At 62.5% G+C, this 55,501-nt stretch carries 52 protein-coding genes, 1 tRNA gene and 5 pseudogenes (2 of these 58 running past the window's edge); 33 read left to right on the top strand and 25 right to left on the bottom strand.

The features are described from left to right. Nucleotides 1-915: the 5' portion of a bifunctional tRNA (5-methylaminomethyl-2-thiouridine)(34)-methyltransferase MnmD/FAD-dependent 5-carboxymethylaminomethyl-2-thiouridine(34) oxidoreductase MnmC gene (gene mnmC, locus HS968_RS18290; RefSeq protein ID WP_182367945.1), read on the bottom strand. 1,047 nt of this gene lie to the left of the window's left edge; 915 of the gene's 1,962 nt are visible here — the first part of the coding sequence; its start codon is at nt 913-915; its stop codon lies beyond the left edge, outside the window. A 143-nt stretch (nt 916-1,058) separates the two neighbouring features. On the opposite strand from mnmC, the gene pap reads away from it, so the two are divergent. The 10 genes and pseudogenes from pap to HS968_RS18245 all read left to right on the top strand — a co-directional run bounded on the left by pap (nt 1,059) and on the right by HS968_RS18245 (nt 11,360). Beyond that, nucleotides 1,059-2,546: a polyphosphate:AMP phosphotransferase gene (gene pap, locus HS968_RS18285; RefSeq protein WP_182367942.1), complete on the top strand. Its 1,488-nt coding sequence runs from the start codon at nt 1,059-1,061 to the stop codon at nt 2,544-2,546. A 278-nt stretch (nt 2,547-2,824) separates the two neighbouring features. Then, on the top strand, nt 2,825-4,012 hold the full coding sequence (locus HS968_RS18280; RefSeq protein WP_182367939.1) for a thiolase family protein: 1,188 nt from the start codon (nt 2,825-2,827) through the stop codon (nt 4,010-4,012). Between the two features lie 299 nt (nt 4,013-4,311). Next, a complete protein-coding gene (locus tag HS968_RS26415) occupies nt 4,312-4,830 on the top strand; it encodes an IS110 family transposase (protein ID WP_238338858.1) in 519 nt (172 codons plus the stop codon). After that, complete coding sequence (locus HS968_RS26410) at nt 4,715-5,287, top strand: transposase (protein ID WP_238338857.1); 573 nt, start codon at nt 4,715-4,717, stop codon at nt 5,285-5,287. Before HS968_RS26415 ends, HS968_RS26410 begins: the two co-directional genes overlap by 116 nt. A 97-nt stretch (nt 5,288-5,384) precedes the next feature. Further along, nucleotides 5,385-6,004 (top strand): annotated as a pseudogene (locus HS968_RS18270) (LysE family translocator). Between the two features lie 235 nt (nt 6,005-6,239). Beyond that, a pseudogene (locus tag HS968_RS18265) lies at nt 6,240-7,174 on the top strand (LysR family transcriptional regulator). Then, nucleotides 7,171-8,071: pseudogene (locus HS968_RS18260) on the top strand (LysR family transcriptional regulator). Before HS968_RS18265 ends, HS968_RS18260 begins: the two co-directional pseudogenes overlap by 4 nt. A 143-nt stretch (nt 8,072-8,214) precedes the next feature. After that, nucleotides 8,215-8,842 (top strand): annotated as a pseudogene (locus tag HS968_RS18255) (glutathione S-transferase family protein). Between the two features lie 196 nt (nt 8,843-9,038). Further along, nucleotides 9,039-11,086: pseudogene (locus HS968_RS18250) on the top strand (pyridoxamine 5'-phosphate oxidase family protein). A 13-nt stretch (nt 11,087-11,099) separates the two neighbouring features. Beyond that, a complete protein-coding gene (locus tag HS968_RS18245; RefSeq protein ID WP_182367934.1) occupies nt 11,100-11,360 on the top strand; it encodes a hypothetical protein in 261 nt (86 codons plus the stop codon). Between the two features lie 51 nt (nt 11,361-11,411). Here HS968_RS18245 and HS968_RS18240 read toward each other — a convergent pair whose 3' ends face one another. Continuing rightward, nucleotides 11,412-11,585, bottom strand: coding sequence for a hypothetical protein (locus HS968_RS18240; RefSeq protein ID WP_170965182.1), 174 nt, complete (start codon nt 11,583-11,585; stop codon nt 11,412-11,414). A gap of 178 nt (nt 11,586-11,763) precedes the next feature. Next, nucleotides 11,764-12,720 carry a GlxA family transcriptional regulator gene (locus HS968_RS18235; protein WP_238338855.1) on the bottom strand — a complete coding sequence of 319 codons (957 nt, stop codon included), beginning with the start codon at nt 12,718-12,720 and terminating at the stop codon, nt 11,764-11,766. A 99-nt stretch (nt 12,721-12,819) separates the two neighbouring features. Between HS968_RS18235 and HS968_RS18230 the strand changes: the two genes are divergently transcribed. After that, nucleotides 12,820-13,587, top strand: coding sequence for an MBL fold metallo-hydrolase (locus HS968_RS18230; RefSeq protein WP_182367931.1), 768 nt, complete (start codon nt 12,820-12,822; stop codon nt 13,585-13,587). A 43-nt stretch (nt 13,588-13,630) separates the two neighbouring features. On the opposite strand, the gene HS968_RS18225 is transcribed toward HS968_RS18230, so the two are convergent. Further along, on the bottom strand, nt 13,631-14,518 hold the full coding sequence (locus HS968_RS18225) for an AraC family transcriptional regulator (protein WP_182367928.1): 888 nt from the start codon (nt 14,516-14,518) through the stop codon (nt 13,631-13,633). Nucleotides 14,519-14,652: 134 nt separating this feature from the next. Between HS968_RS18225 and HS968_RS18220 the strand changes: the two genes are divergently transcribed. The 3 genes from HS968_RS18220 to HS968_RS18210 all read left to right on the top strand — a co-directional run bounded on the left by HS968_RS18220 (nt 14,653) and on the right by HS968_RS18210 (nt 16,276). Then, nucleotides 14,653-15,396 carry an SDR family NAD(P)-dependent oxidoreductase gene (locus tag HS968_RS18220; RefSeq protein WP_182367925.1) on the top strand — a complete coding sequence of 248 codons (744 nt, stop codon included), beginning with the start codon at nt 14,653-14,655 and terminating at the stop codon, nt 15,394-15,396. 13 nt (nt 15,397-15,409) lie between these two features. Beyond that, a complete protein-coding gene (locus tag HS968_RS18215) occupies nt 15,410-15,811 on the top strand; it encodes a VOC family protein (RefSeq protein WP_182367923.1) in 402 nt (133 codons plus the stop codon). Nucleotides 15,812-15,880: 69 nt separating this feature from the next. Then, nucleotides 15,881-16,276: a VOC family protein gene (locus tag HS968_RS18210; protein WP_182367921.1), complete on the top strand. Its 396-nt coding sequence runs from the start codon at nt 15,881-15,883 to the stop codon at nt 16,274-16,276. Nucleotides 16,277-16,296: 20 nt separating this feature from the next. On the opposite strand, the gene HS968_RS18205 is transcribed toward HS968_RS18210, so the two are convergent. Together HS968_RS18205 and HS968_RS18200 are read right to left on the bottom strand one after the other, a co-directional pair. Continuing rightward, nucleotides 16,297-17,532, bottom strand: coding sequence for an NADH:flavin oxidoreductase/NADH oxidase family protein (locus tag HS968_RS18205; RefSeq protein ID WP_182367919.1), 1,236 nt, complete (start codon nt 17,530-17,532; stop codon nt 16,297-16,299). Nucleotides 17,533-17,611: 79 nt separating this feature from the next. After that, complete coding sequence (locus tag HS968_RS18200; RefSeq protein WP_179624374.1) at nt 17,612-18,562, bottom strand: GlxA family transcriptional regulator; 951 nt, start codon at nt 18,560-18,562, stop codon at nt 17,612-17,614. A gap of 109 nt (nt 18,563-18,671) precedes the next feature. On the opposite strand from HS968_RS18200, the gene HS968_RS18195 reads away from it, so the two are divergent. From HS968_RS18195 to HS968_RS18185, 3 genes are read left to right on the top strand one after another with little or no spacing between them, the layout of a single operon-like run. Beyond that, the gene (locus HS968_RS18195; RefSeq protein ID WP_182367917.1) at nt 18,672-19,472 is read left to right on the top strand and encodes an SDR family NAD(P)-dependent oxidoreductase; all 801 of its coding nucleotides are present in this window, start codon (nt 18,672-18,674) and stop codon (nt 19,470-19,472) included. Nucleotides 19,473-19,499: 27 nt separating this feature from the next. After that, on the top strand, nt 19,500-20,264 hold the full coding sequence (locus HS968_RS18190) for an SDR family oxidoreductase (RefSeq protein ID WP_182367914.1): 765 nt from the start codon (nt 19,500-19,502) through the stop codon (nt 20,262-20,264). 58 nt (nt 20,265-20,322) lie between these two features. Continuing rightward, entirely contained in the window at nt 20,323-21,513 is a 1,191-nt protein-coding gene (locus HS968_RS18185) for an MFS transporter (RefSeq protein ID WP_182367911.1), read from the top strand. Here HS968_RS18185 and HS968_RS18180 read toward each other — a convergent pair whose 3' ends face one another. Then, a complete protein-coding gene (locus HS968_RS18180; RefSeq protein WP_182367908.1) occupies nt 21,514-22,023 on the bottom strand; it encodes a winged helix-turn-helix transcriptional regulator in 510 nt (169 codons plus the stop codon). Between the two features lie 133 nt (nt 22,024-22,156). Here HS968_RS18180 and HS968_RS18175 point away from each other — a divergent pair, with 133 nt between their 5' ends. The 3 genes from HS968_RS18175 (at nt 22,157) to HS968_RS18165 (ending at nt 24,855) form a co-directional block, all read left to right on the top strand. Then, nucleotides 22,157-22,453, top strand: coding sequence for a hypothetical protein (locus HS968_RS18175; RefSeq protein WP_182367905.1), 297 nt, complete (start codon nt 22,157-22,159; stop codon nt 22,451-22,453). Beyond that, on the top strand, nt 22,446-23,777 hold the full coding sequence (locus HS968_RS18170) for a DUF1329 domain-containing protein (protein ID WP_238338854.1): 1,332 nt from the start codon (nt 22,446-22,448) through the stop codon (nt 23,775-23,777). The genes HS968_RS18175 and HS968_RS18170 overlap by 8 nt, the downstream gene beginning before the upstream one ends. Nucleotides 23,778-23,853: 76 nt before the next feature. After that, nucleotides 23,854-24,855: an NADP-dependent oxidoreductase gene (locus HS968_RS18165; protein WP_182367902.1), complete on the top strand. Its 1,002-nt coding sequence runs from the start codon at nt 23,854-23,856 to the stop codon at nt 24,853-24,855. Nucleotides 24,856-24,934: 79 nt separating this feature from the next. On the opposite strand, the gene HS968_RS18160 is transcribed toward HS968_RS18165, so the two are convergent. Further along, the gene (locus HS968_RS18160; RefSeq protein ID WP_182367900.1) at nt 24,935-25,387 is read right to left on the bottom strand and encodes a MerR family transcriptional regulator; all 453 of its coding nucleotides are present in this window, start codon (nt 25,385-25,387) and stop codon (nt 24,935-24,937) included. 163 nt (nt 25,388-25,550) lie between these two features. Between HS968_RS18160 and HS968_RS18155 the strand changes: the two genes are divergently transcribed. Beyond that, nucleotides 25,551-26,300 carry a substrate-binding periplasmic protein gene (locus HS968_RS18155; protein WP_182367897.1) on the top strand — a complete coding sequence of 250 codons (750 nt, stop codon included), beginning with the start codon at nt 25,551-25,553 and terminating at the stop codon, nt 26,298-26,300. Here HS968_RS18155 and HS968_RS18150 read toward each other — a convergent pair. Together HS968_RS18150 and HS968_RS18145 are read right to left on the bottom strand one after the other, a co-directional pair. Next, nucleotides 26,294-27,067 carry an SDR family NAD(P)-dependent oxidoreductase gene (locus HS968_RS18150; protein WP_182367894.1) on the bottom strand — a complete coding sequence of 258 codons (774 nt, stop codon included), beginning with the start codon at nt 27,065-27,067 and terminating at the stop codon, nt 26,294-26,296. The two genes, HS968_RS18155 and HS968_RS18150, sit on opposite strands and share 7 nt — an antisense overlap. After that, nucleotides 27,064-27,840 carry an SDR family NAD(P)-dependent oxidoreductase gene (locus HS968_RS18145; RefSeq protein WP_182367891.1) on the bottom strand — a complete coding sequence of 259 codons (777 nt, stop codon included), beginning with the start codon at nt 27,838-27,840 and terminating at the stop codon, nt 27,064-27,066. Before HS968_RS18145 ends, HS968_RS18150 begins: the two co-directional genes overlap by 4 nt. Before the next feature lie 94 nt (nt 27,841-27,934). Here HS968_RS18145 and HS968_RS18140 point away from each other — a divergent pair, with 94 nt between their 5' ends. Beyond that, nucleotides 27,935-28,822: a LysR family transcriptional regulator gene (locus tag HS968_RS18140; protein WP_182367888.1), complete on the top strand. Its 888-nt coding sequence runs from the start codon at nt 27,935-27,937 to the stop codon at nt 28,820-28,822. A 66-nt stretch (nt 28,823-28,888) separates the two neighbouring features. Here the strand turns inward: HS968_RS18140 and HS968_RS18135 are convergent, their stop codons facing one another. Then, nucleotides 28,889-29,644: an SDR family NAD(P)-dependent oxidoreductase gene (locus HS968_RS18135; RefSeq protein ID WP_182367885.1), complete on the bottom strand. Its 756-nt coding sequence runs from the start codon at nt 29,642-29,644 to the stop codon at nt 28,889-28,891. A gap of 138 nt (nt 29,645-29,782) precedes the next feature. Here HS968_RS18135 and HS968_RS18130 point away from each other — a divergent pair, with 138 nt between their 5' ends. Next, on the top strand, nt 29,783-30,655 hold the full coding sequence (locus HS968_RS18130) for an AraC family transcriptional regulator (RefSeq protein ID WP_182371647.1): 873 nt from the start codon (nt 29,783-29,785) through the stop codon (nt 30,653-30,655). Between the two features lie 118 nt (nt 30,656-30,773). Further along, on the top strand, nt 30,774-31,259 hold the full coding sequence (locus HS968_RS18125; protein WP_182367881.1) for a hypothetical protein: 486 nt from the start codon (nt 30,774-30,776) through the stop codon (nt 31,257-31,259). 7 nt (nt 31,260-31,266) lie between these two features. On the opposite strand, the gene HS968_RS18120 is transcribed toward HS968_RS18125, so the two are convergent. Further along, nucleotides 31,267-32,472 (bottom strand): YbfB/YjiJ family MFS transporter, encoded by a 1,206-nt coding sequence (locus HS968_RS18120; protein WP_182367878.1) that lies wholly within the window; start codon nt 32,470-32,472, stop codon nt 31,267-31,269. A gap of 127 nt (nt 32,473-32,599) precedes the next feature. Here HS968_RS18120 and HS968_RS18115 point away from each other — a divergent pair, with 127 nt between their 5' ends. Further along, nucleotides 32,600-33,466, top strand: a complete 867-nt coding sequence (locus HS968_RS18115; RefSeq protein ID WP_182367874.1) for a LysR family transcriptional regulator — start codon at nt 32,600-32,602, stop codon at nt 33,464-33,466. Nucleotides 33,467-33,488: 22 nt separating this feature from the next. On the opposite strand, the gene HS968_RS18110 is transcribed toward HS968_RS18115, so the two are convergent. The 6 genes from HS968_RS18110 to HS968_RS18085 all read right to left on the bottom strand — a co-directional run bounded on the left by HS968_RS18110 (nt 33,489) and on the right by HS968_RS18085 (nt 39,404). Next, on the bottom strand, nt 33,489-33,968 hold the full coding sequence (locus HS968_RS18110) for a VOC family protein (RefSeq protein ID WP_182367871.1): 480 nt from the start codon (nt 33,966-33,968) through the stop codon (nt 33,489-33,491). Between the two features lie 121 nt (nt 33,969-34,089). After that, complete coding sequence (locus HS968_RS18105; protein WP_182367869.1) at nt 34,090-36,261, bottom strand: TonB-dependent receptor plug domain-containing protein; 2,172 nt, start codon at nt 36,259-36,261, stop codon at nt 34,090-34,092. A 401-nt stretch (nt 36,262-36,662) separates the two neighbouring features. After that, nucleotides 36,663-37,004 carry an antibiotic biosynthesis monooxygenase family protein gene (locus tag HS968_RS18100; protein WP_182367866.1) on the bottom strand — a complete coding sequence of 114 codons (342 nt, stop codon included), beginning with the start codon at nt 37,002-37,004 and terminating at the stop codon, nt 36,663-36,665. A gap of 41 nt (nt 37,005-37,045) precedes the next feature. Continuing rightward, entirely contained in the window at nt 37,046-38,020 is a 975-nt protein-coding gene (locus tag HS968_RS18095; protein ID WP_179624393.1) for a zinc-dependent alcohol dehydrogenase family protein, read from the bottom strand. Between the two features lie 150 nt (nt 38,021-38,170). Beyond that, nucleotides 38,171-38,473, bottom strand: coding sequence for an ArsR/SmtB family transcription factor (locus HS968_RS18090; protein WP_106736545.1), 303 nt, complete (start codon nt 38,471-38,473; stop codon nt 38,171-38,173). A 229-nt stretch (nt 38,474-38,702) separates the two neighbouring features. Continuing rightward, complete coding sequence (locus HS968_RS18085; RefSeq protein WP_182367863.1) at nt 38,703-39,404, bottom strand: hypothetical protein; 702 nt, start codon at nt 39,402-39,404, stop codon at nt 38,703-38,705. 207 nt (nt 39,405-39,611) lie between these two features. On the opposite strand from HS968_RS18085, the gene HS968_RS18080 reads away from it, so the two are divergent. Both HS968_RS18080 and HS968_RS18075 read left to right on the top strand, forming a co-directional pair. Beyond that, the gene (locus HS968_RS18080) at nt 39,612-40,502 is read left to right on the top strand and encodes an NAD(P)-dependent oxidoreductase (protein WP_182367860.1); all 891 of its coding nucleotides are present in this window, start codon (nt 39,612-39,614) and stop codon (nt 40,500-40,502) included. Then, on the top strand, nt 40,499-41,284 hold the full coding sequence (locus tag HS968_RS18075) for a hydroxypyruvate isomerase family protein (protein ID WP_182367858.1): 786 nt from the start codon (nt 40,499-40,501) through the stop codon (nt 41,282-41,284). Before HS968_RS18080 ends, HS968_RS18075 begins: the two co-directional genes overlap by 4 nt. 101 nt (nt 41,285-41,385) lie before the next feature. Here the strand turns inward: HS968_RS18075 and HS968_RS18070 are convergent, their stop codons facing one another. Continuing rightward, complete coding sequence (locus tag HS968_RS18070; protein WP_182367855.1) at nt 41,386-43,566, bottom strand: putative bifunctional diguanylate cyclase/phosphodiesterase; 2,181 nt, start codon at nt 43,564-43,566, stop codon at nt 41,386-41,388. A 201-nt stretch (nt 43,567-43,767) separates the two neighbouring features. Beyond that, nucleotides 43,768-45,939, bottom strand: a complete 2,172-nt coding sequence (locus HS968_RS18065) for a hypothetical protein (protein WP_182367852.1) — start codon at nt 45,937-45,939, stop codon at nt 43,768-43,770. A gap of 274 nt (nt 45,940-46,213) precedes the next feature. On the opposite strand from HS968_RS18065, the gene HS968_RS18060 reads away from it, so the two are divergent. Beyond that, nucleotides 46,214-47,542, top strand: coding sequence for a spinster family MFS transporter (locus HS968_RS18060; RefSeq protein ID WP_182367849.1), 1,329 nt, complete (start codon nt 46,214-46,216; stop codon nt 47,540-47,542). A 128-nt stretch (nt 47,543-47,670) separates the two neighbouring features. Here HS968_RS18060 and HS968_RS18055 read toward each other — a convergent pair whose 3' ends face one another. Then, nucleotides 47,671-48,648, bottom strand: coding sequence for a zinc-dependent alcohol dehydrogenase family protein (locus HS968_RS18055; RefSeq protein ID WP_182367847.1), 978 nt, complete (start codon nt 48,646-48,648; stop codon nt 47,671-47,673). 147 nt (nt 48,649-48,795) lie between these two features. Here HS968_RS18055 and HS968_RS18050 point away from each other — a divergent pair, with 147 nt between their 5' ends. Continuing rightward, nucleotides 48,796-49,521 carry a substrate-binding periplasmic protein gene (locus HS968_RS18050; RefSeq protein ID WP_182367844.1) on the top strand — a complete coding sequence of 242 codons (726 nt, stop codon included), beginning with the start codon at nt 48,796-48,798 and terminating at the stop codon, nt 49,519-49,521. 83 nt (nt 49,522-49,604) lie between these two features. Next, on the top strand, nt 49,605-50,750 hold the full coding sequence (locus tag HS968_RS18045; protein ID WP_182367841.1) for a PQQ-dependent sugar dehydrogenase: 1,146 nt from the start codon (nt 49,605-49,607) through the stop codon (nt 50,748-50,750). Nucleotides 50,751-50,938: 188 nt separating this feature from the next. On the opposite strand, the gene HS968_RS18040 is transcribed toward HS968_RS18045, so the two are convergent. Next, nucleotides 50,939-51,130 (bottom strand): hypothetical protein, encoded by a 192-nt coding sequence (locus tag HS968_RS18040; RefSeq protein ID WP_003462311.1) that lies wholly within the window; start codon nt 51,128-51,130, stop codon nt 50,939-50,941. 240 nt (nt 51,131-51,370) lie between these two features. On the opposite strand from HS968_RS18040, the gene HS968_RS18035 reads away from it, so the two are divergent. From HS968_RS18035 to HS968_RS18025, 3 genes are all read left to right on the top strand, one after another. Beyond that, nucleotides 51,371-52,213 carry a CvfB family protein gene (locus HS968_RS18035; RefSeq protein ID WP_119693000.1) on the top strand — a complete coding sequence of 281 codons (843 nt, stop codon included), beginning with the start codon at nt 51,371-51,373 and terminating at the stop codon, nt 52,211-52,213. A 55-nt stretch (nt 52,214-52,268) separates the two neighbouring features. Further along, a tRNA-Thr gene (locus HS968_RS18030) sits at nt 52,269-52,344 on the top strand. Between the two features lie 142 nt (nt 52,345-52,486). Further along, nucleotides 52,487-52,813 (top strand): hypothetical protein, encoded by a 327-nt coding sequence (locus tag HS968_RS18025; RefSeq protein WP_119692999.1) that lies wholly within the window; start codon nt 52,487-52,489, stop codon nt 52,811-52,813. A 4-nt stretch (nt 52,814-52,817) separates the two neighbouring features. Here the strand turns inward: HS968_RS18025 and HS968_RS18020 are convergent, their stop codons facing one another. The 3 genes from HS968_RS18020 to HS968_RS18010 all read right to left on the bottom strand — a co-directional run. Then, nucleotides 52,818-53,864 carry a GGDEF domain-containing protein gene (locus HS968_RS18020; protein ID WP_182367838.1) on the bottom strand — a complete coding sequence of 349 codons (1,047 nt, stop codon included), beginning with the start codon at nt 53,862-53,864 and terminating at the stop codon, nt 52,818-52,820. 108 nt (nt 53,865-53,972) lie between these two features. Then, nucleotides 53,973-54,383, bottom strand: a complete 411-nt coding sequence (locus tag HS968_RS18015) for a GNAT family N-acetyltransferase (RefSeq protein WP_182367835.1) — start codon at nt 54,381-54,383, stop codon at nt 53,973-53,975. Between the two features lie 133 nt (nt 54,384-54,516). Further along, nucleotides 54,517-55,501 carry the end of a DEAD/DEAH box helicase gene (locus tag HS968_RS18010; RefSeq protein ID WP_182367832.1) on the bottom strand. It continues 1,646 nt past the right edge of the window, so the window shows 985 of its 2,631 coding nt (coding positions 1,647-2,631); its start codon lies beyond the right edge, outside the window; the stop codon is at nt 54,517-54,519.

Genomic DNA, 55,501 nt, shown 5'->3' with positions numbered 1-55,501 from the left:
TTTCAGATAGAGCACGCCCTGGGGGTTGCCCGATGCCTCGCGGGCGACATCGTCATGGCGTTCCAGCAGGGTCACGCGCCAGCCGCGTGCGGCGAGGCTGGCGGCGGTAGCGCAACCCGCCAGGCCGGCGCCGATCACCACGGCCTGGCGTTCGCCTGTCGGCAATACCGGGCGGGCGAACCAGGGGGCCGGGCGCTGCATCTGCTGCGCCTGGAACGGGCCGGCAAGCATCTCGCGTTTGTGGCCGAAGCCCTTGACCCGCACCACGGCGAAGCCCGCCGCGATCAGCCCGCGCCGGACGAAACCGGCACTGGTGAAGGTGGCCAGGGTGGCGCCGGGCGCCGACAGCCGCGCCAGTTCGGCGAACAGGGTGTCCGTCCACATCTCCGGGTTCTTCGACGGGGCGAAGCCATCGAGGAACCAGGCATCGACCTTGGCGTCCAGCTGCGGCAGGCACTCGAGCACATCACCGATCATCAGCGTCAGCACCACGCGTCCGCCGTCGAGCAGCAGACGCTGGAAACCGGGATGCATAGCGCGGTACTGCGCCAGCAGTTGCTCGGCGTAGGGCGTCAGCTCCGGCCACAGGGCCAGGGCGCGCTGCAAATCTGCTTGGGTCAGCGGGAATTTCTCCACGCTGACGAAATGCAGTCGCGCATTATGCGGGGCGTGCTCGGCGAAGGCCTGCCAGGCGCAGAGGAAGTTGAGCCCGGTGCCGAAGCCGGTTTCGCCGATCACCAGTCGTCCGCCTGCCGGCAGAGCCTGGCAGCGCTCGATGATGCGGTTGTGGGCGAGGAAGACGTGACGGGTTTCCTCCAGGCCGTTGGCGCGGGAGAAGTACACGTCGCCGTAGCTGCGCGACAGCGGCTGGCCGTGTTCATCCCAGTCGAGCTGGGCATTATGGACGTCGGACATGATGGCTCCCGATAAAACAGGCGGCGATTCTAACCGCTGCGCACGTGCTTTTCCCGGCGCAGGTCAATCCGTGTCGAGCCGCTGTCAGGCAAAGTCGCGTTCTATCCGTTAGGCTCTGATGATCATTCCAGGGAGGTCATTGCATGTTCGAATCCGCCGAAATCGGCCGCAGTATCGACAAGGCCACGTTCGAGGCCGAAGAGCCGGCGTTGCGCGAGGCGTTGCTGGAGGCGCAGTTCGAGCTCAAGCAGCAGGCGCGCTTCCCGGTGATCGTGCTGATCAACGGCGTCGAAGGCGCCGGCAAGGGCGAGACGGTGAAGCTGCTCAACGAGTGGATGGATCCGCGGCTGATCCAGGTCAGCACCTTCGACATCCAGACCGATGAAGAACTGGCGCGGCCACCGGCCTGGCGCTATTGGCGACAGTTGCCGCCGAAAGGGCGTATGGGCATCTTCTTCGGCAACTGGTACAGCCAGATGCTGCAGGGGCGTGTGCACGGACACTTCAAGGACGCGGTGCTCGACCAGGCCATCGACGGCGCCGAGCGCCTGGAGCGCATGCTCTGCGACGAGGGTGCGCTGATCTTCAAGTTCTGGTTCCACCTGTCCAAGAAGCAGATGAAGGCACGCCTCGAAGCGCTCAAGGACGACCCACTGCACAGCTGGCGCATCAGCCCGCTGGACTGGCAACAATCGAAGACCTACGACAAGTTCGTGCGCTACGGCGAGCGCGTGCTGCGCCGCACCAGCCGCGACTATGCGCCCTGGTACGTGGTCGAGGGCGTCGATCATTACTACCGCAGCCTCACCGTCGGGCGCATTTTGCTCGAAGGTCTGCAGGCTGCATTGGCCAACAAGGCCCGTGAAGCCCTGCGCCCGCATGCTGCGCCGTTGGTGTCGAGCCTGGATAATCGCGGCCTGTTGGCCAGCCTGGACATGACTCAGGCACTGGGCAAGGACGACTACAAGGAGCAACTGGCTACCGAGCAGGCGCGCCTGTCCGGCCTGATGCGTGACAAGCGCATGCGCAAGCACGCCCTGATCGCGGCGTTCGAAGGCAACGATGCTGCCGGTAAGGGCGGCGCGATCCGCCGCGTCACCGGAGCCCTCGATCCGCGCCAGTACCGCATCGTGCCGGTGGCTGCGCCGACCGAGGAAGAACGCGCCCAGCCCTATCTATGGCGCTTCTGGCGGCACATCCCGGCGCGCGGGCATTTCACCATCTTCGACCGCAGCTGGTATGGCCGTGTGCTGGTGGAGCGGGTCGAGGGCTTCTGCAGTCAGGCCGACTGGCTGCGTGCCTATGGCGAGATCAATGATTTCGAGGAGCAACTGACCAATGCCGGGGTGATCCTGGTGAAGTTCTGGCTGGCCATCGATCAGCAGACGCAGCTGGAGCGTTTCAAGGAGCGTGAGCAGATCCCGTTCAAGCGCTTCAAGATCACCGAGGAGGACTGGCGCAATCGCGACAAGTGGGACGACTACGCCGATGCGGTGGGGGACATGGTCGACCGCACCAGCACCGAGATCGCGCCCTGGACGCTGATCGAGGCCAATGACAAGCGCTTCGCCCGGGTCAAGGTGCTGCGCACCATCAACGAGGCCATCGAGGCGGCGTTCGCCAGGGATTGAAGCCTGTCGCGGCTAAAGCGGAATGCCGTTCAGCCGCTCTCACAGGTTACAACGGGTTCTGCTTTGATCGCGGCTGAAGCCGCTCCTACAGAAGATGTCCATCCGTCCGTAGGAGCGGCTTTAGCCGCGATGCTTTTGGGTCGATCCCAAAGCCCCGGATTGCATCCGGGCTACGCCCCGGCATCGTCCCGTATACGCCAGATCAATGATGGTCGCGCCCGGGGATCGGCTGGATTTATCTTCACGCCATTCGCCATCCAATAACAACGAGGTGCGTCATGCGTGAAGTGGTGATCGTCGATAGCGTCCGGACTGGCCTGGCCAAGTCTTTCCGCGGCAAGTTCAATATGACCCGGCCGGACGACATGGCCGCTCACTGCGTCGATGCGCTGCTGGTGCGCAACGGCATCGACCCGAAGCTGGTCGATGACTGCATCGTCGGCGCCGGCTCCAACGAGGGTGCGCAGGGCATGAACATCGGCCGCAACGTCGCGGTGCTCTCGCGCCTGGGCAACCCGGTGGCGGGCATGACCCTCAACCGCTTCTGCTCCTCGGGCCTGCAGGCCATCGCCATCGCCGCCAACCAGGTGGCGTCCGGTTGCAGCGACATCATCGTCGCCGGCGGCGTCGAGTCCATCACCATGACCCTGAAAAGCATGAACATGGACAACCTGTTCAACCCGCTGCTGCAAAAGGAAAACCCCGGCATCTACTACCCCATGGGCAAGACTGCCGAGATCGTCGCCAACCGCTACGGCATCACCCGCGAAGCCCAGGATGCCTATGCCCTGCAAAGCCAGCAGCGCACCGCGCGGGCCCAGGCCGAAGGCCTGTTCGCTGACGAAATCGTGCCGATGTCGGTGAAGTATCAGGTAGAAGACAAAGCGACCGGCGAGAAGAAGATCGTCGATGGCGTGGTCGAGGCGGATGATTGCAACCGCCCGGACACCACCCTGGAATCCCTGGCCAAGCTGCAACCGGCGTTCGACCCGGCTGGCAGCGTGACTGCCGGCAACGCTTCGCAACTGTCCGATGGCGCCTCCATGACCCTGGTGATGAGCCTGGAAAAAGCGCTGGAGCTGGGCCTGACGCCCAAGGCCTACTTCCGTGGCTTCACCGTGGCCGGTTGCGAGCCGGATGAAATGGGCATCGGCCCGGTGTTCTCGGTGCCCAAGCTGCTCAAGGCCAAGGGCCTGAGCGTGGCTGACATCGATCTTTGGGAGCTTAACGAGGCGTTTGCTTCGCAATGCCTGTACTGCCGCGACACGCTCGAAATCGACAATGAGAAATACAACGTCAACGGCGGCTCCATCTCCATCGGCCATCCCTTCGGCATGACCGGTTCGCGCCAGGTCGGCCATCTGGTGCGCGAGTTGCAGCGCCGCGAGCTGCGCTATGGCATCGTCACCATGTGCGTTGGCGGCGGCATGGGCGCTAGCGGGTTGTTCGAGGCGTATCGCGGCTAAACCTAGGGTGCGCCGCGCGCACCACCGGCAACACGCATCGCATGACCGAACCGCGGTGCGCGCGGCGCACCCTTGTATCTCGACCATAGCCTCCTGCGAGGTTATGGTTCCCGACTGATCATCGGGGGAGGAGCTGCAGGCCGTACCCACCCTTAAGCCTTGAGCTTGCCTCGTAGATTGCGCTGCGCTTCTCCGCACTCATCCGCCAAGTCCGAACGGTATCCAGAGCTTCGAGCTCGCATCAGCAAGGTTGGACAGGATGACGTGATGATCGGTGCAAATCTGTGGAGGAGGACATTATGGCAGCGGTAGTGGGCGTTGATATCGCCAAGCGCACCTTCGATCTGGCGATCTTGCAACCTAACGGCAAGCACCGAACCAAAAGCAAACTGAGCAACGACAAGGCAGGCTTTGCGGTCTTCGCCGACTGGCTGCAGCGACATGCCGAGCCTGGCGCATGGATCGTGATGGAGGCCACGGGCATCTATCACGAGGCGCTTGCTGAGCATTTCCATGAACTGGGTTATCGGATCGCGGTGCTCAACCCGTCGCAGATCGCCCGTTATGCCCAGAGCCAACTGCAACGCAGTAAAACGGACAAACTGGACGCCAAGCTGATCGCCACCTATGGCCAGCTACACGTCGAGCACTTGCGTGGCTGGTACCCGGAGCCGGTGTCCGTGCGTCAGTCAGCTGCGTGCCTTGACCCGGCGCCTGGAGGATCTGCAGTCGCTGCGGCAGATGGAGCTCAATCGACTCGACGTCAGCTCGAGCACTGTTCAAAGCTCGATTCAGGCGGTTCTGCAAAGGCTCGATGAACAGATCGCCTGGACGCTAGAACAGATCAAGCGACATATCGACGATGACCCGGATTTGCGTGGTAAACGCGACTTGCTCGTGAGCATCAATGGTATCGCCGAGAAGACCGCGGCTCTGATAATGGCTGAACTCGGTGATATCGAACGCTTTACCGATGCACGTGCCGTCACGGCATTTGCCGGTTTAGATCCACGGTTACAAGAGTCTGGTGTCGCCCGAGGCCATAGCGGCATCTCTCGCACGGGCTCGGCCAGACTACGGACTGCGTTGTACCTGCCTGCCGTGGTGGCGCTCACTTATAACCCAGCGATCAAAGCGCAGGCTGAGCGCCTGAGAGCCAGGGGCAAGAGGGGTAAACAAACCGTCTGCGCAGCGATGCGCAAGCTGCTGTGCATCGCTTATGGCGTACTGAAATCGCGCAAACCTTTCGATCTTGCTTTGGCAATTGCACGGTAAGGCGCAAGACGGTATCTACGGGATTGCAGGCCCCCACGACGGCCAAGCGATGCGCTGTTTATACTCGCGCTCTGCCCTGCGGACGGAGCGCCTGCCGATGCCCTTTGCCGAAAACCTGATCGCTTTCACTCTTGCCGCCACGCTGCTGACCCTGACGCCGGGGATCGACACTGCGCTGGTGTTGCGTACCGCTGCGGTCGAGGGCCGGCAGCAGGCGTTTCGCGCCGCGCTGGGCATCAATGCCGGCTGCCTGGGGGCGTGGCGGTGGTGGCCTTCGGCCTTGGCGCGCTGCTGGCGGTTTCCGAATTCGGCTACAACCTCCTCAAGTATTGCGGTGCGGCGTATCTGGCCTGGCTCGGGCTGAACATGCTGCTGCGCCCGCGTACCTCGCTGGCGCCTGCCCAGGCGAGTGATACCACTGGCGCCAACTGGTTCCTGCGTGGCCTGCTGGGCAATGTGCTCAACCCCAAGGTAGGGATTTTCTACGTGTCTTTTCTGCCGCAGTTCATCCCGCAGGGCCAGCCGCTGATTGTCTGGACGTTCGGCCTGGTGGGCATTCACGTGGCACTCAGCCTGGTCTGGGCGCTGTTGCTGATCGGCGCCACCCAGCCGCTCGGTCACTGGTTGCGGCGCGAGGTGGTGATCAAGTGGATGGATCGCAGCACCGGGCTGATCTTCGTCCTCTTCGCCGCGCGCCTGGCCTTGAGCCGGCGCTGAGTCCTGGCGCCGCTTGCTTGGGTTACTCTGTGTCGATGCAATAGAAAAGGCTATGTCTGCGTTAGCTGTTGCCAAGCGGTTCTAGGAAGGCTCTGAGCCTTGTAGGGTGGGCTTTAGCCCACGCTGACCGCAGTTGGTGGGCTGAAGCGGAGCGCCGCCCGGCCCACCCTACGGGCTTTTGTACCAACGCCAAACACTTAACGCAGACATAGCCATAGAAAACCAGGCGGTGACGATGGATCGGTTTCAGGAAATGAGGGTGTTGCTGGCGGTGACCGAGGCCGAGAGCTTCGCCGGGGGCGCCAAGCTGCTGGGCATTTCGCCGCCCAGCGTGACCCGCGCCGTCGCGGCGCTGGAGGCGCGCCTCGGCACGCTGTTGCTGGCCCGCAGCACGCGCAGCCTGCGCCTGACCGAGGCTGGCCAGCGTTACGTCGAGGACTGCCGGCGCATTCTGCTGGAGCTGGAGGAGGCCGAGGAACTGGCCGCCGGTGGCAGTGTGCGCCCGCGTGGGCGGCTGACCGTGACCGCGCCGGTGATGTTCGGCGAATTGTTCGGCGAATTGTTCCTGATCCCGCGCATCGCCCAGTATCTCGACACCCACCCGGACGTGGAGGTCAATGCGCTGCTGGTCGACCGGGTGGTGAACATGATGGAGGAGGGCATCGACGTTGCCGTGCGCATCGGCTCGCTGCCCGAGGGCGATCATCCGGCGTTGCAGGTCGGGCAGATCCGCCCGGTGGTGTGCGCCTCGCCCGCCTTTCTCGATCGGGTCGGTCGGCCGCGTCATCCGGATGAGCTGCGCGATGCGCCCATCGTCATGTCCAGTGCCAGCACCCTGCTGTCGAACTGGCAGTTCATCGGTGCGGACGGTCCGTTCGGCTTCATGCCCCAGCCTCGCTTTACCGTCAGTTCCAACCAGGCAGCGATCAGCGTGGCGCGCCTGGGCTGGGGTTATACCCGCGTGCTGTCCTATCAGGTGGCCGATGCAGTGGCGCGTGGCGAGATCGAACTGGTGCTCGAAGCGTTCGAACCCCCTGCCTTGCCGGTGCATATCATTCACCAAGGCGGTCGCCAGGTGTCGGCCAAGGTGCGTACCTTCGTCGACCACTGTGCTGCCAGTTTTCGTGCCGACCCGCCCTGCGCGCGGCCGGGGCTCCACCTGCCGCATGAGCCATCATCGTGAAATGCAGGTATTCCTCGCCGTGGCCCAGGCGGGCAGCCTGGCGGCCGCTGCCCGGCACGTGCAACTGTCGCAGGCGACGGTGATGCGTACCGTGGCAGCGCTGGAGAGCCGCCTGGACAGCACCTTGCTGCTGCGCGGGCCGCGTGGCGTCAGCCTGAGCCCGGCAGGTGCGGCGTTCGCCGAGAGCTGCCAGCGTATCCTGCAGCGGGTGGAGGAGGCCGAGCAGTCGGTGACGGGGCTGCACACCACTCCTGCCGGACAACTGACCCTGGCCCTGCCACTGTTGATGACCCATCAGGTACTGACCCCCATCGCTGTCGACTACCTGGCGGAATTTCCCGAGGTGAGCCTGGCTACCGTGGCGCGCGAAGAGCCACCCAGGTTGCTGGAGGAGGGCATCGACCTGGCCGTGGTGGTCGGTCATCTGCCCAGTTCGTCCGGTTTCGCCGTGCCGTTGGGATGGGCGCGGCCGCTGGTGTGTGCGGCGCCGGCCTATCTGGAGCGCTGGGGCTGGCCCGCCAACCCGCAGGCCCTGCAGGTGCATCGCACCATTGCCCGGTCTTCGACCGGTCATGTGGGGGAATGGCGTTTTGCGGACGGCGCGGTGAGGCTCGCGCCGCGACTGACCTGCAGCACGCCGCAGGCAGCGATCCGCGCGGCACTCGCCGGTTTTGGCCTGACCCGTTGCCTGAGCTACGAGGCCTATCAGGAGTTGCAGAGTGGGCAGTTGCAGGTGGTGCTGGAAAGCTTCGCCGCAGCGCCCGTGCCGGTACAACTGTATTACCGCGAAGGACGGCGGGCGGCGGGGCGGGCGGCGCAGCTTGCGCAGCTTCCTCGATTTTGCCGTGCCGCGCCTGCGTGCTCATCCAGCGTTTCAGGTGTGAGGGAAGTGAATTGCAGAAAGTGAAATAGTGGATTGTCCTGTGTGGTGATTCTTATCGAGATTGGATGGGGCGAATATGGCCCCATCGTCGCGAAGGCAAGCCGTCTCGCGGTGTCCTAAGCCAACCTCAAAGGAATCATCGCCATGTCCCGTACCGCCATCAAACTGTACAACTTCCCGCGCTCCGGCCACGCCCACCGCGCCGAGCTGATGCTGTCGCTGCTGCAATTGCCCACCGAGCTGATCTTCGTCGACCTGGCCAAGGGCGCGCACAAGACGCCGGAGTTCCTTGCCCTCAACCCCTTCGGCCAGGTGCCGGTGATCGATGACGGCGGCACCATCGTCAGCGACTCCAATGCCATCCTCGTCTACCTGGCCAAGCGCTACGGCAACGACGACTGGCTGCCGCAGGAGCCGGCGGCTGCCGCCCGCGTTCAGCGCTGGTTGTCCGTGGCCGCCGGGCTGGTGGCCTTCGGTCCTGCCGCTGCTCGTCTGGTGACCGTATTCGGCTACTCCTTCAACACCGAGGAAGTGATCAACCGCGCCCATGCGTTGTTCACCGTGATGGAAGGCGAGCTGGGGCGAAACCCCGTTCCTCACTGGCGACAAGCCGAGCATCGCCGACGTCGCCAACTACTCCTACATCGCCCATGCGCCGGAGGGCAACGTCTCGCTGGAGCCCTACCCGAACATTCGCGCCTGGTTGGCTCGTATCGAAGCGTTGCCGGGGTTCGTGCCTATGCCGCGTACAGCTGCCGGCCTGCAAGCCTGAGTCGCAGGGCGCCTCTAAAAACTACCTGCGTTGCCATCACTGCGTTAAAAACAAGCTCAAACTGCTCATTTACAGCACGTAAACTCCGCGTTTTCGCTTGTTTTTGCCTTGCGCTGGCTGCCTCGCCTACGTTTTTAGAAGCGCTCTACAGCCGCTGCCGGGATCACTCGGCAGCTTCTTGCGTGGAGGACAGAACATGCAACAGCTCCCCAGCCACCGGCAGTCGCCCTGGCACGCCGGTGAACGGCAACTGCAGGAAAAGGTCGGCGTTGGCGAACGTATGGAAGTGCTCGGGCAGAAGGTGATCCGCGACTACATGCCGGATCAGCATCGCGAGTTCTATCACCAGCTGCCGTTCATGATCGCAGGTGCTGTGGATGGCGTAGGCCAGCCCTGGGCCACCCTGATCGAGGGTGAGGAGGGTTTCGTCACCTCGCCCGATCCACGCCAGCTGTCGTTCGATCTCGCCGCCATGGCGCTCGACCCGCTCGATCCGGCTACATCCGGCCTGGGCAGCGGCGAGGCCATCGGCCTGCTCGGCATCGAGCTGCATACGCGGCGGCGCAATCGTCTCAATGGGCATATTCGCCAAGCCTCGGCGCAGCGCCTGGAGATCACCGTGGAGCATTCCTACGGCAATTGCCCGCAGTACATCCAACTGCGCCAGTACCGCCGCGCGCACGAACGGGGTATCGAGCGCATTGATGCGACCGAACTGGATGCGCGCAGCGTCGAGATGATCCGCAGCGCCGACACCTTCTTCGTCGCCAGTTACGTCGAGCACGACGATGGCCGCCGCTCGGTAGACGTTTCGCACCGTGGCGGGCGCGCCGGCTTCGTGCGGGTGGAAGGTAATCGGCTGACCATTCCCGACTACGCCGGCAATCTGTTCTTCAATACCCTGGGCAACCTCAGCGTCAATCCGCGCGCGCCGGTCTGCTGTTCGTCGATTTCACCAGCGGCGACGTGCTGCAACTGGCTGGTCGCGCCGAGATCATCCTCGACAGCCCGCTGATCAACGCCTTCGAAGGCGCCGAGCGGCTGTGGACGCTCGACGTCGAACAGGCGGTGCTGCGCCCGGCAGCGACCTCACTGCGCTGGGCCTTCGAAGAATATGCACCGACCAGCCTGATGACCGGCACCTGGGCGGAAACCGACGCCCGCCTGCGCGAACGTGAGCAGCGCAACCAGTGGCAGCGCTGGCGCGTGCAGCACCAGCAGCAGGAGAGCGCCGATATCCGCTCGTTCGTGCTGACGCCTGAGCAAGGCGTTGCACCGCGCTTCGCCGCCGGTCAGCACCTGCCGATTCGCATCACTACTGCCACGGGCGAAACCCTGTTGCGTACCTACAGCCTGTCCAGTGCACCGTCGGACAATCAGCTGCGTATCAGCATCAAGGCGCAGGGTGTGGTTTCGCGGCATCTGCACGAGCAGATCCGGGTAGGCGCTGTGCTGGACGTGCGCCCGCCGTTGGGCAGTTTCACCCTGAACAGTGAGACCAACCGGCCACTGGTGCTGATCGGTGCCGGTGTCGGCATCACCCCGTTGCTGTCGATGCTGCGCGAGCAGGTGGCGCTGGAGCAGGGCAGGCGTATCCACTTCTTCCAGGGCGCACGGACGCTCGCTGACCTGCCGTTCCAGGCCGAGCTGCGCGAGTTGGTACAGCGCGCGGGTGGCCTGTTGCAGGTTCACCGTGCTCTCAGTGCACCGGAGCAGGACGCAGTGCTCGGGCACGACTACGAGCAGCATGGGCGCATCGAGCTGGCGCAGATCAAGGCGGCGCTGTCGTTCGACGATTACGATTTCTACCTGTGTGGCCCGGCCGCCTTTACCCAGGCGATCTACGACGGCCTGCGCGATTTGAACGTCGCCGACACGCGCATTCATGCCGAGGCGTTCGGCCCGTCGACACTGACGCGTCGCACGGATGGTCAGAGCGTCACCTTCGTCCAGCCGCCCGCCGCGAGCGAGCCGGTACCGGTGTACTTCACCTCCTCGAGTAAGGAGGCACGCTGGAAGCCGGAGGGTGGCAGCCTGCTGGAACTGGCAGAAAGCCGTGGCCTGACGCCTGAGTTCAGCTGCCGTGGCGGTTCCTGCGGTACCTGCAAGACGCGCCTGGTCAGCGGTCAGGTGCACTACCCGAACCCACCGACTGAATTGCCGGAGGACGGTAGTGTGCTGATCTGCTGTGCAATCCCGGCGCAGGGCGAGGACGGCGTGCAGCCCCTCGTGCTCGATCTGTGAGAGGGCCGAGGCGATGAATATCCACTCTGAACGTCGCTACGCCTGGCCCGATCTTGAAACAGCTGATCGGGGGAGTTACGACTACTGCGAAGCGGAGGTCGGCTACCTGGCGGCGCAGTTGTTACTGCCACGCGAGTTGCCCTGCTACCAACACGGCACTTCAGGATTCTGGCAACGCCTGGCGGGCTACCTGCGCTATTGGTTGCCGAAGGATTACCGGGGGTTGCCGGCTGGCGGGGCGGTTCGGGGGGGGCGCTTGAGGGCTGTGGGCTAGATGCATCTTTGAAGCTGTTGCCGTTTCGCTGGAAACGGCAACAGCCTCTGTTCATCCTTGCGGTTGCGCTTCTTCCAGCGCCTGGCGGTAGGCATTGGCTTCGTCCTGCGACGGGAAGATGCCGACCAGCTCTCCGTTCTGAATCACATCCCAGACCACGATTCCCATGGCACGGGCTTCACGGGAAAGATGTTCGTTGTCACGCTCATGCACGATCACGTTCATGCTTGTCTCCTCGAAATGCGAATGCGGCGATATGTCGCACTTCGGTTATACGCCTCGTTAGCAAGCTCATTAAACCGTCGATTCGACAAAGGACTGTTGCATCAGCGCAACGAGCGAAACGGCTTTTCGCTTGTCGTCGGGTCTTTTCCGTCGCTGTCGAGTGCCGCGAATTGCGCGATCAGATACGCCCGTACTGCTGGCGATACTGCGCAGGTGTCAGCCCGGTCAGCGCCTTGAACATGCGCCGCAGATTGGCCGGGCTGCTGAAGCCCAGCTCGGCACTGAGGGTGCTCAGCGGTGAGGAGGTCATGGCCAGGCGTTCGCTGAGTTGGTAGAGCTTGATGCGCCGCGCGTAGCTCGCAACCGGTTCACCGGTTTGTGCGCTTACCTTGCGCGCCAGGGTGCGTTCGGACATCGCCAATTGGTCGGCCAGCACCTGCACCGTCAGTTGCTCGGCAGGCGTTTGTTCGATCAGGGCATGCAGGCGGCGCAACAGGCCCACGGGCTGCTGCATCAGACTGGCGCCCTGGAACGCACTGTGCGGGACAGCCGGGCGGGGCAGCACCATCAACTGGCTGATGTCCCTGAAGGCCTGTTCGCTGAGGTGCCGCTCGATCACGCCCTGGGCAATCGGCAAGTAGCCGTTCACCCCGGATGCAGTGGCTACGCCCTGGGCGAACACGCAACTGCTCTCGCTTTGCCAGCGTACCCGTGCGAAGCGTTCACGCATGACGTCCGCCAGCCACCAGGTCACCGTTGCCGCCTGGCCGTTCAGGCGACCGCTGGCGGCGAGCAGGCCGACACCCGTGCAGTAGCTCCACAGCTGCACGCGCTTGCCAATGGACGACAGCGCCTTGATCAGTGCGGCATTGCCGCTCAAAACCGCCTCTGCCTGCTCCGCCGATTCGGCCCAGAAACCGGGGATGAGCAGGGCATCGAGCTGGCGCGGGGCGAGCGCGGCGCTGGCCTGCAGGCTCATGCCATGCGCGCACTGCACCGATCCGGCCCGCTCGGCGACATAGTGAACCTCGAACAGCGGGTGTCCGCTTCGGCGGTTGGCCGCGTGCAGCAGGTCGGCGAAGGCGAACAGCCCGGCAGGCATACAGTCTGGATACAGCAGCAAACCAATGCGCATGGAGTGATGGCCTGAAATGAATCAAAGATGTCCAATACTGCCATTATTGCCCTGAAGCCGGATAGGCAGCATGGAGCCCTCAGAACCCGAGGGCTTTTCATGAAGATTCAGCAACTGCGTAACGCCACCATCATCATCGAATTCGGCCAGTACCGCGTTCTGGTCGACCCCATGCTGGCCCGGCAGGGCGCGTTACCACCGCTGCGATTGTTCGGCGCTCGCCAGCGCAACCCAATGGTCGAGTTGCCAGTCGGTGCTCGCGCCGCGCTGGAGTCGGTCACTCACTGCCTGATCACCCATTGCCAGAAAGGTCATTTCGATCACCTGGATCGTGCCGGCACCCAGTGGCTGCGCGAGCGGCAGATTCCGGTGATCTGCACGCCGCACGACGCCAGCTACCTGCGACAGCGTGGCCTGAACGTGCAGGTGTTGTTGCCAGAGCATGAATACCCCGGCCCCTTTCTCGGCGGACGCATTCGCACCATCCGCTGCACCCATGGCCTGGGAATCGTCGGGCGCCTGATGGAGCACGGTGTCGGTTTTCTGATCGAGATGCCGGGTGAGCCGAGCCTGTACCTCGCGGGCGACACGCTGCTCACCGATGCGGTGCGTGCCTGCGTGCGCGAGCATCGACCTGCCGTCAGTGTGGTGCCGGCAGGTGGTGCGCGTTTCGACCTGGGCGGCGACATCATCATGGGCATCGATGAGGTGATCGAGTTCGCCCAGTTGAGTGGTGCGGCAGTGGTGGCCAATCACCTCGAGGCGATCAGCCACTGCCCGGTCAGCCGCCTGGCGTTGGCCGAGGCCGCTACCCGCGCGCAGGTCGAGGTGCTGATTCCGCAAGATGGTGAGGTGCTGGCATTCTGAACATGCAAAGCCCCGTTCGCAGAGTTGCCGCGCAAGCAGATGATCAGTCCGCCTTCATTTGCTGGGCAATTCTCGCGGTGTCCCTGGCGGGTGATACACCGAACTCACGGGTGTACTCCCGACCGAACTGGGTCGGGCTTTCGTAGCCCACTTCGTGTGCTGCGGCGGTCACGCTACGTCCAGCTGTAAGCAGGAGGGTGCGAGCCTGCAGCAGGCGGATCTGCTTTTGGTATTGCAGCGGGCTCAGCGCGGTGACGGTCTTGAAGTGCCGGTGGAAGGCGGACACGCTCATGGCAGAGTGCGCGGCCAGTTCATCAATGCGCAACGGCTGCGCGTAGTCCTGGCGAATTCGCTGAATCGCTGTGTTGATTCGAGCCAGTGCGCTATCGGGGGAGACAATGTCGTGCAACATCCAGCCCATCGATCCCTGCAGTACGCGATAGAGAATCTCGCGTTCGTAGGCGGGGGCGAGCGCGGCGATCTCCTCTGGGCGTTGCATCAGGCGCAGCATGCGCACCCAGGCGTCCAGTAATTCGCGGGTTACCTGGGCGACGGAGAAGGCCTTGTGCTCCTTGTCTCGGGTGAGAGGATCAGGCAGGTCGTACAACAGATCAGCAATGACCTTGGCATCGAGTGACAAGGCGACTGCCAGATAAGGCGCGCCTGATTCATCGGCATGCACCTGTCCTGCAGCAGGCAGGCCTACGGACATCACGAAATAGGTAGCAGAGTCGTAGTGTAGCGTTCTGCCGCCAATGGATATCGACTTGCTGCCACGCAGGATCAGGTTGACCATGGGGTCGTAGACTGCCGCCAACTGGTGTTCGGGTATTTCGCCCTGAACCATGGCGACGCGCGGAATACCTGTCTCGGTGCGTCGGTTCTCGGCATGAGCGGTAAGCGCGCGTAGTTCTTCGAGTTGATCGTTCATACCGCCATTTGAGCCTGTCTTGATATTGCTCACAAGGTGGAAGGTAGAAATAGGCAGGAATCTGCCAGTAATGGGTGTGTGTCCCCTGACCCTGTTCCCTATCGTTTGCGCATCCAAACGAGGGAGCTGTCGAGATGAGTACAATCGTCATTACAGGTGGAAGTCGAGGCATCGGTGCCAGCACGGCCATCGAGTGCGCCCGTCGCGGTCTGGGCGTGATTCTGACTTACAACAGCCACCCACTGCGTGCTGCTGAAGTGGTCGAACAGATCCAGACAGAAGGTGGCAAGGCCGTGGCACTGAAGCTGGATGTCAGTGAGGTAGAGAGCTTTCACGCATTTCGCGATGAGGTGGTGGACGTCCTGACCCGCGAGTTTCAAGCACGTGGGCTGACGGGGTTGATCAACAACGCCGGCTATGGACTGTTCAACCCCATCGAGAACGTCACCCCGGCGCAATTCGATGGCCTGCTGAATGTGCATCTGAAGGGGCCGTTCTTCTTGACGCAAACCCTACTGCCTTTGCTGCAGGAAGGGGCAGGTATCGTCAATGTCACCAGTGCAACCACCCGCGTGGCGACCGTAGGCGTTGCGCCTTATGCAGCCTTCAAGACGGGGCTGGAGGTGCTCACGCGTTACATGGCTAAGGAGTTCGGTGAGCGCCGCATCCGTGTAAACGCCGTTTCACCCGGGCCTGTGCGTACCGAGTTGGGCGGTGGACTGAACGCAGATTTCGAGACCTTGCTCGCGGGCCAGACAGCCCTGGGACGCATCGGTGAGCCTGAGGAGGTCGCACGTGTGATCGCTATGCTGCTGACTGCCGACGGCAGCTGGATCAACGGCCAGTCCATCGAAGTCGCTGGCGGTTACATCATCTGAAGGGAGCGGCGAAATGCTTGACCATATTTTTCTTTCGGTGAAAAACGTCGATGCTGCGGTGCAGTTCTACTCACAGGCACTGGCTCCGCTCGGTATTCGTAACCGGCTCGATTACGACGGCAAGAACGGCCCACCGGGACATCCTGATCTCAAGGGTTTTGGCGCACAGGGGCGCATGTTTTTCTGGCTGCGTGAGGGGGCGGTCGATACCCGTGCCGTGCATGTCGGCTTCGTCGCCGATAGCTGCGACGCTGTCGATGCGGCATACGCCGCCGCGTTGGCCGCAGGTGCTACGGATGCCGGAGCCCCTGGTGCTCGGCTGCACTATGACCCTCGCTACTACGCCGCGAATGTTCGCGATCTAGATGGCTATAGCCTGGAGTTCGTCTACAAGAGCTGGCAACACGGGCATTGATCGAGAGATGTGTACACATGATCGCTAGCGCTGAGCGGCGACAGAAGATTCATGAAGGGGGAAGTATCGATGAGCATTCTTGACCATGTCGAATTCGCCGTGAGGGACGCTGCGGCATCCTGTCGGTTCTACGAACTCGCCCTGGCTCCATTGGGTTTCAAGATAATCATCACTGTTCCACCCGAGCGCACTCGTACCGGTGGCACCCGGTACGGGCTTGGCGTGGGTGGCTACCCCTGCCTCTGGCTTCACGATGAGGAAGAGCCAGGCAAGGGCAGCCATATCGCTTTCGCGGTCGAAGAACGGGCCCTGGTCGATGCGTTCCATCGCGAGGCGCTGAGAACCGGTGGTCGTGATAACGGCGTACCTGGCATCAGGCATCGCTATCACGATCATTACTATGCCGCTTACGTCTTCGATCCTGACGGTATCAATGTCGAGGTCGTTTGCCAGAAACCTGAATAGGCGCGCTGCTCGATTACCTTTCAGCTCGCCTGTCGCCGCTGCATCCAGCGCCGATATTGGCGAGTGCGGAAGATGTCTTTCACCTGCTGCGTCAGCAGCGCCCACAAGGGGGATACGCCGGGCTGGGACTCCCGGCCCTGGCTGAGCTTGTGCAGTTGGTATTTGACCACCGCCATGTTGGCCAGCGAGGCCAGCACCTTGTTGTTCCAGGTAATCGGAGGTAGCTGCGGGGCGTTGCCGCGGCCGAGCTGCCAGTCACGGGGCAGGTTCGGGTCGATGGCCAGGGCGGTGCCGATGCCAACCATCTCGATGCCGCTGGCCAGCACCTCTTGCGCCACCGGTGCACGGCGGATACCGCCGGTGACCATGATCGGCATGCTTGCCACGGTGCGGATCTCGCGGGCGAACTCCAGGAAGTAGGCTTCGCGCGCTAGGGTACGGCCGTCGCGGGCCTGGCCCTGCATGGCCGGTGCCTCGTAGCTGCCACCGGAGAGCTCGACCAGATCCACGCCTAGCCTGTCGAGTAGGCGCACTACCTGTTGTGCGTCCTCGGCGCTGAAGCCGCCGCGCTGGAAGTCGGCCGAGTTGAGCTTGACCGCCACGGCGAAACCCGGGGCGACCACCACGCGCACTGCCTTGACGATCTCCAGCAGCAGACGCGCACGATTCTCCAGCGAGCCGCCCCACTGGTCACTGCGCTGATTGCTCAGTGGTGAAAGGAACTGGCTGAGTAGGTAGCCATGCGCAGCGTGGATCTCCACCCCGGTAAAACCGGCCCGCTCCGCCAGACGTGCGGTGCGAGCGAAGCGCTCGATCACCTCCTGAATCACCGCCGGAGTCATTTCCTGTGGCGTGGCGAAGCGCTTGGACAGGTTGCCCAGCTCCAGTGCCACGGCCGATGGCGCCCAGGTCGGCTGGCCCAGGTTGACCTGCATCTGCCGGCCGGGATGGTTGATCTGCAACCAGAATTGCGCGTCCTTGGCGCGGCCGACACGGGCCCAGTGCTCGAAGCGGGGCAGTTGCCTGTCGTCTTCCAGCACCACACCGCTGGGCCCGGTCATGGCGCGGCTGTCGACCATCACGTTGCCGCTGATCAACAGACCGGCGCCACCTTCGGCCCAGGCCTTGTAGAGGCGTATCAGCTGAGTGGAAGGGGCATGGTCGGCATCTGCCATGTTCTCCTCCATCGCCGCCTTGGCGAGGCGATTGGGAAGGGTCGAGCCGTTGGGCAGGGCAAGGGGATCGAACAGGTTCATCAGCGCCTCCTCGGCTTAGGGTGAGGCGACCTTAACGTTGAAGTTCACTTTAATGTCAATGACTGTTCACGTGACTCGCTCAGGCCTTCACGCCCCGCACGTCGCGGCGTATTGCCTGGGGTGGGATGCCGAAGCCGCGAATGAACACTTCGCGCATGTGGCGGCGGTCGCGAAAGCCGGTTTCCTTGGCGATCACGTCCAGCGAATGGCGGCTCTGTTCGATCATCACCCGTGCGGCCTCCAGGCGCAGGCGTTCGATGGCCTTGGCCGGGGATTGCCCGGTCTCAGCGGTGAACACCCGGGTGAACTGACGCGGGCTGAGGTGCACGGCTTCGGCCAGTTCCTCGACGCTGAGCGGCTTGTGCAGGTTCTGCCGGGCGTAGTTCAGGGCGTTCTGGATGCGGTCGGATTTTGGCGCGAGAGTGAGCATCTCCGAGTGTTGTGACTGTCCGCCCGAGCGGCGCTGGTGCATAACCAGTTTGTGCGCCACCGAGCGCGCCACTTCAGGGCCGAGATCCTTTTCCACCATGCCGAGTGCCAGATCCAGGCCAGCGGTCATGCCGGCAGAAGTCCACACGTTGCCATCGATGATGAAGATGCGATCGTCCTCGACGCTGATCTGCGGATACAGCCTTTGCAGGGCGGCGCCGTAGGCCCAGTGGGTGGTTGCACGGCGGCCATCGAGCAGGCCGGCCTGGGCCAGCACGAAGCCGCCGGTGCAGATGCCGGCGACGCGGCGCGCCTGCTGCCCGGCCTGGTGCACGAAGGCCAGGGCGGCCTCGCTCGGCGGCGTTTCCAGCGGCTTGTTGACCCCGGCGATCATCCAGGTGTCGGCCAGGCCGGGGTTGTTCAGCGCGCGAGTTTCGATGCCCAGGCCCAGGGACGAGCGCACGATGCCGCCGGTGACGGAGAAGAATTCGATGGAGTAGAAGGGCGTCTCGGCGACGACGTTGGCGTATTCGAAGACGGTCTGGGTAGCCAGCGAAAGCACCTGGAAGTCGTCGGAGAGCAGGTAGCCGATTCTGTGCATGGTGAGTCTCGTATCAGGCGTGTCCTAAAACATGACTGTATACGTCATTTAGGTCTTTGCCCATCCTCGCCATGATGTGTCCCAAGCCCAACGCACTTGGAGACACACCATGAATACTGCATCGAAAGGCACCGCACTGGTCACTGGCGCATCTTCCGGCATCGGCGCGCTGTACGCCGAACGCCTGGCCCAGCGTGGCTACGACCTGATTCTGGTCGCCCGCAACCGTGACCGCCTCAATGACCTGGCCCGCCGCATCACCGACGACACCCAGCGCATGGTCGAGGTGCTGCAGGCCGACCTGGGCGACGCCGCCAGCCTGGCTAACGTGGAAGCCAAGCTCAAGCAGGACGCGAGCATCACCCTGCTGGTCAACAACGCGGGCATCGGCACCCACACGCCGCTGCTGGCCAGTGATGTCGGCCTGATGACGCGGATGATCGACCTCAACGTCACCGCGCTGATGCGCCTGAGCTACGCGGCCATCCCCGGCTTCGTCGAGCGCGGCAACGGCGCCATCATCAATATCTCGTCCATCGTCAGCATCACCCCGGAAGTACTCAACGGCGTGTACGGCGGCAGCAAGGCGTTCGTCACCGCCTTCAGCCAGTCGCTGCACCACGAGCTGGCCGACAAGGGCGTACGCGTCCAGGCCGTGCTGCCGGGCGCCACTGCCACCGAATTCTGGGACAACGGCGGCCTGCCGCTTGAGCACCTCGACCCAGGCATCGTGATGCCGGCCAGCGCCCTGGTCGACGCCGCACTGATCGACTTCGATCGCGGCGAACTGATCTCCATTCCATCGCTGCACGACGCCAGCCAGTGGCATGCCTACGAGGCGGCGCGCAAGGCCATGTTCAACCAGCTTTCCACCAATCAGCCCGCACCGCGCTACAGCGTTCAGCGTTAACCGACCCTTCATAACAGGAGCATCACCATGAAACTCAGCGCAAATACCATCTTCATCACCGGCGGCACCTCGGGCATCGGTCGCGGCCTGGCCGAAGCCTTTCACCAACGTGGCAACAAGGTGATTATCGCCGGCCGCCGCCAGGCGCTGCTCGACGAGATCGCCCGCGCCAACCCCGGCATCGACACCGTGGTGCTGGACATCAACGACGCGCAGCAGATTAAGGACGTGGCGCAGCAGGTGATCGCACGCCACCCGGACCTCAACGTGGTGATCAACAACGCCGGCATCATGCCGTTCGACGATGCCGCCTCGGGCGACCTCGACGATGAACAGGCGGTCGGCCTGGTGACCACCAACCTGCTCGGCCCGGTGCGGGTCAGCGCGGCCTTCGTCGAGCACCTCAAGCGCCAGCCGGATGCCACCATCATCAACAACAGCTCGGTGCTGGCGTTCATCCCGATTGCGGTGACCGCGCTGTACTCGGCGACCAAGGCGGCCATCCATTCCTACAGTCTGTCGCAGCGCTTCATGCTGCGCGACACCAGCGTCAAGGTGCTGGAGATCGCGCCGCCATGGGTCGACACCGACCTGATCCACAAGAGCGGCGACGCGCGCGCCATGCCGCTGGACGCCTTCATCGCCGAGACCCTGACCAAGCTGGAGACGGCGACCACCGAGGTGATCGTCGACGGCATCACGGCACTGCGCGCCAACGTCGGGCCGAACGAGCACGCACTGGTTAACCAGTTCAACCAGTCGATTATCGACAACCCCATCCCCGTTGCCTGAGCCCGGCGCCCGACCTCATCACGAGGTCGGGCGTTCTCGTGCACCCCTGGAGAACCTCATGCACAGCCCTATTAATGCAGCGAATCGCCTCGCTCTACGCCTGCTCAGCCTGGCGTATTTCGTTCAGGCGGTCGGCGCGCTTTCGGTGGTCGGCAGCCTGGAGGCGATCTCCGCCGCCTGGGCCTTGAGCATCGCCCAGAGCGCGCTGTTGATCACCGTGTTCGGCATCGCCTTCGCGCTCGCCGCACCGCTGCTGCAGATGACCCTGGGCCATCTGCGCCGGCGTGCCCAGGTGCTGCTGGGGCTGTCGATATTCAGCGTCGCCGCGCTGCTGTTCGCCGCGGCGCCGGATTACCAGACGCTTTTGGCGTCGCGTGTGCTGATGGGATTGGGCGCGGGCTTCATCGGCCCGGTGCTTGGCGCCCTGGGCTCCAACCTGGTGACGCGCGAGCAGCAGGGCAGCGCCATCGCCATCGTGCTGCTCGGGCTGAGTGTCGCGGGTTTGGCCGGCATGCCGATCAGCGCCTGGCTCGCCCATGAGTTTGGAGCGCGTAGCCTGTTCTTCGGGATCGGCGCCAGTGGTCTGCTCATCGCGGCGATGATTCTGGCGTGGGTGCCAAATCGTGTGGTGGGCCAGCGCGTTGCGCCGATTGAAGTCATTACGCTGCTGACCAGTGCCACTTCGCTGAGCGCGTTTCTGGTGGTGTTCTTCGTCACCACGGGTGTATTCGCCACCTATGCCTTTCTGGCGCCGATCATCGGCAACGATTTCCACGGCAGCGCCGACGACATCACCCTGGCGCTGACCGTGCTGGGTGTAGCGGGCGTGCTCGGTAACCTGCTGGTCACGCGTCTGGCGCTGCGGGTCAGTGCCGAGCGTTTGCTGCTGATCGGCATCGGCTTGCTGGCGCTGGATCTGCTGGGCCTTGCAGCGATGCCAAGGCTGTTCGGCGGGTTGTTGCTGGCCCTGGTGATTTGGGCACTGGCCACCGATATCGTCTGGCCGTCGCAGCAGCGGCGCATCGTCGAGCTGATGCCCGAGCAACGCGGCATCGCCCTGGCCCTGACCGCATCGTTCATGTTCGCCGGCATCGGCACTGGTTCGGCTGTCGCTGGGTGGCTCTATCCCATCGTCGGCTTCATCGGCTTGTTGCTGGCTTCGCTGCTGTTTCTATTGCTGGCTTTCGTCAGCCTGCGCTTTTCCGAGTGGCATGCCCGTATGCAGGTGATCGAAGCGGAGCTGAGCTGATCAGCGGCTGGCCTCAGCCCTCTGCTGAGCGGCCTGGCGCAGCTTGTCCAGGCGCTCACGTGTCGTCTCATCCGCACCTGGGCCGACGACCAGGCCGAGGTCTTTCAGCGCAAGCGGTTCGCCGTTGACATCCGTCAGTTGAACCGGGGCGAGCGTCGCTCCGGTCTTGCGGTTGATGGGAATCAGCGGGGCTCCCTCCGGCAACGGGTTCCACTTATCTCCCCACTGCATCATGGCGATGATGATCACGTGCAGGGCACGTCCTTTCTCGGTCAGGGCGTATTCGGTGCCGGCACCGACGGAGTGCTTGGCGACGATCTCATATTCCTGGAGCAGCTTCAGGCGCTTGGACAGGATGCCCTTGGAGATCTCCAGGTTGCGCTGGAATTCATCGAACTTGGTCGTGCCCCAGAGCAGCTCGCGGATGATCAGCAGGTTCCACCAGTCGCCCAGTACATCCACCGAGCGGGCGACAGAGCAATTGCGATCCTCGAAGGTGACTCGTTCCACGTGAATGTCTCCGGGCGGTTGGGTGGCGTGTGCCGATAAGAAAGCGGTTGACAGGTTTCATGATAGCACCTAATTTCTCGTCACAAGGTTCTGTTATAGAACCTATCGAGAAGCATCCTACCGAGGTCTACCCATGATCAAGCAACTCCTGACTGCGACGGCTTTCTTCGTCGTCGCCACCGCACAGGCCGAACCCCACGGCAACTGCGTCACCAATGAACTGGACGACCGCCTGATCACGGCGGATCTCGCGATTGCCGTCGGTAACTGCCACCTGGCCCGTGCCAGTGATGAAGGCGAGGCAATATCGGCGCTGGAATACGCCCACAGCTGGTTCCTGCAGGCGCAAGCACTCGGTTCCGGCCAGGCGCGCCAAGGCCTGGACGTCGTCGAAGGAAAACTGGCGCAGGCAGGGCAAGCCCATGACTAAGGCGATCACGATCTCGGTGCTGGCGGCGACCCTCGCCGCCAGCTTCAGCCTTGCTGCGGCCCAGGAGTTCACGCCGCTGGGCGCCGAAGCTGCCGGCAATGCCGACGGTTCCATTCCGGCCTGGACGGGCGGCTTCAGTCGTGGCGTGACGTGGAGTGATATCGGCAAGCAATTCGTCGACCCCTTTGCCGGCGACCCGGTGAAGTTTTCCATCGACGCCAGTAACTACGAGAGCTATCGAGACAACCTCACGCCTGGGCAGATAGAACAATTGCGCCGTAATCCGGACGGCTATCGCCTGAACATCTACGAAACGCGGCGTACCGCCAAATACCCTGAATACGTCTACGAGGCGGCGCAAAAGAACGCGCAGACAGCCAGGTTGGTCGCGGGCGGCAATGGGGTACTCGACTACCAGGGCTACTACCCCTTCATCCATCCCAAGAGCGGGGTGGAGGTGCTGTGGAACCACTTCATGCGCTACCGGGGCGGCAGCCTGTTGCGCACGCATACCCAGGTGATCACTCAGCCGAACGGTGCTTTCAGTGAAGTCCAGCTTGAAGACCGCGCGGCCTGGCCGGAGAACCTCAATGGCTTCGACCCGGTGAGCGACGCCAACATCATGATCTTCTCGACGCAGAAGGTGACGGCGCCGGCCCGCCTGGCGGGAAACATCCTGCTGGTGCAGGAAACCATCGATCAGGTCAAGGAGCCGCGTCTGGCCTGGCTCTACAACTCCGGGCAGCGTCGCGTGCGGCGGGCTCCACAGGTCGCTTATGACGGCCCCGGTACCGCCGCCGATGGTCTGCGTACCTCCGACAACTACGACATGTACACCGGCTCGCCGGATCGCTACGACTGGAAGCTGGAAGGCAAGCAGGAAATCTATATCCCCTACAACAACTACCGCCTGACCAGTCATGAGCTGACTTCGGACAAGTTGATCAAGAAGGGGCATCTCGATCCGGCCTATCTGCGCTATGAAAAGCACCGCGTATGGAAAGTGGTCGGCACCCTCAAGCCGGGTATGCGCCACATCTACGCCAAGCGCGTGTTCTATGTCGATGAAGACACCTGGCAGATCGCCCTGGCCGAGCACTACGACAGCCGTGGCGTGCTGTGGCGGTTCTCCGAGGGCTTCCATGTGCAGTACGACTACGCCGACACACCCTGGTATGCGGGGGAGGCGATCTACGACTTCAGCAACGGCCGCTATCTGGTGTTCGGCCTGACCTACAACAGCGCGCAGCCCATCACCTTCGGTTTCAAGGCGAGCAAGTCGGAGTTCGTGCCGGCCGCTCTCAGAGCCCAGGGAATTCGCTGATCCAGCGATAGATCGTCTAACCATCCGGTGGCGTCTTCCTGTGCCACCGGTCACGCAGTGAACCCAGGTCATGTCAATGAAAGCCTTCGTCATCGAACGTTATGGAAAGCAGGAACCCTTGCAACTGGCCGAGGTGCCGGAGCCGAAGCTGGGCGAACAGGACGTGCTGGTGCAGATCCACGCGGCCAGCATCAATCCGTTGGATCTGAAGATTCGCAGTGGTGCGCTCAAGCGGATTCTGCCGCTGCGCCTGCCGTTGGTGCTGGGCAACGACCTGGCGGGTGTCGTCACGCGGGTCGGTGCCAAGGTTCAGCGCTTCAAACCGGGCGATGAGGTCTATGCCCGCACCGATACCCGTCGCATCGGCACCTTCGCCGAGTTCATCGCTGTCGCCGAATCCAACCTCGCCCTGAAGCCGCTCAGCCTGAGCATGGAGGAGGCGGCCTCGATCCCTCTGGTCGGCCTCACTGCCTGGCAGGCACTGGTGGAGAAGGGCAACCTGCGCAAAGGACAGAAGGTCTTTATCCATGCGGGTTCTGGCGGCGTTGGCACCCTGGCGATCCAGTTGGCCAAGCAGCTGGGCGCGAGCGTCGCGACCACCACCAGCAGTGCCAATGTCGAGCTGGTGAAAAGCCTCGGCGCGGACATCGTCATCGACTACAAGAAGGACGATTTCGCCAAGACGCTGCGTGACTACGATCTGGTGCTGCACAGCCTGGGCGCGGAGGAGCTGGAGAAATCCCTGAGTGTACTCAGACCCGGCGGCCAACTGATCACGCTGTCCGGCCCACCCGACCCCGAGTTCGCCAGAGATGCCGGCATGCCCAAGCTGCTGCAACTGATCGTGGGCCTGTTGAGCCGCAAGATTCGCAAGAAGGCCAGGCAGCGCCAGGTCAACTATGCCTTTCTGTTCATGCGTGGCAGTGGCGAGCAATTGGCCAGGCTGGGCGAACTGATCGACAGTGGCGTCATTCGCCCGGTGATCGACAAGGTCTTCCCGTTCGAGGCCACCGATCAAGCCCTGGCCTACGTCGACAGTGGGCGTGCGAAGGGCAAGGTGGTGGTCAAGGTGAGGTGAGCCTGGTGTCGGCTGGAGTAGCGATCCGGCCATTCACCAACGGAGGTGGTACGCGCGGCGCACCCTACGAAGGGCAGCCTTATGCGCGCTTGCTGTTCTTGCCGGCGCGCTTGGGCGCCTCGCTCGGCTCGCCCAGGTTCATCTTCGATAGCACCCGCCTGGCGTTGGCGGCGCAGTCGAGGTCGTCCGGTTTGCTTTCGATCTCGTCGATCAACGCTAGCAGGTGCGTCTTGCTCTGCGCCAGGCGCTGCTCCAGCGCTTCGATGTCTTTCACTTTTGCCTGCAGGGTGTTGAGCAGTTTGCCGTGTTGCCATTGCGACAGATCCTGCGGCAGCAGCGTGCGCAGTTCATCCAGGCTGAAGCCGGCTTGCTGGGCCGTGGTGATCAGGTTGAGCACCATAACAGCTTGTTCCGGGTAGCTGCGATAGCCGTTGGCCTGGCGCTCCACCAGCTTGAGCAGGCCAATGCTTTCGTAGAAACGAATACGCGAGGCTGCCAGGCCGGTACGCTGCGCCAGTTCGCCGATCTTCATGCCGATTGCGCCTCTATCGTGATGGCTGACTCATAGGTTGAAGCACTACTTTAACCTTCGTTTTCGCTCATGCAACTGCTGCGTTTTCCTGACACGAGTGGCAGCGCGATGCAGGCGGCAACGGCTATGATTGCCTGATCCCTCGAATCGCCAGGCAGGATGCGTGAAGCCTTCGATATTCGCCTTAGCGCTGCTCTGTCTGTTGTCTGGTGCCCTGGCCAGGGCCGAGCCATATCAGGTCGTCACGGAGGAGTGGGCACCCTACAACTACCGCGACAACGGCCAACTGACCGGCATGGCCACGGAGGTCGTGCGGGCGATCATGGCGCTCACCGGCGATGACTTCGAGATCGTGTTGCTGCCGAGCATGCGCACCGCTCATGCCTTGCAACATCGTCCGCATACCATCATGTACTCGCTCTTCCGTACGCCTGAGCGTGAGCCGCTGTACAAATGGGTCGGGCCCATCGTGGAAGAGTCCATTCATCCCTATCAGTTGGCCAATGCATCGCAGTCGATCAACTCTCTGGAGCAACTGTTGCGGGCGCCGCAAATCACCACGCGGCATGCCGGCCTGGTGCCGAACATGCTGCAATCGCTGGGTTTCAATAACCTCGACAGGAGCGCTGGCGAGAGTCATCAGCTTTACCGCATGCTGCTCGCCGGTCGTACCGACATCATCGTCGGCGACACAGACGCCGGGGTGGCCTACTACAGCGGTCAGTTGAACATCGCCCCAGGCACCTTGCGACGGGTGCCCATCGAGCTGTATCGCTCATCGCTTTACATCGCCTTCAGCCGTGACAGCGACGACGCGCTGGTCGCCGCCTGGGCCGCGGCTCTGGCGCGGCTGCGGCGCACGGGTGAGCTGGCGCGCATCCAGCGACGCTACGAACGGCCAGATGCTCAGTGACCGGCTGAGACACCCTGGTCGATGGCCATGTCCGCCCCGGTGATCGAGCGGGCGCCGGGCTGGCAGAGAAAGAACGCCAGCTCAGCCACTTCCTCCGGCTGGATGAAGCGCGCTTGCTCGCCCTGCGGGTACTTCGCCAGCAGCTCGCGGTAGTAAGCGTCCGGATCGCCATTGCCGTAACGCTCGGCCTGGAATTTGAGCATGGGGGTGTCGATATCGCCGGGCGAGACGGCATTGCAACGCACGCCGTAGGGCGCCAGGTCGAGTGCCAAGGCCTTGGTGAAAAGGCTGAGGCCACCCTTGCTGGCGCAATAGGCCGCTGCATTCGGGTTGCCCTGGCGCCCTGCATCGCTGGAGATATTGACGATCGCGCCGCGGGTTTGCTGCAGATGGGGGATGGCGGCAGCGCAGATGAAGAAACTTGCCTTGAGGTTGACGTCCAGTACCAGGTCGAAATCCTCCTCGCTGAAGGATTCCACCGGCCCCTCGCGCCACACGCCTGCCGCATTGATCACCGCATCGAGTTGCCCGGCCGCTTCGATTGCCGCATTCACCACTGCGTTGCAGGCCGCTGGTGTACGAATGTCCGCCGCCAGGCTGCCGACGAGCATGTGGCGCTTGCCCAGTTCGGCCAGGCCGGCGGCATTGGCGTCTGTGGCAAACACCTGCCAGCCACCGGCCAGAAAGCGGGCGACCAGCGCACTGCCCACGCCCCCGGCTGCGCCGGTGATCAGCACCACGGGGTTTATCGTCGATTCTGGCTTCATGGCGCTTTGTTCTCGATCAGGCAATTGCCGCCGTCGACCACCAGGGTTTCGCCGGTGATGTAACTGGCCTCGGGGGAGGCGAGGAAGGCCACGGCAGCTGCCACTTCCTCGGGCCGACCGGCCCGGCCCACCGGTACATAGGCCGCGGCGCGCTGTTCCTCCGGCGTACTCGATCCGGTGGCGATCCAGCCGGGAGCCACGGTGTTGACCGTGATGCCGTGACGGGCAACCTCCAGCGCCAGCCCCATGTTCAGGCCCACCATGCCGGCCTTGGCTGCGCTGTAGGCCGCTTCGCCCGGATTGCCGCCTCGCGTGCCGGTGGTGGAGCCGATATGAATGACCCGGCCATGACCGCGTGCCTGCATGCCGGGCAGCAGCGCACGGGTGAGCAGGAAGGCACTGGTCAGGTTGCGGGCAATCGACAGGTTCCACATCTCCAGGCTCATGCTGGAGACCTCCGCGAACGGTTCGGGACTGCCCTGCATGGCCATGCCGGCATTGTTGACCAGAATGTCGACCCGTCCCCACAGCCCTTCGGCCCAGGCGGTGAACGCCTGCACGCCAGCTTCATCGGTGAGGTCGACCGCCTTGCCCTCGGCTTCGTAGCCTGCGGCGCGCAGCTCGGCGACACGCTCTGCTATACGTGCGCTGCTGGCTGTGACGATCAGCTTCGCTCCAGCCGCGCCAAGGCGTCTGGCGATGGCCATGCCGATACCCTGCTCACTGCCGGCACCGCTGACCAGCGCGACCTGGTCTTTCCAGTTCTGACTCATGACGCTGCTTCCTCTCCTGCTACAGATAGCTGGAAATTAGGGAGGATTAGCTGATAAATAAAGACGATCGTTATCAGGAAAGCTGACAACAACCATGGCATTCAACAGCGAAACCCTGCGTGTCTTTCTCGCCGTGCTCGATGCCGGATCATTTTCTGCTGCTGCGCGCCGGCTGGGTCGTGTGCCCTCGGCGGTGAGTATGGCGATTGCTCAACTCGAAGCGGAGCTGGATCTGGAGTTGTTCGACCGCAGCACGCGCAAGGCGCTACCCACCGAGGCGGCGCTGGCACTGGAGCCGCAGGCGCGTCAGGTCGCCAGCCAGCTCAACCGGCTCGATGCCCAGGCGCTGCAACTGCATCAGGGCCTGGAGAGGCGTCTGGTGATCGCCATGGCCCCGGAGCTGCAGAGCGGCATGTGGAGCCAGCCCCTGGTCGACCTGGCGAATGAGTTCCCTTTGTTGGAGATCGAGGTGCGCTCCGCCTCGCAGGCCGAGGCCGTACGCCTGATGCACGAAGGCAGCGTTCACCTGGCGCTGGTGTTCGAGCGCCCAGGCATCGATGAGCGCGAGCGCTTTCTCGAAGCCGGTAGCCAGTTGCTGGTGGCGGTCGCCGCGCCGGATTACCTGAAAGCAATGGACGCGCAGATGATGGTCGATACACGGCAGATCATCGTTGCCGCAGGCTCGCCGTCGGCAACCGATCCGCAGGTTGTGCTCTCCCATCGGCTGTGGCTCACCGACAGCCACCTAGCCACCCTGAACCTGGTGCAGGCGGGGCTCGGGTGGGCGTATCTGCCGGCGCCTCTGGTCGCTGCGTTGATTGCCTCGGGTAGCTTGCAGGAAGTGAAATTCGACAACATGGCCAGTCAGTTGCGGCTTTGGGTCGATATCGTCTGGAGCAGCGGTCGACCACTGGGATTGGGGGCTCGACGTTATCTGGAGCTGATAGGGGAGCGGATACAGGCGCAGCCGCCCCGAGGCTAGAACCGACAAGCAAGTGCTCGCGGTGACACGAACACTTGCCTGATCACATGGCGTACTGCTTGGTGGTCAGATCGTCTGCCCGCCGGATACCTCGATGCGTTGAGCGTTGATCCAGCGATTCTCCTCACCAAGCAGGCCAGCGATCATCGGGCCGATATCGTCCGGCACGCCGACACGGCCAAGCGCCGTCATATTCGCGAATACCGTGTTCAGATCCGGCATGTCGCGCACGGCACCGCCGAGAAAATCCGTCTCGATCGCGCCGGGTGCCACGGTATTGACCGCGATCCCCCGGCTGCCCAGCTCCTTGGCCAGGTAGACGCTCAGTACTTCCACCGCTCCCTTGACTGCCGAGTAGGCAGCAAAGCCCGGATAGGCGATACGCGTCAGCCCCGAAGAAATGTTGACGATACGACCACCGTCGGCCATCAGCGGCAGCAGCGCCTGGGTGAGGAAGAACACCCCTTTGAAATGCACGTTCACCAGCGCATCGAACTGCGCCTCGGTGGTCTCGCTAATCGAGGCCATGTCCCCGTGTCCGGCGTTATTGACCAGGTGATCGAAGTTGTCGCGCTGCCAGGTATCGCGTAGCGCCTGGCGCAGGCGCGCCACGAAAGCTGGGAAGGTGCTGACATTGCCAGCATCGAGTTGCAGCGCGACGGCCTTTCGCCCCAGTGCTTCGACTTCAGCGACCACAGCAAGCGCGGCATCGTCCTGGCTGTGATAAGTGACGACGACATCGCTACCCTGGCGAGCGATATTCAGGGCGGTATTACGGCCGAGGCCACGGCTGGAGCCAGTTACGATGGCGATCTTGGTCATGGTAAAAACCTCTGTTTGGTGAAGGGGATTTCATTGTGTGATCCGTGGGGTGACCCCGTCCTTACCGAAACCTCGACGCTTTTTGCCTATTTCTCCAAGGGTGAACAACGTGCCCATGACCAGCCTCAGGAACCCACGATGAGCACAGCCTTGCTGGAGGTCGTTCGCGACTATCTGGATCAACATGCCGATCCCAATGGGCTTGCCCAAACCCCCATTCCTGGCTTGACCATCATCCGTACGCTCAAGCCCAGCGGGCTGGATTACGCGATCACCCGGCCACTTGCCTGCCTGGTGCTGCAGGGTGGCAAGCAGGTCATGATGGGAGCCCGCACATTCACCTTCAGCGCCGGTGACTCATTGCTGATTACCGCCGATGTACCGACGGTTAGCCAGATCATCGAAGCGAGCCCCGAAGCCCCATACATATCGTTGGTGATCGACCTGAATCCTGCTTTGCTCACCGAGTTGATGGAGGAAATGAAATCGGCCCCAAGCACGGAAGAGGCGCCGATAAAGATCGAACCGACCGACAGCGAAGTGGCCGAAGCCGCGTTGCGCCTGATGCGCCTGCTGGATCGTCCGGCTTCGGCTGCGGTGCTGCATGCCTCGCTGGTGCGCGAGCTGCACTACTGGTTGCTGGCTGGGCGTCATGGTTCGGCGATCAGCCGCCTGGGCTGGCCGGACGGCCATGCGCAGCGGATCGCACGGGCGGTGAAGGTGCTGCGTACCGAGTTCACCCGGCCCTTGCCAGTGGAACACCTGGCTTCCGTGGCCGGCATGAGCACCTCGTCATTCCATCAGCACTTTCGCAACCAGACGTCGCTGACGCCGCTGCAATTTCAAAAGCAGCTGCGTTTGATCGAAGCGCGTCGGCTGATGTTGGGGGAGGGCGCTACGGCCAGCAGTGCGGCGTTCGCGGTGGGGTACGAAAGCGTCTCGCAGTTCAGCCGAGAGTACCGCCGTCTGTTTGGTTTACCTCCAGCCCGAGACACGAGCGCTGCTTGTTAGGGCAATGTGCAGCCCAGCGCTTGCACGTTTTCCAGCCGTGCGGACCGAGACTGCATACAATGAGCGCCTGATCATTCCAGGCCATCAACATGGCTGCAGCGACCAAGGAACCCGCCTTATGGCCTCCCCAGACAAACAGAAGAAGCGCGCCCAGCGGGCCAAGACCAAGGCCAAGCAGAACCGCATGGGCAAGCCCAGGCCTCAGGTCAATCTCGTCCACCCGATTCTGGCTAATCCGCTGATCGACGAGCCGTTCGATGATGTTGAGATCGACCTCAGTACGTTCGACTTCCAGGACATTGAAGAGAACGGCTTCGATCCGGCGCATTTCGACGACCTGTTCCAGGCGATGAAAGCCGGCGAGGGCATCAGCCTGCTCGCGCTGTGCCTGGTGTTTCTGCAATACCCGGTGCTGGAACTGGTAGTCGCCGAGGAGTCGCAAGACGCCGCGACCGATTTCATGATAGGCCTGTTGATCGTTTACCGCGCGATATTCCATGGCGAAGACGAGGATACGGCGGTCGCCTGGATTGGCAGCGAGGCGTTCCAGAGCGCCTATAACGAAGCGTCTCTGATCCTGGAGAAGAAGAACGCCTTACGCTGAGCGTCCCTCATGTGACCTCTCGGCCTGCCGGTGTATTGCTCCACGATTTGCCCAGCAGTGACGGCAATTCGAGCAGCAAGGCCACCAGCACCGCGCCAATCGCGACCGTGAACAGCAAGCGATAATTCTCCTGGCTGGCCGAGAACAGCGCCGAATAGGCATAACCGGCAAGCGCCTGGAAGGTCGCGAAGGAGATGGTTGCGCGGCTCCAGGTGGCGTTCTGCTGGGCATGGCCAGTCACCAGTTGATGCACGCGCGCCAAGGCCAGCGGCACGATGCCGGGTGGGAAGGAGCCGATCACCAGTACGGCGGCGCCAAGTACATGCAGGTCACGGCTTTCCACCAGCACGGTAATGGCCATGGCTTGCATCAGCAGAACCAGGCGTATCGCTGCGCGGGCACCCAGGTGGTCGGCAAGGTAGCCATATACCACCGGGCCGACGATGGCGCCGACGCCATACAGCGTCCAGATGGCCGCACCGCTGTGGCTCCCTTCGCCCAGACCGCGACTGATGTAATCGACCAGAAACATCATCGGTGCCACCAGGCTGCTGGCCATCAGCGCGTATTGTGCGAATAGCAGGCGCACGCCGCCTGCGCTCTGTGCCGGCTCGTGTGGGGTGGCCGGCTGCGGAGCATGAGCGAGGTCGTCTGGCCAGCCGCGCCAACTGCTCAGTGTCAGCACTAGGGCGACCACGGCCATGCCGGTCCAGGTGGTCGCCAGGCCCTGAGCCAGAAGTATCGGCACCAGTGTGCCGGAACCAGCGATGCCGAGGCCCAGACCCAGAAAGATCGCGCCGCTGGCCAGCCCGCGTCGACCCGCCGCGACATGCGGCAGGATGGTGCTGGCGGCCAGTACCATGATCACGCCACCGGCGATGCCCGAGAGCAAGCGCCAGGAGAAGAACCAGGCCACTGACAGCGGCCAGGCACAGGCGAGGAACGCCAGGCTGACCAGAAGCATCATCGCCCGCAATACGCTGGCGCTGGAGTGACGCGCGGCCAGCGGCCGGCCGATCAGCGCGCCGACGAGATAGCCGGCCAGGTTGGCGGCGCCCAGGTAGACCACTGCCGAGGCGGAAAACCAGTGCGCCTCAATCAGCGATGGTATCAACGGGGTGTAGGCGAAGCGGGCCAGACCGATGCCCACCAGGCTGGCGCACAGGCCAGCCCAGATCGGCATCCACAGCGAGCCCTGTGTGTGGCTGTTCATGATCGTCCCCTGAGCGTCCGGCGGACGCCATCGAATGAGATGGCACGATCATAGGAGGCTTGACTGAAGAAATAACGCAGCGTTATTAACGTTCACTAATGCAAAAATGCATCAGAGAGAGCCTGCAATGAACTGGGACGACGCCCGCGTATTTCTTGCCTTGTGCCGTGAACAGACCTTGCGCGGTGCGGCTCGTGTACTGGCCGTGGATCAAGCCACGGTCGGTCGCCGGCTCGCCTCGCTGGAGCAGTCCCTCGATGCCACCCTGTTCCTGCGCACGTCAGCCGGCTACAGCCTGACCAGCGCGGGAGAGCAGGCGATGAGGGCGGCGCAGGACATGGAGGCGGCGGCGGCCGATCTGCAGCGCCGCATTCTCGGCATGGATGAACGCATGAGCGGTGAGGTGCGCATTACCACCACCGACTCCTTTGCCGTCGACTTCATCATGCCGGCCATTGCCGCGCTGCGCCTTGAACACCCTGGTATCGAGGTCAAGCTGCATGCTTCAACGCAATTGCTCAATCTCAACAAGCGCGAGGCGGATATCGCCGTGCGCAACCTCAAGCCGGACAACCCCGAGCTGATCGTGCGTCGACTCGCTCGTTGGAGCAGCGCCGCCTTCGCCTCGAAGGACTATGTCACCGTGCGCGGCATACCCGAACCGGGCGCTGCCTTCGCCGGGCATGACTTGGTGCTCTATCAGCCCTATCTGGACAGTGGGCGTGAGGTCACGCTTGGCACCGAGCCGATCACTCACGGGCGTATCGCCATGACCTGTACCTCGGGCTTGATGGTTCGCCGGGCGCTGGCAGCGGGCATCGGCATTGGCGAGGTACCGCTACCTCTGGGTTTGCGCGACGGGCTGGTACGGCTGTGGGCGGATCGTGAACACGCGCCCTATGACATCTGGCTGGTCACCCATCGGGACGTGCGCCACACCGCGCGGGTTCGTGCAGTGATCGATGCCATCGTCGCGGTTTTCGCTGGGCTTTGATGGCACGCCTCGCGTGCTGGCATCAGCCCTTCAGTGCCGCCTCGATCCGGGCGATGTCGATCTTGCTCATGGTCATCATCGCCTCGAAGGCGCGCTTGGCGGCTGCGCGGTCGGGGCTGGCGATGGCATCGCTCAGAATGCGCGGTGTGATCTGCCAGGAAATGCCCCATTTGTCCTTGCACCAGCCGCATTCGCTGGCCTGACCACCGTTGTTGATTATCGCGCTCCACAAGCGATCCGTCTCGGCCTGATCGTCGGTGGCGACCTGAAACGAAAACGCCTCGCTGTGCTGGAATACCGGGCCACCGTTGAGGCCGAGGCAGGGAATGCCCATCACCCTGAACTCAACCGTCAGCACATCGCCCTGCTGGCCGCTGGGGTAATCACCAGGGGCGTGATGTACGGCCAGCACGGCACTGTCCGGGAAGGTTTCTGCGTAGAAGGTCGCAGCCTCCAATGCGTTGCGGTCGTACCAGAGGCAGATGGTGTTCTTGCTGGTCATCCTGAGTCTCCAGAGCGGTGTATGGAGTCAGAAGTCTAGTCGGCCACAACGGCGGCGATGCCCGAATGGAAAAGGCTCCCGGCACTGATGTGCCGGAAGCCTTTGGCGCGAGAGGAACCGATCAGAAGGCGGTTTGCACGCGTACGTAGAAGGTGCGGTAGGTGCCTTCCTCGGTCAGGCTGTTGCTCTCCAGCAGGCCATTGGCGCCATAGGTGGTGGCGCGGCTGTCCTCGTTCTGGGCGAACAGGTTGAGTACCGACAGGTTCAGGCTGGTGTTCTCGCTGAGTTGGGTGCGCGCCGAGATATCGACACGGCCGACGGCATCCTGATCGGCTTCTGCCGTCTTGCCCGAGGTCAGTCGATACTTCTGGTTGTAGCCGCTGTTCCAGTTGTAGTTGACGCCGAAGGTGGTGCGCAGGCTGGCCAGGTAGTAGTCGGCGCCGGCGTTGAACAGGTAATCCGGCTGATCGAGGAAGCGCCGGGTTTCGCCGGTTGCTTCGCTCTTCAGGCGGGTGTGCACGGCGGTGGCGTTGGACCATAGCGTCAGCTGCGGCAAACCAATGGCATCCAGTGGCGCGCGTGCTTCCAGTTCCAGGCCGCTGGCCTGGCCGTCACCGGCGTTCTCCGGGCTGCTCAGCCAGCGACCGTTGTCCTGCTGGCTGAGGACGCTTTCGATCTTGTCGCGGAACTGACGGTGGAACAGGTTGGCCGAGAGCAGGCCACGCTGATCATTGAAGAAGTGATCCAGGCCCAGGTCGACACCCCAGATGGATTCTGGCGTCATCCCCGGGTTGCCGCCGGTGTCGGGCCTGGCCAGCGTGCCGGAGTCGGTGGTGACGGTCGGGCTCAGCTCACGCAGGTCAGGCCGGCGCAGCGTTCGGGCGATGCCCAGGCGCCAGTCGGTATTGGCGCTGAGATGGCCGAGGTAGCTGATCGAAGGCAGCGGGCTCAGCTTGCTGGTCTGCTGCTTGGCGCCGCTGAAATCGCGGGTGCGGGTGTGGGCATCTTCCAGGCGCAGGCCGTAGGTCAGGCTGTCGCCCCAGGGCAGGAGCCAGGTGTCCTGGGCGAACAGATGGGTGATGTCTTCACGAACCTGATAGGTGCGCGCGGCATTGATCGGCCGGACGGTGCCGTTCTCGATGTTGCTGTTGTCTTCCTCGCGGGTTTCGCGGCGCGCCCCGGCGCCCCATTCGAGGCTGTGCGCGTCGAGCAGCGTCTTGACCTTGAGATTGGGCGATACCGAGGTCATGTGAATGTTCTCGTCGCGCAGACGCGTACGATCCAGGGTGCCATTGGCCCGGTAGCGTTTGGCGTCGCGGCTGGTGTCCTCGTCGGCCTTCTGCAGGTCAAGGCTCAGCAGCAGTTCGGTGTCATCGCTCCACTGGTGCGTCCAGTCGCTGAGCAGGCCGAGGTTGGTGCGCTTGCGCTCGCGATCCTCGAACTCGGTGCGACGAACCGCGTTCTGCGCAGTTTCCAGCTCGGCGGCGATGTCGTCGCGGTATTCGGTGGTCTTCAGGTAGTCGAGCTGGAAGTTCAGACGGTTGGCATCGTCTAGACGCAGCTCCAACGAGGGCAGGAAGTTGCCCTGCTCGAAGCGGCGCTCATTGGTGCCCAGTTCACCGCCATTGGCGCCGCTATTGCTGAACACCAGCGAGTCCTTGCTCTCGTTACGGCGTTGCAGTTGCACGCCGCCCGCCAGGTTCAGCGTGACGTTGTCGTTGCCCAGGCTGTAGAAGGCGGTGGCATCTCCCAGGCCGCCGTTGCTTTCCATGTGCCCGGCGCCGATACCGATCTCGCCATTACCGCCCTTGGCGCGCTGCTTGAGAATGATATTGACGGTGCCCGCAGCGCCCTGGCCCTCCTGGCTGGCCAGGGGCGAGCGGATGATCTCGACACGCTCGACCAGCGAACTGGGGATGCGATCCAGCTGCACGCTGCGCTTGGAATTGGCATCGAGAATGCGTCGGCCGTTGACCAGCACCTGTGCGTACTCGGGGCCGATGCCGCGCAACTGCACCTCACGCGCACGGTTGGCGCCAGCGAAGGAGACCCCGACCAGGCGACGAAGAGCATCGCCCAGCGGCTGGTCGCCGAACTGGTTGAGCTGCTCGGCTTCGATGACGGCTTTCGAACTGCTGGCTTCACGCCGTTCGGCGTGAGCCCGTTGCACGGCGTTCTCGATGGGGGCGCTGGAGATTTCCACCGCGTCCAGGCTGACGACCTGGGCGGCAAGCGGGGCGCTGCAGCTGGCCAGCAGAAGACCCAGCAGAGCTTTCTTATTCCTGTTGTGCATGATGGCTCACATTGTTTTAGATTTATTTAATGATAATTATTTCCAAATGTATAAATCAATCATGCGCATGAAAATCATTGGCAGAAGCCGCCTGCCCGGTGGCAGTCGCGGGAGGGCACTCACCTGAGGTGGGGGGCGCGCCATGTTGACGAGGTGGAGAACGAGTAACGCGGTGGACGATGCGCTCAGCGGTGAGCCGGATCTCGCGCAGGTGCGAGCGGCCTTGAAGACGCCTGGATTCGCGTTGGAGGGGGAGCGGGCGTTGCCATGAAGCACGGAATTGACCTGCCAGCCATGCGCTCAGAGCAATAACTGTCAGGTCAAATCACTGTTGCTGAAAATTGGCGGAATCAAGTCTGAGGATTTCTCGAAACGAACCGTTGCTTAAGACCAGTAGGCCTCTAAGGCGCTGCCTGATCGAAGATGCTGCTCTGTTCGTTCTGTCCTCCAGAAACGAAAGGTGCATCTTCAATGTGGTAGACCGTCGGTTCTGCCGAGAAGTATTCCTCTAGCCCATCCATGAATACCTGATGGTCATCACTCGCTTCGAAGACCTTGTGGTCTGCAAGTGAGCGCCAGCGCACGATGAGGTTGAATACCTGAGGCATTTCGATGCCTTGCGTGAGCATGTGGCCGCCGTAACCCGTGGCGCGTTTCAGCAACGGTTCGACATTGGCAAATGCACGTCTGAAATTCTCGATGTGTTGCGGGGGAACGGGGAGTAGAGCGATCTCGTAAATCATGGGATTTCTCCAAAGTGGTTTGCGTATTTGAACGTTGCCGTTTACCGGGCGAGCGATGGCTCGACGGCAATCGCGATCTTTCCGCGAAGGCCGTTGTTGGGGCTTTCCAGTAGCGCGTGAGCGCGAGGGATGTCGGCAAGCGAAAAGACCGCGCCAACGTGTGGCCGCAGTTGGCCGCGCTCGATCAATGCGCTCAGCTCATCGAGCTTGCCGCGGTTCTGGCGGGTGAAAACGAAGTGGTAGCTTGCGTTCTTGCCCCAGGCCTGGATGACGTTCTGCGGCTGGGCGATGTCCACGATCGAGACCACGCGGCCCAGTTGTGCGAGGGCGTCGGGGCTGCGTGACAAGGTATTGCCGCCGATGGTGTCGAATATCACGTCGACGCCCTGGCCACCGGTTTCCCGCAGAATGGCGTCGACGTAATCCTCTTGCTCGTAGTCGATGACCACGTCGGCACCCAGGCTTCGTGCGAATTCGAAGTTTGCCTCGCGCACGGTGGTGAACACCCTGGCGCCTATGGCTTTTGCCAGCTGGATCGCCACATGACCGACGCCTCCCGCGCCGCCGTGCACCAGAATGCTTTCGCCCACCCTGAGCGATGCACGCACCACCAGTGCTTCCCATGCCGTGCCGCCAACCAGAGTCAGGGTCGCAGCCTCGAGATGGCTCAGCGAGGCAGGCTTCTTCCCGACAATGTTCTCGGCCGCAACGTGGTACTCGGCGTAGCTACCGGGGCCATCAAAAATTTGCGGGGTGTACCAGACTTCGTCGCCTGGCACGAAGCTCGTCACACCGGGGCCGACCGCTTCGACGACGCCCGATACGTCATGCCCGGTAATGCTTGGCAGCGGCACGTAGTCGGCGTAATCGCCGCGGCGAACCTGGAAATCCAGCGGGTTGATGGAGGTGGCGTGGACACGAACCAGAACCTGTCCTGCTTGCGGTACGGGCTTGGGCACGTCACGCAGTTCGAACGATTCCGGGCCGCCAAATGACTTCAGTATCTGTGCTTTCATGGTAAACCTCGTTTCTGGAAAAAGGGATATAGGGAATTTTCGATATATTGATGCGAAGATTTAAGGGAGTTTCTATGGCCTCAGTTCATTGTGAGTTCTCGTTTCGGCAAAAAGGAATATCGAGATTTTTCGATATTTGTGGGTGAAAAATTACAGCTCCTTGTCCAGAAGCTCGGCAAGGGCACGGATGTTTGCTTCATTGCGCTTGTAGTAGGTCCATTGTCCGATACGACGGACTTCCACCAGGCCCACGCGTTGCAGCGTCGCGAGGTAATCGGACACCGTCGACTGCGACAGACCGACACCTTCTTGAATGCTGCTGACGCAGACACCCACCGTATGAACGTCCCCTTCATCCTGTGGGGGGAAGTTCTTCACGGGATCCTTCAGGCCTTTCAAGATCTTGAGGCGTGTAGGGTTCGAGAGGGCTTTGAATACGTCGATCAGTTCCATGGGGAGCGATAATATCGATATTTACCGATATGTCAATGCGTGATTCATTCATGCTCAACGGTACGCCCCCATCCATCGATGCAGGCCCCCTCTGGCGGGCGCTTTATCAAGCAAGCATCGAAGGGCTGGCTATCGCTCATTTACCAACATCGGGAGCGAGCCGTGGAGGCGCTAAGGTTTTGAGCAGAAACCCACCTCGCGACAGGTTTCTGCTTGGCTCAAGGCCTGTTCACTTGGCAGCCGTTTCCTTCACGGAGTCGGTGCGATACAGCGCCAGGTGGTTGGTGATGCACATGTCCATCGCCTCGATCAGGAACAGGTGGGGCTTGTCCTTGATCGGCGGCACCAGGCAGCGGCTGGCAACGCGTTGGCCGAGTATTTCCGCGTCGATGTAGATGAGGTTCACCGGCGATTTCTCCGGGTTTTCTTCGGCGCTGAAGAAGGCGCGGGTGTATTCCTCGTCCCCGGCGGTTTTGTCGAAGACGCTGCTGTCGATCCGGGTGGTCAGGACTTCGCCGACAGGTAGTTCCTGGCGGCTCAGAATGGCCACGCCAATCGGGCCGGTCAGCCCGGCGAGCAACGAACTCTTGCGCAGCTGCGACTGCAGGTTGGCGTAGGTCACGAAGTGATGGACGTTGATGGATGGCTGCGTGCCCAGTTCTGGAAACTTTTCGTAGGCGCGGTGGGCGAGCAGCCGTGAGCCTGTGGGCTTGGTCGCGGTGTCCGGCATGCGATAGATCGCATAGGCGCTGCTGGTGACCAGCAGACTGAAAATTTCCTTCTCGCTTTCGCTGCTTGGGCGTTGATCGTGGATGACGATCTTGTCGGATTGCTCGATGCCAGGATATTCCGGTGGCGGTAGCGAAGGTTGGCTGGCGCAGCCGGCAATGATCAGGGTGCTGGCGACGAGAAGGCGTTTAAGGGTGTGCATACGACATCCTGTTGTCGGGAAGGGCTGTTGATTCATGACCAGGCAACGCGCAAGTGCTGAACGTATGGTGGCCATGGGCTACACATGCTCGCTCAAGCCCTGTGTGTTTTCAATGCGCGCGGTATTGATGGATGAAACCTCCAGGCAAAGCGCCGTGCGCGGTTAGTATTGGCCGATCGATTTCTTCACTGCCATCTGGAGCCTCGTATGACCGCTTCGCTGCCCGCCGTCGCCTTCGCCGGTATTGGCCTGATGGGCCTGCCCATGACCCGTCGCCTGCTCGCTGCTGGCTACCCGCTGACCATCTGGAACCGCACCCCTGACAAATGCGCGCCTCTGCTGGAGCACGGCGCACACCGGGTGGAGACGCCGGCCGAACTGTGTCGCGACGCCAATGTGGTGATGCTGTGCCTGGCCAATACCGACGTGGTGCGTGAGGTGGTGTTTGGCGCGGGCGGTATCGTCGAGGGCGCGAGAGCGGGACAGTTGCTGGTGGATTTCTCCAGCCTGGAGCCGGCTGCAACTCGTGAGATGGCCGCCGAGCTGGAGGCGCGCACCGGCATGCGCTGGGTGGATGCGCCGGTCTCTGGCGGCACACCCGGAGCCGAAGCCGGCACGTTGGCGATCATGGCCGGTGGGCGTGAGGACGACGTGGAGCGTATCCGCCCGGTTCTCGCGCATCTGGGGCAGCGCCTGACGCGTATGGGCGAGGTGGGCGCCGGGCAGGTGACCAAGGTGTGCAACCAGATGATCGTCGCTTGCAATGCGCTGGTGATCGCCGAGGTGGTGGCGCTGGCCGAACGTGCCGGTGTCGATGCCAGCCTGATTGCTCCAGCGCTGGCCGGTGGTTTCGCCGATTCCAAGCCGTTGCAGATTCTCGCGCCGCAGATGGCCGCCAGCCAGTTCGAGCCGATCAAGTGGCATGTGCGCACGTTACTCAAGGATCTCGATACGGCGGTGAAACTGTCGCGTGAGCAGGGCAGCGCCACGCCTATGAGCGGGCTGGCGGCGCAACTGATGCGCCTGCACGGCAGCCAGGGCAATCTGGAGCGTGATCCGGCCACGCTGGTGCAACTGCTGCGGGAGCAACGCCCATGAAGATCGCCGCCAATCTGTCCATGCTGTTCACCGAGTTGCCGCTGCGCGAGCGCGTGCAGGCTGCTGCGATTGCTGGCTTCGACGGTGTGGAGATTCAGTTCCCCTACGAGCTGCCGGCCATCAGCCTGAAAGAAACCTTGGAACGCACGGGCCTGCCGCTGGTGCTGATCAATGTGCCTGCCGGTGACTTGATGACCGGTGGCCCTGGCCTGGCTGGCGTACCGGCGCGTCAGGCGGATTTCGATGGCGCGCTGCAGGAGGCCCTGACCTACGCCACCATGGTGCGCCCGGCCTGTATCAATGTGCTGCCGGGGCGCTTGGCCGAGGATGTGAGCCGCGAGCAGGCGCTGGATTGCCTTACCGCCAACCTGCGCAAGAGCGCCGAGGCTTTTGCGCTGTTGGGTATTCAGGTGCTGGTGGAGGCGATCAACCCTATCGACATGCAGGGTTTCCTGATCAATACGCCTGAGCAGTTGGACGAGCTGTTGCATGCGGTCGATCACCCCAACCTGGCCGCGCAATACGACCTCTACCACATGGCTCGCCAAGGGTTGGATGTGGCAGCGGGTATACGTTTGCTGGCCGGGCGCATCGGTCATGTGCAGTTCGCCGATCTGCCGGGGCGCGGTGCGCCAGGTACGGGTGAGCTGGCGTTCCCGGCCTTGCTCAGTGCGTTGCGTGACAGTGGTTACGCCGGCTGGCTGGGCGCCGAGTACAAACCAGGTGATGTGGGTACGCAGGCGAGCCTCGGCTGGCTGGCGCAGTGGCAGCAGCGTACGTAGGGTGCGCTGTGCGCACCGCGATTCGCATGGTTGTCGGCTGGATCGGTAGTCGGTATTTGGTTCGGTGCGCATGGCGCACCCTACAGGGCTGATGGTCGAGGTCAGAACCTCGTACCCACGCGTTCCAGCGGGCGGTAATGCGGTGGGAAGAGGGTGACGATCTCTTCCAGTGGCACCGGTTTGCTGAACAGATAGCCCTGTACCTGATCGCAACCGCGTTCCTGCAGGAACGCCAGCTGTTCGGCGGTTTCCACGCCTTCGGCGACCACCTTCAGGTGCAGGGCGTGAGCCATGGCGATAATGGCGTGGACGATTTCACGATCCTGGCTCGAATCGACGATGTCCTGAATGAAGGAGCGGTCGACCTTTAATGTGTCCAGCGGCAGACGGCGCAGGTAGGCGAGGGACGAATAGCCGGTGCCGAAGTCGTCGATGGACAGGCTTACGCCCAGCGCACGGATGTTTTCCAGCAGGCCGATGGCGCGGTTTATATTGCTCAGCAGCGCACTCTCGGTCACCTCCAGTTCCAGGCAATGCGCGGGGCATCGGGTGCTGTTGAGCAACTGCTCGATACGGCCGTGCAACTGGTCGTTGGCCAGGTTGAGCGCCGAGCAGTTGACCGCGATCTTCAGGCCCGGATACCCCATGTGATCCAGGCTGTTGAGGTCAAGGCAGGCGCGGCGCAGTACCCAGTTGTCGAGCTGGTCGATGAAGCCGTTGGCTTCGGCGATGGCGATGAAGCGCTCCGGCGTGAGCAGGCCATGTTGGGGGTGATGCCAGCGCACCAGGGCTTCCAGCTTGCTCAGGCCGCCGCTGCCAAGATCGATGATTGGCTGGTAGAACAGGGTCAGGCCATCGTCCTGTTGCAATGCCTGACGCAGATCCTCTTCCAGTTGCAGCTCGAACGAGGCTTTCTGTTTCAGATGCGGGTTGAAGAAATGCACCACGTTGCGCCCGCTGCCCTTGGATTGATAGAGCGCCAGATCCGCGTGCTTGAGCAATTCATCGGCGCTGTTGCCATCCTGCGGGAACAGGCTGATGCCGACGCTGGTGGTCATCACGATTTTGCGTCCGGCCAGGCTGATCGGTTCTTTCATCTGCTCCAGCATGCGGTTGGCCAGGGCACGTGGGTCGGCGTTGCTGTCGAGGCTGGCGACCACGCAGAACTCGTCACCGCCGAAGCGGGAAATGATGTCGCGCTCGCGCAGGGCGGTGCGGATGCGCTGCGCCACCACGCGTAACAATTCATCGCCGGCATCGTGGCCAAGGGTGTCGTTGATCCGTTTGAAGTGATCGATATCGAGAAACATCACCGCCAGGGTGCGTCCGGTGACGGCATGTTCTTCCAGCGTGGCAGCGAAAACCCGGTTGAAACCACGGCGGTTGAGCAGCTCGGTCAGCGGATCGAAATGCGCCACCTGTTCCAGCGAGGCCTTGGCCTGATCCAGCTGCACCAGCAGGTTGTTGACCCGCTGCAGGTCGCGTTCCTTGTCGTCCAGTTTGCGCCCGGCCCAGGCGGCGGCCAGGCTCAGGGTGAGGATCAGCAGGGTGATCGAGGCGACGATCACGACCAGTTGCACGCTGTTATCGGCGCTGCGCAGTTCCAGTGGCGTTCCATCCGGCACCACCAGATGAAGTGCGGCCATGCCCGTGTAGTGCATCGACGCGATGGCTGCCCCCATCACCAGTGCCGCGGAATACTTCAGCCAACGCTGGCGCCGCGATGAGCCGTAGCGCACGTAGCGGTTCAGTTGCAGCGCGGCGAAGCTGGCACTGATGGCGATGACGATGGACAGGGTGAACAAGCCGCCATGGTAGTAGGCCTCGGCATGCGAGCGGATCGCCGCCATGCCGGTGTAATGCATGGCGGTGATGCCCAAGCCGATGATCACGGCGGCCAGCAGTTGCCGATCCAGGCCGGGACGCGGCAGGGCCATGCAGTACAAGGCGAGCAGGGCGGCGGCCAGGGCTACCAGTAGCGACAGCACGGTGGTGGCCAGGTCATAGCGGATGGCGACAGGCGCCTGGAACGCCAGCATGCCGATGAAGTGCATGGACCAGATTGCGCCCGCCAGGCACAAACCGCCGACCACGCCCCAGGCCAGGCGCATGCCGCGTCTCTGTACATGATCGAGGTGCTTGGCGATGGTCAGTGTGCTGAGGCTGCCGACGCTGGCGATGACGTACGACAGCAGCACCAGCCAGGGATCGTGGCTGCAGTCGAGCAGGAGCTGGCCCTGCTCTGGCAGGTCAGCGAGAAAGCGGATCGAAAGTCCTTCCATAGTCACCCCGCTTGGCAGCGGCTAGCGTGCCCTTCTCAGTGAAGCACAAGCACGCAGGCCGCGTGAAAACGACTGCGCTCGGCCATGCTGCGTTAAGAATCGGCGCAAAATGCTCGTTTACCTTCGTAAACGGCACTTTGCCCCCGTTTTCCCCTTGCCTGACCTGGCTTCGCTACGTTTTCACGCGCTCTGACAAGCCACCTATTTTCCGTAGTCGTTGAGCGAGATCACCCGTGTCTTGCCGATACGATGGCGGTAGATCTCGCGCAGATACTTGATCGCCTGTTTGACGCTTTCGCGCGATAGACGGATGTCGTTGATCGAGACGAATTTCTCGGCGTCATGGATCAACTCGCGGTACTTCTTCTCGTACATCGGTTTGATCGCATACCAGTTGGTGTCGAGGATCTTCGCCGGGTCTTCGTATTCGTTGAGCATGCTGTCGAGCTGCGCCTCGTTGAAGCGTTCGGCGACGATGAAATCGAGCATGGCGTCGTCCAGGCTGTCGTCGAAGCGGTACTGGTCGCGGGCGAAGCAGCGCTTGATGTAGGCGACGATCAGGGTCAGGAAGTCGTCCGACAGGCACGGGCTCTTGACGATCAGGGTGGTCAGCGACAGGTTGGCCGAGGCGCCGATCACCAGCGCGTAGCGCTTGAGCGTGGTGTTGGGGAAGAGGTTGTTGAGGTGGGTCTTGAGCCGGTTCAGATCCATGTAGGACAGCTTGTAGTCCTTGGGTAGCGAGACGATGGACACCACCGAGGAGCAGTTCTTGAAGAAGTGCAGGTCACTCAATTGGCTGGCGTCGTAGCCACTGGACTTGTACTGCTCCAGCGCCTGGCGATAGCGCTTGGACTCGATCGGCAGCAGGCTGATGCCTTCGATGGCCTGGGTGACCTTGTTGAAGTGCGGCAGGTCGATGGAGCGGAAGAACAGGTCGTCGATGTTCAGTCGCGGTGGGTGCTGCTCCTTGTCCAGCACGCGGAATTTCTCTGACAGCTGAGCCGATTGCTCGGGCACCACGGACTCGGCGTAGGCCACGGCCACCGGGCCGGCCAGGCTCATGAACAGGTCATTGGCGTCGAGGCGGATGGTCTCGCCGATGTCGATGCCCGCGCGGCGGAAGTAGTTCTGGTCGTAGTCGCTGGTCACTGCCTGAGCGGTGAGGATGTTGAAGATCTGCTGCGAGATGTACTGGTTGGCGTGGCGCTCCATGGCGGTCACGTCGAGGTGGTGGATGCTGCCGTCACCGCTTTCCTCGGCGTAGCGCATGATGTCGTTGGAGATCAGCATCATGGCGTTCCACGGGCGGATGCGGCGCATCACGCTCTCGGCGCTGCTCTGCTCGTTGTCGAAGTTGTAGGAGAAGTCCCATTCCTCGGCCAGGTACTTGCACAGCAGGCGTCCGGCGTTGATGTGCAGCGCTTCGGACATCTCGCTGCGCTGGTCGGAGATGTTCGGCAGGATGCAGATGCCGCTGGTGAAGATCGGCTCGAAGACGAAACCGCGGTCGCGCGCGCCCTCAGCGTCATCCGGTGCCTTGATATCGAAGGTCTTGCTCATGTAGGCAAACTGCTGCGCCAGGCCGAACTCCGAGGCCATGCCCGAGCCGGTGCCGCCACCGGCGCTGAAGATGTAGAAGTACAGGCGCGACTGGTTGGCCTTGATCCCGCAGGAGTCGATCAGGTAGCTGTGGATGAACTTCCAGTCCTCGTTGGTGAAGCGCTGGGTGTCCTTGTTGAGGATGATCTTGGCCAGGTACTGACCGAGGATCGGTGCATTGCCAGCGCCGCCGGCATGCACCTCGGACAGATCCATGATCTTCATCTTGCTGTAGTCGTTGAGAAAACCGCTGGTTTCTCCTTTACGCGAGAAGCGGATGCGCCCTTCGATGTCCTTGTCCAGATCCCCGAGCATCACCAGCGGTTCGATCAGGAAGACCGGCTTGCTGCTCTTGCTCGGCGCACGCAGCAGGTTGCTGCGAATCCAGCGGCTGGGGCGCGAGGCCTGCTCGATGGCGGCGGTGGCTTCGCTGTGAAACTCCTCCAGGTAGAACTGGCGTGCGTTGTAGACCAGAGAGGCGACGTCCAGAGCGATGTTCGAGCCGCAGCGGCCGAGGCCGATCAGGCACACCGAGGGAAACTGCTGGATGCGGCTGGAGTCGCTGTCGTCCAGCGGCTCGCCCAAGGGGAACACCAGGTTACGCAGGCCATCGAGGTTATCGAGGATGCGCTCGATGTCGCGCTCGGTGAAGTACAGGTACTGCTCGCCGCTGTCGCTGTGCACCGGCAGCGCGGGCGGCGCCAGCAGGGTGTCGGCGAGATCGGCCAGGGTGGCTTCCTTGGCGGGGGCTACGGCGTCTTTTTTAGTTTTCATCGGTGACAGTCCGGGCGAGTCAGTGGGTGTTGGCTATTGGCCATAAAATGACCAACCCCATTGGTTCTAGCACGGAAAAAAGCACCGCGCCTTATTCCGCCCGGATATGAGGCAGATTGGCATCGCTCAACATCGCTCTGCATAAACCTAGCGAATGGTCGCAGACAAAGCCGGGCAAAGCCTCTAGATTGCCCGTCCCAGCGTTCGGCTGGTGCTGCCAAGGTAGGCGCCACCGGTGTAGGCCGCACGCGGACAACAAAAAAGAGACGTTGCCATGCAGCCCAATCAGCAAGCCACGAATGCCTGGCGCATTCTGTTCCTGCTTTTCCTTGCCAACCTGTTCAACTTCTTCGATCGCACCATTCCTGCCATCATCATCGAGCCGATACGCCTGGAGTGGAACCTGAGCGATTTGCAGCTCGGTCTGATCGGCACCGCTTTCACCATCGTCTATGCCCTGGCCGGCATTCCGCTTGGACGGATGGCCGACACCGGCGCGCGGCGCAAGATCATGGGCTGGGGGCTGGCCGCCTGGAGTGGCCTGACGGCGCTCAACGGCATGGCCTGGAATTTCTGGAGCTTTCTGCTGATTCGCATGGGCGTGGGCATCGGTGAGGCCAGTTATGCACCGGCAGCCAACTCCCTGATCGGTGATCTGTTTCCTGCCCACAAGCGTTCGCGGGCCATGGGGCTCTTCATGCTTGGCCTGCCGCTGGGGCTGCTGCTGGCGTTCTTCACCATCGGCGCCATGGTGCAGGCATTCGGCAGCTGGCGTGCGCCGTTTCTGATCGCCGCCGTGCCGGGGCTGATTCTGGCGCTGTTCCTGTTCTTCATTCGCGAGCCGGTTCGTGGCGCGGCGGAGACGACGCGGGTCAGCAGCGCGCCAGTGGAGAAGCCGCTGCGCACGGTGCTGGCAATCCGCACCTTCTGGTGGCTGGTGCTGGCGGGCCTGGCGTTCAACTTCGCCGCCTATGCCTGCAATTCGTTCATGGTGCCGATGCTGCAGCGCTACTTCGGCCTGGGTCTGCAGGATGCGGCGATGGCTACCGGGGTGATCGTCGGATTTACCGGTCTGTTCGGCCTGACGCTGGGTGGTTGGGTCGCCGACAAGGTGCATCAGCGCTGGGCCAATGGCCGACTGCTGTTCGCCGCTGTCAGCATGCTGGTGGCCTGTATCTGCACCGGTTGGGCGCTAAGCGCAGGACGAATCGATACGGCAGTGTTCGTCGGGGTGTTCAGCCTGGGCTGGCTGTTCTCCTACAACTTCTATACCTGCGTCTACACGGCGATTCAGGATGTGATCGAGCCGCGTTTGCGGGCTACCGCCATGGCGCTGTTCTTCGCCGGTCTGTACCTGCTGGGTGGGGGCCTTGGCCCACTGGCGGTTGGCTGGCTGTCTGATCACTACGCACAGGCGGCGATGCATGCGGCAGGTGCCAGCGAGATGACCGAGACGTTCAAGGCCGTTGGCCTGCATGATGCGATGGTGTTGATCCCGGTTGCGTTGTTCCTGACCCTGTTGGCATTGCTGCAGGCGGCACGTTGCTTCCAGCACGATGCGCTGCGGATGCGTGAGGGCTTGGCCAGGGCGGTTCCGGCTTGAAGGGGAGTGCGGCGCACCCTGCGTAGGGCGTACTCGCCGCAGACAGTACGCCGCTATCCAGCGGTGCATCATGCGCCCTCGGGTGAGGTATTGGGCGCGCCCTATGACGCTAGGGCGCGCACCAATCGTCAGGGCACCAACAGAATCTTGCCGTCACGCTCGCCGCTGGCGGCTGCCGCCACGGCATCCTTGATATGTGCCAGGTCATAGGTGGCGGCGACACGGGTCTTCAGCTTGCCGCTGGCGATCAACTGCACCAGTTCACCGAATACCTTCATCTGTTGCGCCTGGTTGGCTTGCTGGAACCATTTGGCCAGCCAGAAGCCGCGCAGGGTCACGTCGCGGAATACGAACGAGGCCGGCGATACCTCGCAGGCCTGGCCGCTCATCATGCCGTAGTTCACCAGTACGCCACCGTTGGCCAGCGTAGCTGCCAGATTGTCGGTGCTGACACCGCCGACCGCATCGATGCCCAGACGCACTTCGGCGCCACCGGTGGCCGCGCGTACGCGCTTGGCCAGATCCGGTCCATCGACCAGCACCAGGTCGCCGCCCTCGGCTTCGACTGCGGCGACAGCCGACTCACGACGTACCACGTTGATGGTCTTGAAGCCGCGCAGCTTGGCCAGCTGGATCAGGTAGCTGCCGACGCCCGAGTTGGCGGCGTTCTGGATCACCCAATCGCCAGGTTTGAGGTCGACGAATTCGCTGAGCAGCAGCGAGGCGGTCGGTGGGTTGACGGTGAGCATCGCCAGTTGCAGCGGGTCGGCATCCGGCAGCGGAATCAGTTTGTCTGCCGGAGCATTCAAGGCGGTGACCCAGGTACCACAGCCAACCGGCAGCAGCACGGTCTGGCCGACCTTGAAGTGGCTGACGCCTTCACCGAGTGCCTCGACCTTGCCGACACCTTCGTTGCCGCCAACGGCCGGCAGTGGCGGCAGCATGCCGTAGGCGCCTGTCAGGGTCAGCACATCGGAAGGGTTGATCGGTGCAGCCAGTACCTTGACCCGAACTTGCCCTGCGGCGGGTTCTGGCAGTTGCAGCTGCACCGCGCTGATGACGTCTTGCGGCACCGGGCCACGGTGTTGGTATTCGGCTTTGAGCATGGGCTTGGTCTCCTGAAGGCAGGCGCAAAATGCGTGGAGCCAGTCTAGCTGCGATAAGGCAAAGCGGAATGAATCAGCTGGCATCCACTCTGGTGATGACCACCTTGAGCCGTCTATGCTCTGCCGGGATCGATTACGGGGTTGATGATGCTCAGAGGGTGGCTGGGTTTAGTGGTGGCGTGCCTGAGTACGACGGTTGCGGCAGAAGTGCTGCATGTCGGTTTTGGCACGCACAAGCCGCCATACGTATTCGAGGGCGAGCCACGGGGGCTGGAATACGAGCTGGTGGATCGTGCCGCTCAACATGCGGGGTTCGAGCTGACTGCTTACTACGCGCCGATCGAGCGCCTGCATCTGATGCTGCGGCGCGGCGAGATCGATGCCATCGCCACGACTCATGAGCGCAGTGGCGTAGAGGCCTTCTATTCGGACGTTTACATCCACTACCACAATGTCGCTGTGTCACTGGCCAAGCGCGGTTACCGCATCGAGCGCATATCCGATCTCGGTCAATACTCCGTCAGTGCCTTTCAGCGTGCTCGTCTGCTATTGGGGCCGGAGTTCGAGCGCATGACCTTGAACAACCCGCGCTATCGCGAAGAGGCTTTGCAGATCAATCGCAACCGCCTGCTCTACAGTGGCCGCTCCGAGGTCGTGGTGGGGGACAAGCGCATCATTCGCCATTTCGACCAGGAAGTGGCCGAGCAGGTCGACGTGACCCAGTCGTTGGCCTGGTTCGAGATATTCCCGCCTACGCCATACCGCGTTGGTTTTCGCCGTGACGACCAGCGCCAGCGCTTCGACCAGGGGCTGCGCATCTTGCGCGAGTCTGGCGAGTACCGGCGTATCGAGCGGCGCTACCTGACTGACTGAAACCTGAGGAAACTTTTGCAGGGCTGCTGGCGTTGGGCGCCTGTTGCACTATGGCCGCTTGTCTGACGCATGGAGATGCCACGATGCTGCGCCTCAAGCCACTTGCTGCCTTTGCTCTGCTCGCCTCGTTCGGTTGCCAGTACAGCGTTGCCGAAGACCGGCAGCTGTCCACCGAGCTGGGGCCGTTGAACGTTCATACCGTTGCCGAAGGCCTGGCCAACCCCTGGGCCGTGGCCTTTCTGCCGGACGGGCAGGGTTATCTGGTCAGTGAGCGGCCTGGTGCGTTGCGCCGGGTCAGCGCCGAAGGTGAAGTGTCCGAGCCGCTGCGCGGTGTGCCGGAGGTCTTCGCCGTGAGTCAGGGTGGTTTGCTCGATGTGGTGCTGTCGCCTGAGTTCGCCGAGGATCGGTTGGTCTATCTGTCTTACGCGGAGGCGGGCGACGGGGCGGCGGGAACGGCTGTTGGGCGTGGCAAGTTGTCGGCTGATGCCACGGCACTGGAGGGCTTCGAGGTGATCTTCCGTCAGCAGCCCAAGCTGTCGAGCGGTACGCACTTCGGTTCGCGGCTGGTGTTCGACCGTGATGGCCACCTGTTCATCGCCCTGGGTGACAACAATGATCGCCCCACCGCGCAGGATCTCGACAAGTTGCAGGGCAAGCTGGTGCGCATCTTCCCCGATGGACGCATTCCCGATGACAACCCGTTCCTGAGTCGCGACGGTGCCCGTGATGAAATCTGGTCATACGGCCATCGCAACCAGCAGGGTGCGGCGCTCAACCCCTGGAGTGGTCGCCTGTGGACGCACGAGCACGGCCCGCGTGGCGGCGATGAAATCAATATTCCCGAAGCCGGCAAGAACTACGGCTGGCCGCTGGCGACGCATGGGGTGAACTATTCGATGCTGGCGATTCCCGAGGCCAAGGGCAAGACGCTCGAAGGCACCGAGCCGCCGCATCATGTCTGGGAAAAATCGCCGGCTATCAGTGGTATGGCGTTCTACGATGCCGAGCGCTTCCCGGCCTGGCAGCACAATCTGTTCATCGGCGCGCTCTCGGGCCAGGCGCTGATACGCCTGCAGCTCGATGGCGACAAGATTGTCCATGAGGAACGTTTGCTTGAGTCGCTCAACGCACGCGTGCGCGACGTGCGGCAAGGGCCGGACGGTTATATCTACGTGCTGACGGATGCGCCGAAAGGGCAGTTGCTACGCCTGGGGTTGGCGAGCGAGTAACGGGGTGCTTCTAAAAACGTAGGCGAGGCAGTCAGCGCAAGGCGAAAACAGGCGAAAAAGCGCAGTTTACGAGTTGTAAATGAGCATTTTGAGCCTGTTTTTAACGCAGCGATGACAACGTAGGTAGTTTTTAGAGGTGCCCCTAACGAGGGGGGAGTGGCTGGGTGCGCTTGTTGCACCCAAGGCGATCACTTCTTGCTGATGGTGATCTGGCGAGTGCCGCCGTAAGTCTGACCGCTGACACCTTTGGCGATCTGCTGGATCTCGCCACCACCTTGCAGGAAGGCTGCAATCTGCGCCTCGATGGACTCGCGGGTTTCCACGGCAGGGGCGGGTTTGCTGACTTTGCTGGAGGAGGACTTCACGCGCAGAGTGGCCATGACCTTGATCTCTTTCAGAAGGGCGGCCGGCCATTATGCCTCAACTGGCCCATTCCTGCTTGGTTAATCGCCCTGATGCCTACCACAAGCCTATCCATAAGCCGCTTTTCGTCGCAGTTTATCGCTTGTTTCCCAGGCACTTACGGCGTTTCGTGACCGGCCGTCGATTCACCATGCAGCAAGCCCTGAAGCCCGCTAACTCGGGTAGAATGGCCGGCTGTTTTGGCGAGGTGAAACACGATGGCCTTGATTGGGCGCATGAATTCTTTGCAGGTGGTCAAACACACCGACTTCGGTCTGTACCTGGACGGTGGCGCGGACGGCGAAATCCTCCTGCCCAAGCGCTACATCCCCAAGGACACGCCGAGCGAAGTCGATGACTGGCTCAATGTGTTCATCTACCTCGACAGCGAAGACAAGCTGATCGCCACTACATTGAAACCGAAGATCCAGCTCGGTGAGTTCGCCAGCCTCAAGGTGGTGGACATCAACCGTGTCGGCCTGTTCTTCGACTGGGGCCTGCCCAAGGATCTGCTGCTGCCACACTCCGAAGAGAAGCGCCCGCTGCAGATCGGCGACTACTGCGTGATCTACCTCTATCTGGACAAGCACACCCGCCGCCTTACCGCGACTGCGCGTCTGGATCGTCACCTGGACAAAGTGCCGGCCAACTACCAGGTCGGCCAGGAAGTCGACCTGCTGGTGGTCGAGCGTACCGATCTTGGCTTCAAGGCCATCATCGATGGCAAGCACTGGGGGTTGATCCACAAGAACGAGCTGTTCAAGTTCATTCGCAATGGCATGCGCGAGAAGGGCTACATCAAGGAGCTGCGCGCCGACGGCAAGATCAGCCTGAGCTTGCAGCCCATTGGGCGTGAGGCTGCCAGCGGCCTGGCCGAGCAGATCATCGAGCGCCTGCGGGCGCAGAATGGCGTGCTGGCACTGGGCGACAAGAGCCCGCCAGAGTTGATCGCCGAACAATTCCGGGTCAGCAAGGGCAACTTCAAGAAGGCCATTGGCGGCCTTTACAAGCAGGGCCTGATTCGCATCCACGACGATCGTATCGAACTGCTCGATAGTTGATGCGCCGGTGACTTGAGCGCGAGCGCGGCAACTCGCATAATGCGCGCTTGTCATCGCCGGTGTAGCTCAGTCGGTAGAGCAGCGCACTCGTAACGCGAAGGTCGTAGGTTCGATTCCTATCTCCGGCACCAGTTGATTCAAAGGGTTGGCCTCGGCCAACCCTTTGTCGTTTCTGGTCGCACATTCCTGTTCGCTGCTGTCGAAGCAGATGTGGTGATAGTGTTTCGACTGCAGGCGTGAGTCGCCTGGCCCCGGCATCGATGGGAGGTGCTCATGTTCATTCGCTCGATTCTGTTGATCCTGGCGGCATCCGTCTGCGGTGCGGCGTTTGCCGACCAGCCGCAGACTATTCGTGTGATTCCCAAGAGCTACGTCAGCCCAGGCGCCAGTGGCAGTGTCTCGGGCTCGTCGAGTTACGAGCAGTACAACCTCTATGGCGGGCAACGTCTGCCGCAGGGCAGCGTGCGTCAGGAAAGCAGCTACGGCAGCCATTCCAGCGAAACACGCGGCGGGATTCGGCAGAGCATCGAGTATCCGGGTGGGCTGATCATCGAACGCCAGCCCGGTAGCGGCAGTTATCAGCAGCAGCGCAGTCGCTGATCGTTCAATGGCTCGCGGCGGTGTGACCCACGGGGCTCGGGATGCCGGCGATCACCGCACGATTACGTCCCTCGCTCTTTGCCCGGTAAAGGCAGGCGTCGGCGCGCTGTAGCCAGCTTTCCCAATGTTCGCCGCTGTGCAGGATGGCTCCGCCGATGGACACGGTGACCGCGCCGCCCGGGCTTTTCAGCTCCTGTTCGACGCGCACCAGCAGGTTGTTGGCAGCGGCGCGCAGGCCGTCGATTTCGGTGTTGGGCAACAGCAGGAGAAACTCCTCCCCGCCGAAGCGGAACAGACGATCTTCCTTGCGCGAGCAGCGCTTGATCAGCTCGACGAAAGCCACCAGCACCTGATCGCCGACATGGTGGCCGAAGCGGTCATTGATCTGCTTGAAATGATCCAGATCCATTACCAGCAGCCCGTAGTTGTCGCTATGGCGGCGATGACTGGCCATGGCGATCTTCAGTTCTTCGTTCATGGCCCGGCGGTTGCGCGCCCCGGTGAGTGGGTCATGAATGGCCAGCAGCTGCAGTTGGTCGCGCTGGGTACGGGTGCGGAAGGCGAAGATGAAGCTGAGCACGCTGGCCATCATGCAGGTGACCAGAAACGAAACCATCTGGTAGTGGCTTTCGAACACGCTGCCGGGCACCAGCAGGGCATGGCTGACCAGGCTGACCAGCACCAGGGCAGTGGCCAGCAGGGCCTTGCCTGGGGTGACCATGAAGAAGTTGAAGAGAATCAGCGGGTAGATCCAGAACAGGCCGTTGACCCCCAGGTTGATGGCGATCAACGTGGCGCCGACGGAGAACACAGCGGCCAGGTAGATGCCGGGTTTGACCGTGTCACGGGTGAACCAGGCGTAGAGCACGGCGAACAAAGTGGAGAAGACGATGACGGTATCGGCGAGACCGACCAGGTAGTTGCCGGTCATCAAGCGGTAGACGGCGTAGGGGGAGATGCCGATGACCCCGAACAGCCCCATCAGGGTGATGATCGACAGCTGGAAATCATTGCGCAGGCGCTTCAGCAAACGAGCGGTCTGGATAGCCATAGCGTTTCTTTTCGTTGTTATGGAGCAAGCATGCAGAGCTTTGACCGCGAATGGCAAGGGGCATTCCTGAGCAAAGTGCCAGTATTTTTGCCCGAGGCGACAGGCTGTCTAGTTAACGCGCAGCGATACTAGCGGCTTGCTGCGCTGGTAGCGGGCCAGCCGTTCGGCTAGTTCAGAGGGAAGCACCTGGCAGTCGACGAAGTCCAGGCGTTGATAGAAGGTGCGCAGGTCGGGGTGGCAGAACAGCCAGACGGGCTCTGGATGCGCTGCGAGGCTGTGACGCAGCAGCTGTGCGGCAACGCCCTGATGCCGCCGCGCGGGGGCGACGAACAGGCCGGTGAGCCACTGACCGCCGGTCACGACACGCAGGTTGAGGGCAGCGATGATTTCACCCTCACTCTCGGCGACCCACAGTTCATCGCCCGGCCTGCTGCGCATGGGCGAACGATGGCCGCGGTAGAACTTGTCGACCAATGGCCGCAACAACGGCGGCAGGCAGCGGTAGTGGACAGAGCTCATCGTTGAACGCAAGTGGTGGGGCGGGTCATTAAATAAGCCAGAATCACGGGTAGGTTTCGCCAGGCTCGGCGGTTGGTAGGCGGTATCGTCCAGGCAGTGCTACAGAGCTGTGGATCTGGCATTCCTTCCAGTATCAACCGAGTGGCGCGAATAACGCTGCCAGGTCGGCCTCATCCAGTTGCCATTGGCCCTGGCCGCCGCCTTCCAGCACGCCCTTGGCCAGGCTGGCCTTGGCTTGTTGCAGTTGCTGAATCTTCTCTTCGACGCTGCCACGAGCGATCAGCTTGTAGACGAACACCGGTTTGTCCTGGCCGATACGGTAGGCGCGGTCGCTGGCCTGGGCCTCAGCTGCCGGGTTCCACCAGGGGTCGAAGTGGATCACGGTGTCAGCGGCGGTGAGGTTGAGTCCGCTGCCACCGGCCTTGAGGCTGATCAGAAAGACCGGGAATTCTCCGGCCTGGAAGCGTTGTACTGGGGTACGTCGATCTTGGGTGCTACCGGTCAGTTTGGCGTAGGCGATCTTGCGCGCCTGCAGCTCCTGCTCGATCAGCGCCAGCATCGAGGTGAACTGGGAGAACAGCAGCACCCGGCGACCTTCGTCCACCAGCTCTTCGAGCATATCCAGCAAGGCGCTGAGCTTGCCCGAATCACTGGCAGTCAATGGAGTGCCGTCTTCTCCCAGCAGGCGCAGATCGCAGCAGCTCTGGCGCAACCGCAACAACGCCTCGAGGATGACGATGTGGCTACGCGCCAAGCCCTGGCGAGCGATTTCGTCGCGCACTTTCTGATCCATGGCCAGGCGCAGGGTTTCGTAGCGGTCACGCTGTAGCTGGGTCAGCTCGACCCATTGAGTTATCTCGGTCTTCGGCGGCAGCTCGCGAGCCACCTGTTCCTTGGTTCGGCGCAACAGGAACGGGCGGATACGACCGTTGAGATGAGCCAGTCGCTGACTGTCGCCGCGCTTCTCGATGGGCGTGCGGTAGTCGCGGGTGAATGCCTTGGCATCGCCCAGCCAGCCGGGCACGAGGAAGTGGAATAGCGACCACAGCTCGCCCAGGTGGTTTTCCAGCGGCGTACCGGTCAGGCACAGTCGCAGTTCGGCCTGTACCTGCGAGGCT

It is taken from the genome of Pseudomonas berkeleyensis, from assembly GCF_014109765.1.
GTDB classification, from domain to species: Bacteria; Pseudomonadota; Gammaproteobacteria; order Pseudomonadales; family Pseudomonadaceae; genus Aquipseudomonas; species Aquipseudomonas berkeleyensis.
The sequence above is the reverse complement of the archived record's forward strand: the minus strand, read 5'-3'. Positions and strand labels throughout refer to the sequence as shown.

Coding starts and splice junctions, on each gene's coding strand:
- pap (WP_182367942.1), top strand. CDS start 1,059: ATGTTCGAATCCGCCGAAATCGGCCGCAGTATCGACAAGGCCACGTTC.
- HS968_RS18280 (WP_182367939.1), top strand. CDS start 2,825: ATGCGTGAAGTGGTGATCGTCGATAGCGTCCGGACTGGCCTGGCCAAG.
- HS968_RS26415 (WP_238338858.1), top strand. CDS start 4,312: ATGGCAGCGGTAGTGGGCGTTGATATCGCCAAGCGCACCTTCGATCTG.
- HS968_RS18245 (WP_182367934.1), top strand. CDS start 11,100: ATGAATATCCACTCTGAACGTCGCTACGCCTGGCCCGATCTTGAAACA.
- HS968_RS18240 (WP_170965182.1), bottom strand. CDS start 11,585: ATGAACGTGATCGTGCATGAGCGTGACAACGAACATCTTTCCCGTGAA.
- HS968_RS18235 (WP_238338855.1), bottom strand. CDS start 12,720: ATGCGCATTGGTTTGCTGCTGTATCCAGACTGTATGCCTGCCGGGCTG.
- HS968_RS18230 (WP_182367931.1), top strand. CDS start 12,820: ATGAAGATTCAGCAACTGCGTAACGCCACCATCATCATCGAATTCGGC.
- HS968_RS18225 (WP_182367928.1), bottom strand. CDS start 14,518: ATGAACGATCAACTCGAAGAACTACGCGCGCTTACCGCTCATGCCGAG.
- HS968_RS18220 (WP_182367925.1), top strand. CDS start 14,653: ATGAGTACAATCGTCATTACAGGTGGAAGTCGAGGCATCGGTGCCAGC.
- HS968_RS18215 (WP_182367923.1), top strand. CDS start 15,410: ATGCTTGACCATATTTTTCTTTCGGTGAAAAACGTCGATGCTGCGGTG.
- HS968_RS18210 (WP_182367921.1), top strand. CDS start 15,881: ATGAGCATTCTTGACCATGTCGAATTCGCCGTGAGGGACGCTGCGGCA.
- HS968_RS18205 (WP_182367919.1), bottom strand. CDS start 17,532: ATGAACCTGTTCGATCCCCTTGCCCTGCCCAACGGCTCGACCCTTCCC.
- HS968_RS18200 (WP_179624374.1), bottom strand. CDS start 18,562: ATGCACAGAATCGGCTACCTGCTCTCCGACGACTTCCAGGTGCTTTCG.
- HS968_RS18195 (WP_182367917.1), top strand. CDS start 18,672: ATGAATACTGCATCGAAAGGCACCGCACTGGTCACTGGCGCATCTTCC.
- HS968_RS18190 (WP_182367914.1), top strand. CDS start 19,500: ATGAAACTCAGCGCAAATACCATCTTCATCACCGGCGGCACCTCGGGC.
- HS968_RS18185 (WP_182367911.1), top strand. CDS start 20,323: ATGCACAGCCCTATTAATGCAGCGAATCGCCTCGCTCTACGCCTGCTC.
- HS968_RS18175 (WP_182367905.1), top strand. CDS start 22,157: ATGATCAAGCAACTCCTGACTGCGACGGCTTTCTTCGTCGTCGCCACC.
- HS968_RS18170 (WP_238338854.1), top strand. CDS start 22,446: ATGACTAAGGCGATCACGATCTCGGTGCTGGCGGCGACCCTCGCCGCC.
- HS968_RS18165 (WP_182367902.1), top strand. CDS start 23,854: ATGAAAGCCTTCGTCATCGAACGTTATGGAAAGCAGGAACCCTTGCAA.
- HS968_RS18160 (WP_182367900.1), bottom strand. CDS start 25,387: ATGAAGATCGGCGAACTGGCGCAGCGTACCGGCCTGGCAGCCTCGCGT.
- HS968_RS18150 (WP_182367894.1), bottom strand. CDS start 27,067: ATGAAGCCAGAATCGACGATAAACCCCGTGGTGCTGATCACCGGCGCA.
- HS968_RS18145 (WP_182367891.1), bottom strand. CDS start 27,840: ATGAGTCAGAACTGGAAAGACCAGGTCGCGCTGGTCAGCGGTGCCGGC.
- HS968_RS18140 (WP_182367888.1), top strand. CDS start 27,935: ATGGCATTCAACAGCGAAACCCTGCGTGTCTTTCTCGCCGTGCTCGAT.
- HS968_RS18135 (WP_182367885.1), bottom strand. CDS start 29,644: ATGACCAAGATCGCCATCGTAACTGGCTCCAGCCGTGGCCTCGGCCGT.
- HS968_RS18130 (WP_182371647.1), top strand. CDS start 29,783: ATGAGCACAGCCTTGCTGGAGGTCGTTCGCGACTATCTGGATCAACAT.
- HS968_RS18125 (WP_182367881.1), top strand. CDS start 30,774: ATGGCCTCCCCAGACAAACAGAAGAAGCGCGCCCAGCGGGCCAAGACC.
- HS968_RS18120 (WP_182367878.1), bottom strand. CDS start 32,472: ATGAACAGCCACACACAGGGCTCGCTGTGGATGCCGATCTGGGCTGGC.
- HS968_RS18115 (WP_182367874.1), top strand. CDS start 32,600: ATGAACTGGGACGACGCCCGCGTATTTCTTGCCTTGTGCCGTGAACAG.
- HS968_RS18110 (WP_182367871.1), bottom strand. CDS start 33,968: ATGACCAGCAAGAACACCATCTGCCTCTGGTACGACCGCAACGCATTG.
- HS968_RS18105 (WP_182367869.1), bottom strand. CDS start 36,261: ATGCACAACAGGAATAAGAAAGCTCTGCTGGGTCTTCTGCTGGCCAGC.
- HS968_RS18100 (WP_182367866.1), bottom strand. CDS start 37,004: ATGATTTACGAGATCGCTCTACTCCCCGTTCCCCCGCAACACATCGAG.
- HS968_RS18095 (WP_179624393.1), bottom strand. CDS start 38,020: ATGAAAGCACAGATACTGAAGTCATTTGGCGGCCCGGAATCGTTCGAA.
- HS968_RS18090 (WP_106736545.1), bottom strand. CDS start 38,473: ATGGAACTGATCGACGTATTCAAAGCCCTCTCGAACCCTACACGCCTC.
- HS968_RS18085 (WP_182367863.1), bottom strand. CDS start 39,404: ATGCACACCCTTAAACGCCTTCTCGTCGCCAGCACCCTGATCATTGCC.
- HS968_RS18080 (WP_182367860.1), top strand. CDS start 39,612: ATGACCGCTTCGCTGCCCGCCGTCGCCTTCGCCGGTATTGGCCTGATG.
- HS968_RS18075 (WP_182367858.1), top strand. CDS start 40,499: ATGAAGATCGCCGCCAATCTGTCCATGCTGTTCACCGAGTTGCCGCTG.
- HS968_RS18070 (WP_182367855.1), bottom strand. CDS start 43,566: ATGGAAGGACTTTCGATCCGCTTTCTCGCTGACCTGCCAGAGCAGGGC.
- HS968_RS18065 (WP_182367852.1), bottom strand. CDS start 45,939: ATGAAAACTAAAAAAGACGCCGTAGCCCCCGCCAAGGAAGCCACCCTG.
- HS968_RS18060 (WP_182367849.1), top strand. CDS start 46,214: ATGCAGCCCAATCAGCAAGCCACGAATGCCTGGCGCATTCTGTTCCTG.
- HS968_RS18055 (WP_182367847.1), bottom strand. CDS start 48,648: ATGCTCAAAGCCGAATACCAACACCGTGGCCCGGTGCCGCAAGACGTC.
- HS968_RS18050 (WP_182367844.1), top strand. CDS start 48,796: ATGCTCAGAGGGTGGCTGGGTTTAGTGGTGGCGTGCCTGAGTACGACG.
- HS968_RS18045 (WP_182367841.1), top strand. CDS start 49,605: ATGCTGCGCCTCAAGCCACTTGCTGCCTTTGCTCTGCTCGCCTCGTTC.
- HS968_RS18040 (WP_003462311.1), bottom strand. CDS start 51,130: ATGGCCACTCTGCGCGTGAAGTCCTCCTCCAGCAAAGTCAGCAAACCC.
- HS968_RS18035 (WP_119693000.1), top strand. CDS start 51,371: ATGGCCTTGATTGGGCGCATGAATTCTTTGCAGGTGGTCAAACACACC.
- HS968_RS18025 (WP_119692999.1), top strand. CDS start 52,487: ATGTTCATTCGCTCGATTCTGTTGATCCTGGCGGCATCCGTCTGCGGT.
- HS968_RS18020 (WP_182367838.1), bottom strand. CDS start 53,864: ATGGCTATCCAGACCGCTCGTTTGCTGAAGCGCCTGCGCAATGATTTC.
- HS968_RS18015 (WP_182367835.1), bottom strand. CDS start 54,383: ATGAGCTCTGTCCACTACCGCTGCCTGCCGCCGTTGTTGCGGCCATTG.